We start from the raw sequence: 57,671 nt of genomic DNA, 5'->3' as shown, positions 1-57,671 counted from the left end.
TTAGCTGACGAACGGCGTTGCCGCGGATGCACTAAGGAAATCAGAATTGCGGGGCTTCCACTTCCATGAAAGATGGCGTGTGTTTTTCCGCCTTGCAGACACGCGTTCTCTTCGCAAGCGCCACTTCCGTGTTCTGACCATCCTCCGCACAGGTCAGCACAGTCCGGGTTCTCAGAGCCAGCGCCTGCGCCTTTCCGCCGCATCGTCAGCGACCTTAGTTCGGGATGCTCATCATCGCTCAATATCAGGGGAGCAAGTTGCTGGACCGCTATCGGAGACTCCGTCGCTGTTTGCCCCATCCTTGGCACAGCGACGCGAATCTACTGCGAATCTATGATTGCGAACTTGCCTAGCTGAAAAGCGCTGCAACGGCAGCAACGTTTGCGCAACGGTTGCCCAGTCACCTGCTCGCCTCTATGGTGTCCAGCATCTCTTGATGGCTGTCGAGAAACCCTGCGAACACATCGATGAAGAATTGGATGTCGGAGCGGGTCATTGGTGTCGAGATCGAAGCGGCAGCGCTATGCGGCAGGATGATCGCGTTTTCCGCAAAGAAACGCGAGAGCTGCTTCTTTAAAGCTGCTGCGCTCAGTCCAGGATAGGCCTCACGATAGTCGCTGGGGATGAGTTCCATCGGATGAATACGAAAGAGCCAGGCCGCTCCAGTCACGCACAGCGGCACGCGCCGGGTTGAGATGTCGGCTTCTTTGCTGCAAGAGTCCGTGTAATCGAGACATACTCATGTAAATTGAATCCCATCGAAAGCTGGATGCCTTTCTGGACAGCGACATCATCAACGCTCGAAGGAAGCGCGAAATGTGCAAAGGGTCAATGACGCTTGTCATTACCGTACCTTGGTCCTCTGGTGACGATTCGCATCCAAGCTTACGGAGTGAACTGCTAACTAATGGTACAGCATTGGCGACCGATCGAAACACTGCCTGCTCTGGTGAGCACGCTGGATTCGCCGTTTCAGAAGCGGTGTCACGGTGTGCTGGCGTCCAACCACACCACAGCATTATTGAACGCTGGGGGCGGTGATGGGTAGGCTCAGCCGCCGGGCCAGTCCGACGGCTGCCATTGAAAGAATCCAGCGCCCGCGATGTCATCGAGCTAATGAAGACTGGCGCCATTCCTCGGACGCCGAAATCGCGCTTTTTGATTTGTATCTGTGGTATCAAACGTGAGCGGAGTGTCATAGGGTCACAGAACGAAGTGCGGCTCGCCGCAATCGCCGAAGGTGCGGGCGAGCAGTCTGCCTCGACCGGCTCCGACGGTCGAGCGACGTGAGAAACACCCTCTGCCGCAATGTCTGGGCTTGTTTCCTTTACCAAGGTGTCCACGCTCTCATCGATAAAGCTCCTGAGAAAGCGGCGTCCTTTCGTTGGCTGGATCAGGCTGTGCCGGTCTCGTTTGATCCTGTCAGTGTTCTGTGGGAGAGGTGCGGTCTCGCATTTGCCTCAGCCACAATGCCGCCGTTTCCCGCATCCTCTTTCTTTCTCTACCTCGAAACCGGCCTGCTTCTTGTGTTGCGAAGCCGCCTCTGCCAGGTCTTTTTCCGCTTAAGTCTGTGTTCAGCGCTCGGACGCACCTTTGCCTCGTTGGCTTGATCTGGCCGAAGACCGGCTGCGCCTCGATCGTCTGAGCCGCAACGCCGCCGGTTGAGACTTTCTTCCCCTGGGCTACGCCCATTCCTCGCGAGGCAAGAAAGTCTCCCCGCCGGCGTCCTCCGCTCCGCTCCGGCCCGCGAAAGAGTGGGTGCGTCGCCGATCGTCTTCGGCCGTCAGATCGCCATCGAGGCCGCGGTGGTCGCGGAGCTCGAAACAACTCAAGGAGAAGTAACATGGCTAGCATCGGAACTTTCAAAAAGGTCGGCAACGACTTCCAGGGCGAGATCGTCACGCTGAGTCTGCAGGCCAGGGGCGTCCGCATCGTCGCCGAGGCCAACCGCTCAAACGAGAACGCTCCCAGCCACCGCGTCTATGTGGGCCGGGCGGAAATCGGGGCAGCCTGGTCGAAGCGCTCCGAGGAAGGCCGCGACTACCTCTCGCTCAAGCTCGATGACCCCTCGTTCAACGCGCCGATTTACGCGAACCTGTTCGACGACGAAGCCGGCGACGGCTACACGCTCCTCTGGTCCCGCCCCCGCAAGACCGGCGAGTAAGCGCTCGCGACGCCAACGCCCCGCCCGATCTCATCGGGCGGGGCTTTATCTAGCGAGCCCAATCCGAGCAGCGCGTCATTTCCTGTAACGTGAGCGCGCCGGCTTACGACCTTTGCGCAACGTCTTAGGTGGGCTCGCTCCTTTGGGCGGTTGGACGAAGAACTCGGATAGATGAACACCGAGTCTTTTAGCGAGCCTGTCGAGAAGATCGATGGTTGGGTTCTCTGCTTGTCGCTCAAGGCCGCCCATATATGAGCGGTCAATGCCCGCATCGTAAGCCAATTGCTCCTGCGGAATGCCGAGATCCACGCGAATCCGGCGCACATTCCAGGCCACAAGCGCACGAGCTTTCATGCGCGAAAGCAGCCATTTGGTGGGTCATCAAACCACTGGCTATAGCCGTCCTATTGCACTAAGTTCACCGAATGCAGGTAGCGAACCCGGCGCGTGGGCTTACATGAAAAAGCTGGAGCTGGATCCAGAAATCGCGGATGTCGTGCCGAATGCATCGGTGTTGACGAGCTATGACGAGCAGCATCTGGTGACGTATTGGCGTCTCCTCGATGCTGAGGCCGCCGGCGCCGACTGGAAAGAAGTTGCGCGGATCGTGTTGCATCTTGATCCTGATTGCGATCAGGCCCGCGCTCGCAGTGCATACGACGGGCATTTGGCTCGCGCAAAATGGATGGCTAAGCAGGGCTACAGCCACTTGCTCCGCATTGGCGCCCGCAAATAGCAAAAATCTATCCTATGGATCGCGCCTCGGAAAAAAATTCCCTCGTTGCCGTGATCGCCTAAGTGTATCACGTGATGCTCAATTCGTGGGTCCGGCGCGCATTGACCGGTCGCGACCAAGAATCGGGAACTGGCGCATCGAAGTCGCACTCACTCCACCGCGCGAGCGGCCAAGCGCCTGATCTTCAGACCCCCTCCTTTTGTGCCCCCTGGGGGCATACTGATGCATTCGGACGAGGGTAGTATCGACGATCAAATATTTTGGGTCTGGATCATCGGACATCGAAGATCCACCTCCAAACAGCCTTGATGCTCCGCCCGCTGAAGCGCGGGAATACGCTGCCCCCTTCCCCGAATGCCTCCGGAAGATCACGCGCTAGGGAGAGCCCGCACATTCCAAGCACACCTTTCACAAACATCCGCACTGCCGAGCCCTTCTGGTTCGACCGGACTATGATCAGCGGCGCCTTCGCTCCCGGGCCGCGTCGCTCAGCACCAAAAGATCCATCACACACAACGCCGCTTCCAAAAAGAAAACTTGAATCTGACGTGCTCTCAAATGGGAGTCCCTAGAGTCCGGGCCGCCTAGAGCTTGCATATCACAGCCTGCATCATAGGCCGCACGAACTCGGTGCGAGCTAACGCCATGCACCAGTTCACTCCCTTCACGTTGAACGAGAGCACGGAGAAAGGGAGAACTGGATGAACGAGATCCTGCTGCTCGTCTCCGGTTGCCTGCGCATCGCTAGCGACCCTCCAAAGCTCTTTCTCGGAGTTCGGCAACACGGGTGAGACAGCTTGCCGTCAGCTTGACCAAGTACGCTCGCAGCGAGGGAGCGACAACCTTAGCAAAGGTAAATCGATATGCTCAATCGAATCAGCCACTCATCAACACTCGCTGGCCAATCTGAAGAGCTAAGTAAGTCGGCAAACAGTGACAGGTTTGATCAAGCTCTTGCGGGTCTGCCCGAAAGAATGGGGTGCTGCACCAGTAAGGCAGATGCCGCGGATCCAGCCAGCCCCGGCGCATCCTCTCCACCTAGGATGAGCATCTCCCTGTCCCAACACATGACGGCCGAATTGCAGGACGCGAACAGGGTTAACATCTGCGTTGGACTCACTGCAGGATGGCTCAGCAATCTTCCGAACAGCCCGAGATCCCGAATGGCTGCGCTGCTACCCGGCTCGGACGGGCACCGTTCAGCGGCTGTGTGCCAGCGGAACTATGAGGGGCTTGTGCGATCTTTGCGGGGCGAGGACATAGAAAGGTCTGAGGCGGGTTTTCGTGCAAGGGCTACCGTGTTGAGGGACGCTGGCCTAAATCCGTCTGAAGCAGGGAACACATACACATTTGGCAATGCGACGAGCTTCTCGGAATTGGCGGGCAAAATCACCGCCGATGGGAGAGCGTATTCGCTCAGCCTATGTTTCGAGCGGGGCGGACGACGCGAAAGGCACCTGGTTGCGACATCAGCGTCGGGCGGAATGGTCACGCTGTTCGATCCTAACTATGGAGAATTTGCTGTTCCACCACAGCAGATCGGTGAGTTGTTCGAAAACCTCGCCAATCGTTACAGAAATCCCAATGGATTGGAATTGTTGAGCATCACTACCCAAAGGGTACGGACTGAGTAAGACGTTGCAGTAGCCCTCGACCGGATGTTTAGCGCCGGTGATAACCGAGCCGTCATCACTCTCGCTGCCGTCGCCTTATGGATGCGATAGATGTCCACACTGCCTAAGCCTGGCTCCGCCAATGCCCCGTCCGATCCAATCGGGCGCGGCACTCTTCAAGGCCGGCAGTAAGCGTCACTGAGGTGCGATCCCTCCGGACCGGCCTCATTCTTATCAGTTTCGCCTCCCGGAGGTGGGACGCGGTCTGCAAAATTCTTCATCAGGCAAGACAAGATCCACGTGGCTGACGCCGAGGACCTCTGCGAGCTCGAACAGCGTCACCACAGTCGGATTGCGCCGACCAGTCTCCAACCCGCTGATGTATTGTTGAGTAAAGCCGGAAGCCTCGGCGAATTTCTCCTGCGTGAAGCCTTTCCGCTTCCGCAGCTTTAGGAAATTCCGGCCCACCAACTTGCGCATGTCCATCGGCGCAAGTTGCGTCTTTACATACTATGAGGTTTATCTCCTATAATGTGTATTCCCAAGTAGGGATTTTTGCGGAATTCTCATGCAAACACCGCTTGCCCCCGATCTCGCAGACTTGGCCCCCACAGATGCGGCGTTGACCTCCTATGACGAGCAGCATCTGGTGACGTATTGGCGACTCCTCGATGCCGAGGCCGATGGCGCCGATTGGAAAGAGGTTTCCCGGATCGTGTTGCACCTTGACCCCGAGCGCGAACCCGAGCGCGCTCGCAATGCATTCGACAGCCATCTGGCGCGCGCAAAATGGATGGCTGAGCGCGGTTACCGCCACTTGCTCCGCTCTGATGGACCCAAATAGCAAAATATGTCGTCTGAGCTGCCCCCTTGGAAAAGATCTCTCCCAGTGATGGGGTGATCGCCTGCGCGCATCACCGGTGATGCACAATAAGGGACTTCCCCAACAACCCAGCGCTTTATAGACACTGCGCCGCAATTTTTCTTTGGGGGAGATCAAGCAGTGTCGAAATTCGACTGGCGCTCACCGGAGTCCTATCAGAGCGTTACAGCAGGCGAGTCGTCCGATTTCGCTTGGGAAAGCCTCCGTCGCAATCCCGAATATCAAGCTGATTACCGCGACACGCTCTCAAAACACGGGCAAGTGACCACTGAGTTTCGGAGGAAATGGGGGCTCTGCTTTCGCTCATGACCCGCAGAGGTGTTTTCACGAGCAGGCCATCTTCTGGGCGCCGGAGGCTCTGCCAGCCGTGGTATCGCTCGTTGAAAGCGCTTGCGATCCACATGGCGTTGCCGCGACGGTCAAGCTTGCCGAGCTTCCATCGGACAGCGTCCGAGAGGCAGCTGATGGTTGGCATGCTGTATTGCATATTCACGGAAGCCGACATCACCTGCGTCTGAAGCAGGCGCCACGTTTTGGTGTCGCTTATTCAATCGAGCTACTGATACACGACGCGGACTTCGAGATCCGCGCGCACGCCTCACTTCGATTGTGGCGTGCGATCAATGGCCGTCCGCCAGGACCTCCTATCGCTCTACTTTCGGCACAACGGCGTAAACGATTGGCTCTGAGCCTCCGTGCCCTGGACGGCCACATGGACGGCGCCTCCTATCGTGTCATCGCCGAGGTCCTGTTTGGTCCAAGGCGCATCTCTGAGCAGGCCTGGAAAACCCATGCGCTGCGTAGCCGAATTATCCGCCTGCTTAAGGTCGGTTTAGCACTCATGCGCGGTGGCTATCGTGCATTGCTGCGTCCTTCATCTGCTAAGAAAAAGGGGCGTCGATGATCGTTCGTCGGCCCCGGAAGCACTCCATCGCGCCATCGTGGGCGTACGCCACAAGTCTTGGGAACGCTGCAGAGACGTTGTCGGCCTGCAGCCACGCCGGCGGGTTTGTTTGGCACGGAGATCAAAACGTCACCTCTGACGCCAGACCACGATTGGGCTGCTGAACGCAGACCGAGTCGTCCGTTCGGATCCTCGATGGCGTCGCGGCGGCTGTTCCCCGAATTGGCGGAATCAAGTGTGCTAGGGCGGGCTACGGGCGGCGGCTTGGGACGGCCGAGACCGTCAGATCTTCGCCGAGAGCAACTTGGCAATTGTTCTGATCTGTGCCGGATACCTTGGCCAACCATGCCTCAAATGCCGCAACCGGTGTTTTTCAACTCTCACGTTGGTCTGCGGATGACATCGGAAGCTGCGGCTCGAGCAGCCCCTGAAATAAAGAGGGTGTGCCGAGCGACACGATGTTGCCTTCACGGTACGCACGCATACCATTACGACGGGCCTTGGCCCAGCGCATCTTGAGCGGCCTTCGCTGCCATGAGCGCCTCAGTCAGCTCCGCTGCGATTGAATTTCCGATCCGCAAATTCTCCTCGCTCTTGGATGCGGCTAAACGTTGTGCTTGCAGGAGTATCGAGGGGCCGAAAGCCAACAAGGAGTTCTCTTGAGCTTGCTGGCCAATACTGTTCAGCTCGGCTTCGCTAGCTGCGATGTCAAATGATCCTCCTGTCTTACCTTCCAGGAAGTTCCAGCAGCTTCGAAATAGCTGACGGTAGCCTTCGGTGACTTCCGGGCCCTTATCCACTACGCCAGCTTGTTCTGCAAACCGAAGATCCTGCTCATAACCGAGCTCTATCAAAAGCTGCGCGCCAACAAGATCTGTCACGACCTGCATCTCTTCGATGCACAATTCGGTTTGCCAGGCCTGGACTGAGCGATCGTCAACGGTCTTTTTCTCGAGGATCTTTCGATCGCCGAACGTGCTAGACCGGAGATATTCCGTTTGCGCCAATGGCGCCGATGACATGTCCATCGGGGCGTGTCCAAGGCCAGCAATCACGCGCCGGATTTCCTCGTCGGGACGCGTCACAAGTACTTCATACTGCACCACTTGTGTGTGGAGTTCACTACGGTACGCCGCAAGCGCGGGCAGACCCAGAACAAGGTCGGCGAGCGAAGATGCAATCGCGGGCGTAGGCCGACCCAGCACGATATCGGCTACGCACGATGCGATCGCCGGCGGGGAACTGGCCGCCAGAAGCGGAACGGCCCACGTCGATTTCAGTGATGCGGCAATGGCGTAAGGATTGCGCATCAGAACGATCCGCGGCGCCTCCGGATAGAGCAAATCCAAAAAGTCGAGCACGGTCCAATACCGCGGGGTCTTGTCTATCAGGGTGCGCTTGCCGGCAGCTGCCAAATACTGCCCGTAGGCTGCATCAGCAAAAGCGCGCGTGACGCCCGTTCGATCTATTCGGCCCAAGAATTCGGAGGTTGCGGCCTGAACCATTGAGGTCCCGGCGGGGTGACGGTGGTCGACCCGACCAAAAGCCTCAAGTGCCAACATCAGCCAGGGCTCAGGCGGAGCCAAAATATCCGGGTGCGACTGAAGCAAATGGGCCAGCAACGTTGTCCCCGAGCGGGGAAGCCCCAGAAGAAAACATACCGCAGGCAAATGGTTTGCATCCTGATTCATCATTCAACGTATCTCCTTGGATGGACCGAGCGGCCGTCCTGGCTCCTTCATATGGTAGAAAGAAACAGCACGAGCGACGCGCTTCAGTTGGTTTCAGCGCTTCGCATCAACAGATGTCTCTCATCCGGAACGATGACGTCATCCAGCGATAAAATCCGACGACATGTCCTCGCGCTTTGGCCTCTGCACTCCGTGACTGCCGAAGGCATATTTCCGATGGACTCAGACGCGGGCGCACCAAACCCAATACGCGTACAAAATGCGGTTGTTCAGTGTCGTTGCGGGGCAGATTTGCTTCGGCGTTTGTCGCCCATTCGGGCCCGATCGTTAGAATGAGCGCATGCATGCTTCGCACCATTTAGCTGACATGAATTCGATCCTGTTAGAGCGCAGCAATTGGGCCGCGACCATTTTCTTGTGGGGCCAGAGCTGCTTAATGCTCGCTCACTCGCAAGCAGCTGAGCGATATCGACATGGAGAGCCGTAGCAAAGCTATACAATAGTTTATCGGAAATAGTTGCTGACGCTACCCAGAGGAGCTGTCGAATGGATCTTGCACGATCAAGCTCACGCGTCCTTCCCAGGTAAGACGACTGCAATGAGTCTGCGTCTCGGCTGATGCTCGCTGCAAACTCTAGAGTTCTTCTCAGGGCCTGGGCGAAGATGCCAGCTCATCTGAACGCCTGGATTCTACGAAGCGTGCTTAATATCTGCCATTCCTAAGATTGGGAAAAATCGATAGTTTGGATCATTGCATTCACAGACCGGATAGATGTCACCTAGAACGGCAATTCCGTGCCATTTATTTAGTCAAACCGCCGCTCGTTGCGCACTTCGATGCGCGCAGGCGATCTCGGCCCGTCTCTGGCACTCAGTAACGGCCATCAACCAAAACCTATGTCCCCAGTTTCGTGCGTCGCGAATGATTGGTGTTGGTGATGCGTGCCTTCGATGGAAAGATCGACGGGCACCACGTCGTCCGCAAGTGTCATTCGGTCTCGAACGATCCTAGCGCGCGGCTCTAAAACAAACAGATTTTGCAGGGCATGCGCGCTTCGCGCAATCTATTCCGCGCCGATGGGCGACGGCCAACCAACGGCGCTCTGCCTGTCATCTGGCACCGAACGAAGCAGGGGTGCCGAAAATCATCTCTGCATCTTCGGCATCCCCCTATGAGCGTTTACTCCTCCATGATGCTCGTGGGCGCGCGACCAACCCCGCTCGCTCTCCAGACGAGCACGGAGCTTTCCAAATGCCCGATCCGACCGCCGGCCTGCCGCCGCGATTATTGCGTACCCCTGAAGCGGCGCGATTTCTCGGACTGTCCGGCCGAACTCTGGAAAAGCATCGTACCTATGGCACGGGCCCGATCTATCGCAAGCTTGGCGGTCGCGTTGTTTATGCGCTCGAAGACCTGAAAGCCTGGGCTGATCGCGGTGCTAAGAAATCAACCAGCGATCCAGGCATAGGTACGGTCTTGCCCGCCAAGCGCCACACACCCATTCCTTATGCGGGCAAGGAGAGGCGCTGACCCATGTCGCACGGCAAATCCTCCGCTCATGAACGGCGTCATTCGGAGCGCGGTCAACTCGATTTGTTTCGCTCGTTGCGCGGCGATTTAACACCGCGCGATGCGCAAGATGTGGTCGCAGATGCGTTGTTCTCGCTGGCAAAGTCGAAACAGGTTGTCCCGTTCGACTTTCGCGCCGGGACAATCACGATTCGTGTGGAGGCTGTGCCGGAACATGGCATGGCGACGGCCTGGAATGCGGACGTTTTGATTTGGTCCGCTTCGCAGATTGTTGTGGCTCGCGATGGCGTCTCGAAAACGTCCATGTTGATGGCGGCTACTGCTTACGCAATCCTAACCTTTGGGGGCTGTGGCACCAACGTGCGAAACTGCGAGCGCCTCGACGCCGCAGTCGACCCTCTGCACTCGACAACGGTCTTGACCTCGAGTCGCCCGCCGACTGAGCTCCGACGGCATCGTTTCTCCTGGATGGACCAATGGCCCGAGACGGTCGATTTGCACGGCTGTGCCTACGGAATCGAGCTGATCTTGCCGGACCCGTACTACACGGGTGTTCTGGATGAAGGGCTCGTGTTGACGATCGACTGCACCCATTTCGATCTGACGGGTGGAATTGAGCGCCGGCTTTACCGTCTGGTGCGCAAACATGGCCGCCGTCAAGCAGGTGGCTCGGGCTGTGATTTCGTCCACCTTCAGGACATGTCGGGCAGTCTATCCCAGCTCAAGCACTTTGCTTATGACCGGCGGCGCCAGATCGTTCATCGTCAGACTCTGCCGCGATATGAGCTTGTCATCATCCGTGATAATCACGGTGTGGAACGATTGGGTTTCGCGCCAATTCAGGTCCGGCCCAATGCAGAACGGCCGCGAAGGCGCGGTCGCATCTCTCAGTTAGGGCAAAGCGGCTTGAATCGCATCGCGCTATCAGGCCCGAGAGCTCTCGTGCGGTCGGTCACCGGAGCCTCGTGCCATCGCGGACAAAATTCACCATTGACGTTCTATCGTGCAATCGCTTTTCGCGCCCGTAAATCTGCCAAATTTGAATTCTTCGGATTCCTGCTAACGGATCAGGGCTTTTCGTCTCCGATCGGCAACGCGACCGTCGCAACGCCTGCTCAACGGCCCCTTTCGACCTTTCATCAAAACCGTTTCGCCGCTGCCAATCTCGTTGCTACCGTTTTGCGAAGGCTAAGCGGCGTTTGGGGCGGTCAAGAGACGTCTCTGAACAGAGGAGCCGTCATATGAGCGAGCTCACAACCGTTGAACTCTTGTGGGTGAAGGGACGGATCGAGAATCGCATTCGCTTCGGCCGGCCGGTATCTGAAAAGATCATTGACCGTCACCGCCGCGTTCTTTCGTTCGAGAGCGGTAGCATTTTCGCTTTCGTGCGTTGGACATCTAATGAGTTTGGAACAGTTCTGTCCCGCATCGACATTTTACGCGCCGCGTCATCACGGCAGCGATATTCAACTATCCCCTGGGTCATGCCCGGCGGAGAGAGCCTGCTGCGATTGTCCGGATGGACGAAAGTCGAGCGCGCGCTGCAATTGGTCGACGCGGTGGAGGCACTTGGCATCAATCCTGCAGATGCTGCGCCGGATTACTGGCATCATGTTCACAACCGTCTCTCTGTCAGCGAAAACCCGCGGGCCTACACTCAGGCGCGCCATCAGGCGTGGCTCCGCCGTCGAAAGCGAGGGCTCTGATGGGCCGGCTGACGATTATTCTGGCGATCTGCGGATCGGTAGCTCTCGCATCAAGGTCCGGCACAGAAGCCGTGCCATGCTACATCTGGAACGCTTCTGAGAGCGTCCCGATTGGCCTCTATCGTCTACAGCCAACGCAAGGATTGACTGTCGCTGAGCTTGTGGCCGTTCGGCCGCCCGAACCACTTTCGAGCTTCCTGGACTTGAACGGCTATCTGCCGACCGGTGTTCCCATGCTCAAGCGCGTCCTGGCGTTGCCCGGACAAACCGTTTGCAGAAATGGCTTCGCCCTTTCCGTCGATAACATTGAGATGGGGCTGGCGCGGGAACGCGACACACGTGGCCGGCCGCTGCCGGTCTGGCGCGGATGCCGCCTCATAGCGCCGGATGAAGTCTTTCTCATGAACCGGCAGTCGGCCGGTTCGCTCGATGGGCGGTACTTCGGGCCACTTCCGGCATCCGCCGTCATCGGAGAAGCCCTGCCCGTGTGGACAGAGAGGGACTGATCTTGCTCGGCCGGGTTCGTCGATACGCAGTTTCGCAGGTCGATAGATCGCAGTCCTCCTGCTTCATCACGGCGAGATTTCTAAAGACAATCATGCCCAGCGCGTGTCGGCGATCGCCTCACATTCAGCGGCGGAACCAGCTACCCACAGTGAGCTCGAGCGCAAGCACCTGCGCTATAATGTATGCAATGGCGGCCCGCCTGATTGGAGCTGTGCTGGTTCTCCAATTGCCGTCGTACACTTCGGCTGAGACGGTAATACCGGCTGTCAGCCTGCACTCGCCGAGCTCTCCACATGCGGACTTATACACTGCATCCTTGACTGAAGCCTCTCGCCGATTTGCGGTCCCAGAACACTGGATTCGGGCTGTGTTGCAAGTCGAGAGCGGCGGCAATGTGGGCGCCATTTCCTCCCGGGGCGCCTTGGGCCTGATGCAAATCATGCCCCAGACTTGGGTCGAGCTAAGTACTCGCTACAATCTCGGTGTCGACCCCTTTGACCCCCACGACAACATTCTCGCAGGCACGGCCTACCTTCGCGAGATGCTCGACCGGTTTGGATCGCAGGGTTTTCTCGCAGCTTACAACGCGGGTCCAAAGCGCTACGAGGCCTATCTGGCAACGGGGCGGCCACTGCCTGACGAGACAAAAATCTACGTTGCCAGGCTCGTAGAGTTGATCGGCATCAAACAGCCCGAGCCCACGACTTTGGCGATCCCAAGTGCCGTTCCGTGGCGGCAGGCAGCATTATTCTTTGACCGCTCTGGCTCGTCGGCTCATGCCAGATCGACACCCGCTCGGCGTCCAATGAACAGTCCGAAAGAATTCCCGAACAGTGGCGGGCTCGCGCTCGTACCAGGCGCGGCCCAGCTTTTTGTGGAGCGATCGGCGCAAACGGAGTCCCGATGATCGCAATCGCATTTCGTCGCGCGTTGTCGAAGTTTGTCGTGAGTTGGAGGGCGCTAGGGAACTTGCAGGGACTAGCCGACCGCGGATGGCAAGGGAAAAGGCCGGCCGTCGGTCCGACCGTTGGTGGTTGGATGGATTGGGCAATTTGCTGTCAGCGCAACTGCTCCTGCCATCGCTTCTGCAAATTACCCGAACGAAATCAACCTCGACTGCGCCATCTCTCAGCCGCACGAGGCTCTTTTGCGCCATGACAATGCGGGACGATGACATACGCGTCAGGCCCGGGCGCATTGACCACGGTAACCGTGTTGCAAGGCGGCCACAGACATTCGTCGGGCAGGTCATGCGTGCCGCTAAGAGAGCGGGGCACGTTGGCAACAGCTTCCGCTCAGGCCCGGACCGCAGCCGCTCCCGCTTCGGCCGGGGCCGGCGTGCGGCAATCGCGATCCGCTTGCGCTCGAATGCCCGGCGCGTGGTCACAAAGGCGCGTGTGGTGCGCCATCGGGGAGCGCGATTCCGCTCTGCGCCGCTATCTAAGCATGTCGCTTATCTTAAGCGTGAGGGCGTTACGCGGGATGGCCGGAACGCCTTGATGTTTGACGCCACCTCTGACGCAGCCGACGAGCGGGGTTTTGCCGAGCGCTGCGAGAGTGACCGTCACCATTTCCGGTTCATTATCTCGCCTGAGGACGGCGCGGCGCTTGGTGACCTGAAGGCATTTACGCGCGAGCTTCTGCGCGATGTCGAAAAAGATCTCGCGACCAAGCTCGACTGGATTGCAGTCGATCACTGGAATACGGACAACCCGCATGTCCATCTGTTAATTCGCGGCCGTGCCGATGACGGACAGGATCTTGTGATCAGCCGCGAGTACATCAGCCGCGGTTTGCGCGATCGTGCCGCCCACCGCATCACCCTTGAGCTTGGACCCCGGAGCGAACAGGAGGTTCGCACCGGCCTCGAACGGGAGGTCGAGGCTGAGCGCTGGACCAGCCTTGACCGAGCGCTGCGTGAGATCTGTGATGACTGCGCCGGTGTGGCGGACCTCAGGCCGGAAGGGAAGGGTGAGGATCCTGAACTGCGCCCCCTGCTGCTCGGCAGGGCGGCCAAGCTTGAACGCCTCGGCCTTGCCGAATCCACAGGTCCCGCCTGCTGGACCTTAAAACCAGGGCTGGAGCAGACCCTTCGTCAGCTCGGCATGCGCGGCGACATCATCAAGACCATGCATCGGGCGATGAGTGCTGGGGGGCGGGAGCCGGACATCGCCACCTTTGCCCTGCACGGAGAAGAACCCACCGATCCGGTCCTTGGCCGCCTGGTTCAACGTGGTCTGGATGATGAGCTGAAGGGGACCGCTTATGCGATCGTCGCGGGCCTCGATGGTCGAACCCATCATCTGCGGTTCGGCGACCTCGAATTTACTGGCGATGCGCCGGCCGGCGCTATCGTCGAGTTGCGCACCTATACTGATGCGAGTGGAAAGCCGCGAATGTCGCTCGCGGTTCGCTCAGACCTCTCGATCGAGGAGCAGGTGAGCGCGAACGGTGCGACCTGGCTCGACCGCCAGCTTCTCGCCAAAAATCCGTCGCTCAGCGGGGGCGGCTTCGGGGCCGAGGTCCGGTCCGCAATGGATGCGCGCCTCGATCACCTCGCTGGCCAAGGCCTTGTGCAGCGGTCCGGACGGCGCATTGTGTTTGCGCGCGACTTGCTCGCTGCCTTGCAGCAGCGCGAGCTGCAAGCCGCTACTGCAAAGCTTTCTACCGACTCAGGACTTATCTATCAGCCCGTAACTGAGGGCGATCAAGTGACCGGCATCTACCGTCAGCGCGTAACGCTTGCCTCCGGGCGTTTCGCTATGATCGACGATGGGCTCGGTTTTGAGCTGGTGCCTTGGCGGCCGGCTTTGGAACAGCATCTCGGAAAGCAGGTATCTGGCATTGTGATGCCTGGCGGCAGAGTCGATTGGAATGTCGGCCGTAAGCGAGGATTGGGAATATAGCCTGAAGAGGCGGGCTTGGTCTAAGGAAAGAGCAATGCCCGATAGACAGATCATAGTCCCGTCTGCTCCTTTGCTGGTATGCCTTTCAGCCAAAGTCGTGGCTCCGGAAGAGATCGATGGTACAAGCGCTGTGACGGCTGACGCCGAAAACCGGACGACAGAAACTTCGGCAGAAGTCACTTTCCGGGACCGTACTTTAACCAATCCCCGAACTGTCGGTGGTGCCGCTCTGAGATTACCCAATGCGTTCACAGCTCGTTCGTGAGAGCGGGGAAGGACGACGCAGCCCCAAACGAGCGTCACTTATCCATCCGCTGTATGTCAAGCGTGAAGCGTGGACGTCATGACCGACATCAGACACGGGCGTCTTTCAAAGATCATCGGTCTTGTTGCGAATGCGACATCACTAACGAGCAACTGCAGGGAATGCGCGCCACGTCCGATGGCCTAGATCCTGCACAAATACACGCCGCGTGGAAGCAGCGCGACAACGTCGGTCATTCGGCCTTCGTTGCAAGATGGCGCATGCTCGTGTGTTCGAGAGGTGATATGAGATCTGAGTTTTTGTTTTGGGGGATCGCAACAGCTGCGCTCGTTGCAAACGGGGTCGTCAATTCGGCAGATTTTAAGCCGGCAGTAAAGGTCCCGCCTGCAGTATGGAGCTGGACCGGAGGCTATTTTGGTGGGCACGTCGGCGGGGGGTACGGCCGGACATCATTTAGTAATCCCTACGGTCCCTCGATCTATGGCGACGTGGTCGATACTCCGTTATTCCTCGCAGGAGGGCAGATCGGCTACAATTGGCAGAGGGATCGCTGGGTTTTTGGCCTTGAACTGAATGCCAGCGGCGTCATCTCGGACGGCGCAAACACCTGTCTTGCCGCCTCCGGTATTGTTGTGAGTGCAAACTGCAACGCAGGTCCGGACGTCTTCGTCACCGGGACCGGCCGGCTGGGTTATACGTTTGGCCCGCAGGGTCACACGCTTGCCTATCTCAGAGCAGGTGTGGCCTGGCAACACAATCGCGGCGATATAGCCAACGGTAACGAATTTTATAGCGAGACTTACCCGTCTGGATGGGCGCCACAGAATGCAACCCATTTCGACTATAATCGTATCGGGGGTCTCATCGGCGCAGGTGTCGAGCACGCGCTCACGCCCGCATGGTCGGTCAATATCGGATATGATTATCTGAGGTTCGGCGGACCAAGCGTGGCAACCCCTCCGACGCTACAATATCCGCCCTTTGCAACGGTCCCAGCTAGCGTCACTAACCTGTCCAGTGGCTATCACATCGGCAAGGTCGCTCTGAACTACCATTTTGATGCCGCCCCAGGGGCGGCGCGATGGTCCGATACGCCGCTTTACCCGATAGAGCCGACCTTTGGCGCGCCGGAAATTCCCTTCACGACCGGCTGGTCGCTAGAAAGCGGCACACGGCTCTGGCTGAGTCGGGGAAAATTTCAATGGGAAAATGGTCCGCCCGATCGTCTAGTGTCGAGGCTGACCTATCACAAGCTGGATGGGATTTCCGGTGAGTTGTTCGAACGACTTGACAGCCCCTGGGGAATCTTCCTGAAGGGCAATATCGGTTTGGGGCGCTTTAGTAGCGGGATTATGAATGATGAGGATTGGGGCTTGGCCGGCTTTGGCCATTCCATGGCCTATACCAACACGAGATCGGGTCAGGCGAACGGAAGGTTCATGTACTACACGGTCGATGCCGGTCATGATTTCCTGCGGGGCAGCACATACAAGATCGGTGGATTCGCCGGCTGGACCTATTACGGCCAAAAGTCTGACTCGATAGGATGCGTTACGATCGCTTCGCTTCCATGTCTCGCGCCGGACGATAAAAGGACGATGGGCAGCCAAGACACCAACTGGAATGCAGTGCGTATCGGCCTTAACGCTGAGACCATGTTGCTCGATCGCTGGCGCTTGAGCGCCGATGTCGCATACCTGCCCTGGACGGATTTCCAAGGGCGCGATAACCATCTCCTGCGAGACTTCACGACCTTCATCGATCATCGCGGGAGCGGCGGCCATGGGGTACAAATAGAAGGCATCTTATCGTACTTCATAACGAGCAATTTCAGCGTCGGCGTCGGCGGCCGTTACTGGGCGATGTGGAGTCCGAGAGATAGTGAGCAATTCGCCACCCAAGCCGAGCAGGCGCGCAGCCGTCCTGTGACCTCTGGGCCCTTTCCTGCAAGCTTTCACATGGAACGATGGGGCACGTTCTTGCAGGCTTCCTATAAGTTTCACTGAAACTATTCGCTCTTCCCTGGGCATTGAGCCGACTGTAGGGCGACCATGAACGGCGAAAGCGCATGTTCCGTGGTTCGGGTCATTGGGAGGTCGCAAGCTGCAAGCTTTTGGGTCAGTCAAACTCGAAAGCTTGCCTCGGCCTTCGACGGAAGACGGGACGCTGCGGGCGGCCTGAATGATGTGCTTTGGCCATCCTGCATTGCGCTCCGCTGCATCCTCAATGCATGTCGGCCTCATAAGCCGGTCTTATAAGATGCCGCTCGACTATATATTAGCGGTAGCAACCGCGGTGTCGCGCGTCGCTTGCTCCGTTACGTCTCTCCAGGTAGTCAAGATCGTACTGCACTTACGCTAGATCCGCCATTTCTACGCTTGTGCAACTTTAACGTTGTGGGTCAGGCCTGGCAGGGCTTGATCGACGCTTATCATGTCTTCGACGAAGGTCCTTTGGGGCCAAATCACGCTTGTCCTTGCCATCGTGCTCATGACCACCTGGGCGGCGACGGAGTGGGTTGCTTGGAAACTCGGATTCCAGGCCCAGCTCGGGCACCCCTGGTTTGAGCTCGGGCGTGGGAAGCCCGTCTACCTGCCGCCGGCGTTTTTCTGGTGGTGGTACGCCTACGATGCCTATGCGCCCACAATATTTATTGAGGGAGCCTGCATCGCGGCATCGGGCGGCTTCATTTCGATCATAGTTGCATTTGGCATGTCGGTCTGGCGAGCCCAAGAGGCGAAGACCGCCGCAACCTACGGCTCTGCGCGCTGGGCGCTTGCTACCGAACTTCGATCAGCGCAGCTTACTGGGCCGGATGGCGTCATACTCGGGCGGTCTGATCACAAGTATCTCAGGCACAATGGGCCCGAGCACGTACTCTGCTTTGCGCCGACGCGGTCGGGTAAGGGCGTTGGCCTGGTCGTTCCCACCCTCCTGACTTGGCCGGGTAGTTGCGTTGTCCACGACATCAAGGGCGAGAACTGGACCCTGACGTCCGGTTTTCGCTCTGCGCATGGACGCGTGCTGCTATTCGACCCGACGAACCGAAACTCTGCGGCTTACAACCCACTGCTTGAGGTCCGTCGGGGAGAATGGGAGGTTCGAGATGTCCAGAACATCGCGGACGTCCTGGTGGACCCGGAAGGAGCACTCGAACGACGCAGTCACTGGGAAAAGACAAGCCACTCGCTGCTGGTCGGCGGCATCCTGCACGTGCTTTACGCCGAGCCGGACAAGACCTTGGCGGGCGTCGCCAACTTCCTTTCGGACCCCAAGCGTCCCATCGAGGCGACGCTGCGCGCGATGATGACAACGCCGCACCTCGGCGATGCCGGTCCGCATCCCGTTATTGCGTCCGCAGCGCGCGAGCTCCTGAACAAGAGCGAAAATGAGCGCTCCGGAGTGCTTTCGACGGCCATGTCTTTCCTCGGGCTGTACCGCGATCCCGTGGTGGCGCGGGTCACGCGCTGCAGTGATTGGCGTATTCGCGATCTCGTGGAGGCGAAGCGACCGACAACGCTCTATCTCGTCGTGCCGCCCTCGGATATCAGCCGAACCAAGCCGCTTGTGCGGTTGATTCTCAACCAGATCGGACGGCGGCTCACGGAAGATCTCCACGCGGAGGCGCGCCGGCATCGCGTGCTGCTGATGCTTGACGAGTTCCCTGCTTTGGGCCGGCTCGACTTCTTCGAATCGGCGCTAGCGTTCATGGCGGGGTATGGCCTGAAGAGCTTCTTAATCGCCCAATCCCTAAATCAGGTCGAAAAGGCGTACGGCCCAAATAATTCCATTCTCGATAACTGCCATGTCCGCGTCGCATTCGCAACGAACGACGAGCGAACCGCAAGACGGGTCTCAGAGGCCCTCGGAATGGCAACCGAACTGCGCGCCATGAAAAATTATGCTGGTCACAGGTTAAGCCCCTGGCTGGGGCACCTGATGGTGTCCAGGCAAGAAACGGCGCGACCCCTTCTAACACCCGGTGAGGTCATGCAGTTGCCGTCGGACGATGAACTCGTATTGGTCTCGGGCTGTCCGCCGATCCGAGCCAAGAAGGCGCGCTATTACGAAGATCCCCGACTGCGTGAACGGGTACTCCCTCCAGCTCGGCCCGGTAACAGTGAAGATGGCATGAAATCTCCTCACGACGATTGGAGCAAGCTGCCTTTGCCTGTCGCCCCGCCGGCCAAACAGGAGCGGTCCGCTGACAACCAGCCCACGACGTCCAGCAGTGATCCTGCTAATGGCGGCATTAGGCGCGAACCGGAGCTCGGCCAGCACGAAGAGGTGGAGGTGGACCGCAGCACGGAAAGGGCAGAGTTCGATTTTGCCGATGAGGAAGGTGACGATGAGGTCCAGCGCGCCGGCATTCTTCGCAAACATGCTTCTAGTCTTGCGCGTCAAGCCGCAATGGATCCCGGTGACGGTCTCGATCTCTGAGCTGAGGGCATGCGCACCAAACATACGTTTCGTCTGCCGCCGGACCTCGCTGTTCAGCTTGCTGACTATGCCAACCGCAAGCGGGTGGCTCAGGCGCTCGTTGTGGAGACGGCGCTATCTACGTTCCTATCGCCAGACAATTCGGAGCGAATGGAGGCAGCGCTCAGCCGGCGTTTGGACCGCCTGACCCGCCAGCTCGAGCGGCTCGAGCGCCACGCTACGATTTCGAACGAAGCGCTCGCCCTGTTTGTCCGGTTTTGGCTCACCGCGACCCCGCCTTTGCCTGACACGGCGCAACCAGCAGCCCAGGCGAAAGGACGCGAGCGCTATGATTCGTTTGTTGAAGCATTGGGCCGTCGCCTGGCGAAGGGACACAGCCTGGCAAAGGAGGTTAGCTCGGACGTAGAGCCGCGCGAAGAGGGGCTGGAGAAGTCCGATCCCGCCTAAGTTCGGGCTCCTTTCTTTCCTTTCTAGAGCGTGATCCTGAAAAGCAGAGCGTTTCCCTCGCGACAAACGGGGACGGCGTTTGAGCGGAGATTATGCTCAAACAACAAGCCAAAGCGCGATGACGATTCCTACCAATCTCATCGCGCTCTAGTCTGCGCAAATCCTTTGATCGAGGTTCTCCTGCTGGTTGCAGCATCAAACTTTCGCTGCAGCTAGCAATCTCCGTGCGTCTCGGCCGCCCTATCGCCAAAAATGACCGAGGCCGGCGTGGGTAGCACCCACGCGGCGAGACATCGAAGAAGCTTGAATCGGTCGTTGCGTCAAGTTGTACAGGTCTGCGAAGGCATGTCCGCGAGAGCACGGCAAATGAAGCCACCGTTTCGCATTATTGTACTATGTTCTACTTTCGGTTTGCTCGGGCTGACCGAAGTTACGCCCACAGACCCAGTCCGGCGCTACGACTGCACCATAGACGGAACCGATCGAGAGCCGGTAGGTGATCGGAATGGGCACGTCATTGTCAGCCTTCAATACACCTGCCGCGTCGCAGATGGGCTGTTGAGGGACGCTGGCATCACGGCGATATCGGTCAGCGAGTGGGACAGTGAGAAGGGCACGTACTTGGCCTCTCTCGACGTTCACCGCGCGCTCGGAGGATATGCGGTTGGTCAGCTCTTGGAGGGGGACGGCTCCTCGGTCATGGAAGACAACAGGGCCGTCGGCATCGCCGCTTCCGGTAAGACCGTGTTTAAGTTCGCATCCGGCTCTTTGGCGGCTCTGTCGGGAAAGACAGTGAAATTCACGACCAAGCCCGTCGGTTCTCGCCGATTTGAGATGGAGTTCACAGGTTGGCCGGAAGCTGCTCAGCGGAAGTGACTCGCCTTTATTGGCCAACTCCTATGGTGGATTGGGACCAGGTCAGTTCCGCCGACAATCCAACATTCTCGGGAGTATGCCCGTAGCTCGAGGCCCCGAGCGCGTTGACTTCACACGCAGTCGCCGCTCAATCCCTGGCATCACAGATGCAAGCTGTGAGTGCGGCGCAGGGGCGATAGCCAGAGCCACAGCACGGAGGCGACGCCGAGCAAGCTGCTGGCCAATAGCGCAGTGCGCAGTCCAGGTCCGGCGCCGACCGCACCGCCAAGTAGCGCGCCCATCGGCGCAAGTCCCCACACCAAGCTCCGAATGCTCGCGTTGACGCGGCCCAGCACCCGAGGCGGAGCTAGCGCGTATCGAACGGAGACTTGATGCACGTTGTAGATCTCTTGACCAAACGACAGCACGAACTGGGACAGGGCCACGCAAACGAGTGCCACCGATCGCGGCTCTGTGAACAGCGCAGATAGGGTCATGCCTGCGGCGCTAAGCGCCAAGGTGGCCATCAAGACCGGCCCAAGGCCAATGGCACGGCCGGCCCAGGCTGCGGTGACTGCGCCCAGGATGCCACCCATCGCGCCGATGCTGAGAACCAAGCCCGTCGTCCAGCCGTCCAAACCAATATGTTGGGTTAGGTAAAGCAGAAAAACCGCAGAGTAGGCGTTGTAGCAGAAGATGAAGCTGCCAGTCGCCAACGTAACCGCCCGAAGGATCGGGTTGCCAAATACAGCCGTCAGTCCTTCCGCGATCTGGCCGACGACCGAGCTCGATCCAGTTGCGGACCGTTCGGCCGCGCGTGCCGGCAGCAGCGGCAGCAAGACGGCGGCCACTACGAAGGAGGCCGAGTCGACTAGAATTGCGGTCGGCGCAGAGAACGCGCTGACCAGCCAGCCTGCCAGGAAAGGACCGACGGTCACCACGCAAGATCTGCTGAGTTGCCAAGAACTCTGCGCTCTGACGAGTCGAGCACGATCCACGACCGTTGGCACGCACGCCAGATAGGCGACCTCGCCGATCACCGCAGCCGTTCCGACAAGCGTGGTTGCCATATACAGTTGGACCATTCCAAGCTGGCCAAGGCTGGCGAGCAGCGGTATCATTGCGAGCGTTACTGCCATCACTAAATTGGCGGTCAAAAGAATGCATCGGTGTGGGAGGCGATCCACGATCACCCCGGCAAGCAGGCCAATGATGAGGTAAGGCGCCCGACCGCAGGCGAGCAGCAACCCCGTCTGCGCAGGACCCGCTCCCAGTAGGGTGATCGCCGTCAGCGGCAGCGCCATAACGGTCACTTCGGATCCTAATTCCGACACCGTACGTCCAACGAGCAGCGCTAAGTATCCGCGCGGCAATCCGCGAGGCGGGGTAGAGATATCGGTGGGATTCATGCCTCGATCGCCGGGGTCGAGGCCGATAGATAGCCCAACCGCGCCAATTCGCCGCCGGCGATCCGCTCGAATTCCGCGACTTCCGTGAGCGTCAGATCCTGCCTGAAGCGACCAAGGCGGCCCCCGTGCAGCGGTTTGCTCGCGGACTCCGCTGCCGGGTGGCCGTTCGGACGCTCGAACAGTGCGTGCTCGTGTTCGGCGTGCCGTAGAACGGCTTCATCCCAGGGGAGCTGCAGGTGATCCAAAATCTGCTTAAGGCTGGGGCGGGGGTGAGTGACCAGATCCTCATAGCGCACCTCAAGATAACGCTCCGGTGGCGCGAGGAGATGAGGCCGCGATACGACTTCAAGCCATCCTTGCGCAGCGTCTGCCACGGTCTGGTAACCCCAGTCCGGTACCGTTTTCAAATGCGAGGCGGCAAGGTCGCGCCCGTCCCGTACAATGTGGACGAAATGCGCATGCGGCCACAACTGCGCGAAGACGTCGATTTGGGTGATCTTGCGTTGCAGCTTCAGTCCCCAGCGCCTTGCCGCTGCTTGTCCCCTTCGGAACTCACCGATCTCATTAATCAGCCTGCATCTGTCGGCGAATGAAACGATGTCCCCGGCTGTCTCATCCATCACCTTGGTGACGAGCTTGCGCACGTCCTCGAAGGACAGGCCGAACCGCTGGCATTGCACGACGAAGTGCGCGCCATCATACCAGAACGGATCGATCAAGCTTTTGGTCTCGCCCGTGACTCGGGGATCATTAGCGTGGAGAAGATCGGTCGCTTCCAGAATGTGCGAGCCGAGGTTCAACGGTTCCAGGAAGTCGATCTCCGGTCCCACCACCAGATCGGCATGAGAATCCAAAACGACGCTCAGCAATGTGGTACCGGATCGGTTTTCGCCGCCGAGCAGAACTGGCGAGGTAGAGAACCCGTCGGCCGCGGCCATAGGAGTGTCCCCCGTTCGACTGCTGGCGTTCATGGGCGGCTCGACGCGTTGAACCAACGCCGGACGGTATCCGGCGTAGCAACGAAGTGATCACCCGCAAACCGCACCGCGGCGGCGATCGGATCCGGATCGCCGCCTGTGCTCTCCGTGCGCCCTTTGGCGGCCAGCAGGGCGTGACCGACGGCTTCGATCGCGGCCCGCACGTCGGCATCGGATAACGCCGCGGACGGCATGAACCGGCCCCCGTACTGCATGAGGAAGCCGCGCGACCACATCTCCTGAAAGAAGGCGTGACCAAGGTCAGGGTTGGCAAACACGACATCGAACATGGTTGGCCATGCGAACGCGCGCGCTTGAACCTCTTGGCTCGCGAACACTTCATTAAGGCCGCTGATGAGTTGCTCGCCAACACGGCGCATCCGGGCGAGCGCGGTGCCATCGCGCAGCGCGTCCATAGTGCTCAGCGCGGCCGCGAATGGCGTGATCTCGCGCTGATAGGTGTTGCCGAGGTACGTCTTTTCGGCTGCGTTGAGCACGTCGGCGCGGCCAGCCACTGCCGATAGTGCCATGCCATTGGCAAGCCCCTTGCTGAATGTGATCAGGTCGGGCGCAAGCCCGATCGCGGTATGATAGCCGCCGGGGCCGTAGCGGAACCCCGTCATCACTTCGTCGAGGATGAGCAGGGCACCGTAGCGGTGCACCATATTCTGCAATTCCCGGTGATATTCGGGTGGGAAGAAGTTGACTTCGGGTGTGACGATCACCGCGGCGAGACGCCGCGCGCGGGCAAACCTCTCAAGCAGCTCCAGGTCATATTGGAAATCGACACTGTCGCGGTCCCGATCAGGTAGGCCCATCGTGGGACGGTCCTGCAAGTGCCAGTCGTGCCAGCCGTGGTATCCGCTGGTCAGCACCAGGTTCACATCGGTGTATGCGCGAGCCAAGCGGACCGCGGCGGTCGTGGCGCAGGAGCCGGTGCGGAAAAATATCGAGCGTTGCGCAAGCGGAAATACCTTGGCGAGCCGTTCGGCCAGCTCGACCCGGTGCTCCGACAATGGCCCGGGCACGATGCCGCCGGTCCGGCGCATTTCTAAGGCCACGTGATCGAGGACCGGTTCATATCCGGCTCCGAGCGGCGCAGCCCCGCTACAGGAGGTGAGATCGACGTATTGTCTTCCCTCAACATCCCAGACATACGCACCACAGGCACGGCTCATCACGATGGGAAAACGCCGATTGAGGTCCCATTTTTCCGATGCAGTGACCCGCAACGCCCGGCATAGTGCGGATTTGTGGGTCTCCGTCGCGGGCAATGTGGCATTGAGGGTGCTATTGAACATCAACAATCCTCCGGTCACGGCCTGTCAGGCAAGCTGCGTGACGATTCTGCGAGCGATCCGCAGCGCGTTTGCCTGAATGGTGAAGGTGGGGTTGACGCCGCCGGGGTACGGGAAGAATCCACCGTCCGCGACATAAAGATTGTCGATATCGTGCACGCGACCCCACCGGTCGACCACGGATTCCTTTGGATCAGTCCCTGCTCGACAGCCGCCATGCAGATGACCACTACCGAATTGATAGTTGGAAGCCGTGTAACTAATCTTTTTCGCGCCCGCCTCAGTCAGCAAGTCCGAGGCGCGACGCGACAAATAGTCCAATCGGCTCTTATCCAGTGGATGAGTCCTGTATTCGAGAACGATCTTCTGCAGACCCAATCGATCGCGCCTGTTCGACAATCGAACGGCGTTGCTGCGCATGGGCTGATCGGCCGCAAGGAAATGCACCCTTAACTTAAGTTTCCGGCCGCTGACCGCGCGCTCCGCCGGACTGGCTTCATATAGAAGTCCGCCTAAGCCGGATGGTGCGTCCGCGTCGAGGTAGTGATCGGTCATCGCAACGGTCGAGAACGGACCACCGGGCGGATGCGACGGCAAGCGATCCGCCATGATGGTGCCAGACACGTAGCCGCTGATTTTGAAGCAGATGCCGCGGCCGACCATGCCCGTGGAGTTGCCGATACCGCGGGGTGCTGTGGGCTGCGCAGATCTTAGCAGCAAGGCGGCAGATTGAATCGCGTTGCCAGCGAGCACTACGCATCGGGCGCGGACCCGAGCGCGTTGTTGGATGACAGTGTCAAGCCACTCCACTGAGGAGACATGGCTGACGCTGCCAAGCTCGATATGCACAGCCTTGCTACCTGAGGCAACCGTCAGGGCGCCGCGCGGCAGCGACTGATCCGTGAATGGCGAGCGCGCATCGGCGCGCGCGCCGCTCGGACAGAGGTGTTCGTTGCACGGGCCACACCGGTCACAGGCCGCCTGACCGCGGTAGGGGACCGAGTTGATCGCGAGCGGTGTCGGGAACGGCAACCAGCCTAGGCGTCCTCCCGCATTGGCCATCAGAGTGCCCTGCAGGCTATATTCGTGCGGCGGCAGCAGGCCGGGATCGCTGGGCGGCTCGAGTGGATCAGCGCCCGCCAATCGGGCAATCCCTATCCGCCGCTCAAGCTCCTCGTAATAGGGGCGCAGTTCCCCGTAATCGAAAGGCCAGACGGGATCGAGTGCGTCCGCGGCAACATGGGCTCGTGCATCGAAGTCGACGGTGCGACACCGGAACGCGATGCCAGCGTACAGCGTCATGCCGCCGCCCAGTGCCGATACCGTCCAGGGACGGCCTCGCGGGGTCAATGTCCCGGACGGAGAGCGCACCAGGGCGTTACCAAAACCACGTTGGACACTCTTCAATGAAGCGCCCGCAGGAAGCTCCTGGCCTGCTTCAAGGACGAGCACCTGGAATCCATTTCGGGCCAACTCGTGGGCAACTATCGAGCCACTGGCACCACTGCCGACTACGCACACATCAACGGCGTTGGACGTCATTGTCCCACCTACGACAAAGCACATCAGCCATTCATCACGACGATGTCCATCATTTGGATAGGTCGAGACGGCTTTGAAAACTGCCACCCACCATGACTCAGACGTCGCGACCTACCTTGCGACTCGTACAATATGACGTTCCGTACGATTCAAGCCCTTTGCGCGCGATCGCATGAATATGTTCAAGATCCTCTGAAGCGGGCGACCGGATGAACGTTGAGAGACCAGTATCTCGGAAGCACTTGGCGCGTGGTGTGCTGATGAGCGCCGTCTGTTCCAGCGACGTTTCGACCCCTCATCTCATTCTCATCGAATGGAAGCTCAAAACAGTGGTGCAGGGCAACACCTCGCAAGCGCGGATGACTGCGACGCGCTTACCACGAGGCTAGGATGCCGGGTGATTTCGGATCGGCCCCGATTCCAGCTCATGCAAAAAAGTGAGCTGTGCCCCGGTGCGAAGCGTCTGCTCGCAATGGGAATGGCCGTTGGCGCTGCATTGCGACGCCGTCCCGGCACTGCAGTGGCCCTTTTCTGGCCTTGTTTGGCTTTGGCGAGCCGACTTCAGGTCTATTGCCCGAAGATCGGGAAGCGGCGATGGGTCGTCTTCTCCTGCGGTGCCGTTGGAGCAAAGCACGCAGGCTCTGCTGTGGCCTTGGCAATTGGGTGAGAGCAGGGTCAGGTCGATAACTTGCGACTCCCGGGCTCCGATTAGGGCCGATCTAACTCCGCGTGAGGATCGTGCCGCATACTGCCCCTTCAAATAGGGGGAGGACGTCCAAGAGACTGAAAGCTTCAATGTAAATCGCTCGCATAGAATGTCTGCTCTGCGTGGTGGAAGTCCCTGAGCATCCCAAAGCGATGCGTCTTCCGTTACTCTGCAAAATGACGTGAAGTCTTACGGACAATGATGTTTCGCAATCACCGATTCAATAGTCGATTGCCTGATGAATCTGCGACATAGTGATTGGTATGCGCCGAGCCGGGCAAGGAATTGCGGGCCAGCTCAGCACGATACAGCCAATGATCCGCGCCTAGCTTCGCGCAGGTTCGCCCAAATGCCTCCATATCAGCACTTAACTGCTTTCGATCCGGCAGATTCACACATCCGGCAAAGCAGAAAACCTTCTTTTTTTCCGGCCATGCGCTCGGCAATTTCGCAAAAAGTTGGACCTTCGAAGAGATCTTGATATTCGTCGCGGAGAAGATTTCCTAAAACGTGGCGTCGCTCAAAATCCATGCAGCACAGAGTAACGTCGCCGTTAGGGAGAAGAAGATTGCGATGGTATCGTTCGTCAGCACATGTCACTGCGCCTGCGATTGGCTGCCCTGCTTCAACGATGTCAGGATGAACTTCTGCAGCCCTGACGCTCCGGGGGCGGGAGCGAACGAGCGCTTTCTCGGGGATTATCTCGACGAGATCAGGATGGACGTCGCCCACGACCATGAACAGCATCGAGGAAATGTCTGCGTCGACAAGTTGACGCACCAAATCGACATACTCGCTTCTGACGAGACGGCTGTTCATGTAAGTGCCGTCATCGACGACATGGACTAAGAAAGCCTGGAAATGTAGGGCTTGCAGCCGTTTTAGATCCCGCCGGTTCATGCCTACAAGCGTCGTCGAGATCCTGATGCCGTGGCCTGATGCGGAGGCATGCTCAACCATATCGGTGCAAGCTGGATTGAGCCAGGGTTCCGAGTAGCCGGCGAAGCTGATGTCGACAGTTGGTGGTACGCGCGCCAAACATTTCTTGAAATCTTCAAGACGAAGATGCTTTGCATGCGACACGGCACGTTGCCGAACGGCAAACCGGTCCTGCGGACAATAAGAACATCCGATGACGCAGCCCGTGGTCGTCGTTACTTCCAGGACCCTGCCGTTGGGCATCGCCGAATCGGGATCTTCTATGTTCGTCGAATCGTTCACTTTCACGGCCCTCGGTGTCCAAAACACGAGATCTCGATGGAGGCCGCGCGATTTGCGTCCCTCATGCGGGTCACTCACCATCATCACAAACTAATGGGGCATAAGCGCGACGCTCTGAGCGGAATCGCAACCGCGAAAGACATTCACTTGCTTTCCTTCGCCGCCCTGATTGAAGTCAAAGCAGAGCTAGGCGGGTGCCGAAGAATTGATCTAGGTTGCCTCGGTTTGATAACGCGAGGTTCTTTTGCCGACGACCCGTCAATGGATGATATTGGCCGTTAATGTCTAATCCACCGCAACAAGCGTTGATCCTGCGTAACGGCGACTGTCGATCAATCGACGGGACCAAAAGGATGTTTGGCCCTTGCGCAATGTAGGGCCGAGCTACGCGACCAAAATCTTGCAATCTGACCCTAGGTGCGATTCGAGCATCCTCGAACGATCAGAATGCAATCGCGTTCCGAAAGAGCGACTTTAGCCGCCGAAGCTTTACTGGTGGGCGAGGCGATCGGCATTGGTCGCGCGCAATTCCGGCGAGAACCCCGGATTCCGGAATAAAAATTCGTCAACTGAGAAATTCACACGAGCACGCCGGCAGCTCATACTCGTGCTGGCAAGCGGGCTTATTCGGGATCAAGCGGCTTATCCTAGCGGTGGCAAGCGTCAGCCCAGCTTATCTCGACCGTTGCTCAACAATCGTAACGTCATCGCACTGTGGGCGGGTGAAGGGGACTACTCACACTTCATTTTGAGCCGCACTGCTGGTTGCTGGGAGTGTCGAGAGACGCGCGGCGAGCGCCCCACATTGGATACCAATGTCGGGTATCATTCTGATTTCCCAGACGACCGCACGCGAGTGGGCCCGCGGCGGGTAGACGGCGCTAAGTAGTCCTCGACTACAAACCGGTAAGCGCTTCATGCGGGTTGGAGACCCGACCCGGGGTCAAAGAGTATCTGGTAGAGTCAACAGACCTTGTGAGTTCTCCCTCCGATCACCTCAGGATGATGAATCCTCGTGCGGCGAGGCAATTTAGCACCTTGTCAGCCAAGTGTTCTGGCCGCTCGCCTGATGCCTTCAAATGGAGTTCCGGCGTGCTTGGCGCTTCGTACGGCGCATCGATGCCGGTGAAGTTCTTGATCTGGCCTTTTGCCTTGGAATAAAGACCCTTTGGGTCGCGTCGGATGCATTCTTCTATCGGTGTGTCCACAAAGACCTCGACGAATTCGCGGTTCCCGACCAGATTGCGCACCATGTTCCGGTCAGCCTTGTAGGGAGAAATGAACGAGCAGATGACGATCAGTCCGGCTTCGAGCATCAATCGTGCCGCCTCGCCAGCACGGCGAATATTCTCAAAACGATCTTCCTCGGTGAACTCGAGATCACGGTTGAGCCCCTGACGCAGGTTGTCGCCATCCAGCAGCATCGAGTGATGCGACATTGCGAACAGCTTCTGGTCGACGATATTGGCAATCGTCGACTTGCCAGAGCCGGAAAGGCCGGTGAACCAGATGACGCACGGCTTCTGATGCATGAGCGCGGAACGCTCCTGCTTCCCAATCGACAGCGGTTGCTGGACGATGTTGGTCGTGCGCCGGCGCGAGAATTCGATCATCCCCGCGCCAACAGTGCGGTTGGTAGAGACGTCGATTACGATGAGCGATCCCGTCCGCCGGTTGATACGGTAGGGATCGAACGTTGCAGGCAGGACAGTGGCCAGATTGCAGAAGCCGATCTCATTAAGACCCAACGTGGTCGCCGCGACCTGCTTGCGTGTGTTGACGTCGACCTTGTATTTGATGCAGCTGATGCTGCCGGAAGTGATCGATTGCGTGCCAATCCGGAATGCATAGGAACGACCCGGCACCATTGGCTCCTGGTCCATCCAGATCAGATGAGCGGCAAACTGATGGGCGATTTCAGGCCGGTGCGTCGGGCTCGCCAGGACATCGCCGCGGCTGACGTCGATCTCATCCTCGAGCGTGATCGTCACGGCTTCGCCCGCTCCGGCGACCGCAAGATCACCATCGTAGGTCACAATCCGCTTGACGCGCGAGCTCAGCCCCGAGACTGCGACGATTATTTCATCACCAACCGAGATGCTTCCGGAGGCGATCGTGCCCGCATACCCTCGGAAATCCAGATTTGGCCGGTTCACCCACTGTACCGGAAAACGGAAAGGTAGATCGGTCGTCTCGGATTCTATGTCGACAGTCTCGAGGTGATCAAGCAGGGACTGGCCCTGATACCAATCGGTGTTGCGGGATCGCTTGGTGATGTTGTCGCCGTACCTGGCGGAGATCGGAAGTGGAGTGATCGACGTAAAGCCGAGCTCCGAAGCAAAGGCAACATAGTCGTTCACGATGCCGTCGAAGATGTCCTTTCGGTAGTCAACGAGATCTATCTTGTTCACGGCGAGCACGACGTGCCGGATACCCAACAGCGAGCAGATGAAGGAGTGGCGCTTGGTTTGCGCAAGGACCCCTTTGCGCGCATCGATCAAGATGATGGCGAGCTGCGCGTTGGAGGCGCCGGTCGCCATATTGCGTGTATATTGTTCGTGGCCTGGTGTATCGGCGACTACGAATGATCGATGCGACGTGGTGAAAAACCGATGGGCGACGTCGATGGTAATACCTTGTTGGCGCTCAGCCTCGAGACCGTCGACCAGCAGGGCAAAGTCGATGTCGCCGCCCGTTGTACCGTGCTTGGCGCTGTCCCGGGCAAGCGCATGCAGCTGGTCCTCATAGATCATCTTGCTGTCGTGCAAGAGTCGGCCAATCAACGTTGATTTTCCGTCATCGACCGAGCCACAGGTGATGAAGCGCAATTGATCCTTGCTGTCAGCCTCGCCGACGCAAGGGCTGGCTTCCATATCCATCAAAAGTATCCTTCTCGCTTCTTCTTCTCCATTGAAGCTGTCTCATCCATGTCGATGAGGCGCCCCTGGCGCTCCGAAACTGTCGCAACCTGCATTTCGGCGACAATGTCCTCGATCGTGGTCGCCTCCGATTCGATGGCGCCGCTCAGGGGGTAGCACCCAAGTGTACGAAAGCGGATTCTCCGCATCTGCGGGGTCTCGCTCTGCAAGAGCGGGAGCCGCTCGTCGTCCACCATGATCAAGGTACCGTTCCGATGCACTACCGGTCGCCATCTCGCGAAGTAGAGAGGCACGACGGGAATCTTCTCGAACATGATGTATTCCCAGACGTCGAGCTCCGTCCAATTCGACATCGCGAACACTCTCATGGTTTCGCCTTGACGAATGCGGGTGTTGAACAGGTTCCAAAGTTCGGGCCGTTGGTTACGCGGATCCCAGACGTGTCCTGCCGAGCGGAACGAAAATATGCGCTCCTTGGCGCGGCTTTTCTCCTCGTCCCGCCGCGCGCCGGCGAATGCCGCATCGAATCCGTACAGGTCAAGGGCCTGCTTGAGCGCGTCGGTCTTCATAACCTGCGTATGCAGCGCGGAGCCGGAATCGATGGGATTGATGCCGCGCGCGATGCCGTCCTTGTTCACGTGGACGATCAGATCGATCCCGATGCGTTTTGCCGTCTCGTCGCGAAAGGCGATCATTTCGCGGAATTTCCACGTCGTATCAATATGCATCAACGGGAAAGGCAGCTTCGCCGGATAGAACGCCTTCATCGCCAGGTGGAGCATGACGCTCGAATCTTTACCAATTGAATAGAGCATCACCGGGTTTTTGAACTCGGCGACAACTTCCCGCATGATTTCAATCGTCTCGGCCTCGAGCCGACGCAAATGGCGGGGCAGCGTATGCGTTTCCAATCTGATCATAACCTTCGCGTTCATATTGAACATGTTCGAGATATACCCAGCAACGAAGTTGCCCTGCCGGTGTTCACGCTATATTTCAGAGCTTTTGTACGAGGTCAGTGATCGCTTAGCCTCGATGAAGCAGGATTGTGTGCTCCGCCGCGGGATGTGATCGATGGTCGATCCAAAGCGGACAGAGGTCGGCGGCGCCATCCCCAAATGGCACAAAATTGTGGGAACGAGCCGTGAACTGGAGATCGCCGACTGACTGACGATCGTTCGATTTCTTGTTGATGCCTCAACATCAAACGAGCTAACCGTGGCGCAAAGCCGTTGCGCCCGGGCGGGGCAGTGCGATCGGTCCATCTTGCTGGAGGGGAAGGCATGATCATCTACATGCCTTTCGCGCTTGCAGGCGTCCTTGCCGCCAATCAAGAGCAAGTGAGCCGGGAAAAAACCGCCTATGACCGGACTGACGCGACCACAATGATGTGTTCCTCGTAGCTTTCCCGACAGAAAACCTACCGTGTTGCTCAATTGCTGACGGTTTTCCTACCTGGCAGCAAGGGAATTGGTGAAATCGATTTTTTGGATGGAATGCATTCACATTGCGGATCGCGACGGCATCTCCTGAGGTCTGGGTCTCAATCTCCTGCTCGCACTCGTTGCTCTAATCACCATCGCGCCGCCTTTTTACGGGCCTCATGGGCGGCGGACGTTTTTTGCCGGAACAGCTAACCCATCTCGACCCGGTTACCAGGCTTTTGGAGGTTCAAAGTCTAGATTGGCGTGTGAGCGATCTGCTTCTCAGGTCTGTAGGCCACGAAATTTGTCGATCTCTATCGCCTCGCACGCAAAATCTCTAGCCGCGAAACAATGGCTGTCGCGAGGCCAAGTTTTTGTCACCCACTCAGCCTTTGCGCAACTGTCTATCCATGGGTCCGGTCTGGTTACGCGTGGGCCCCAAGTCAACTACTAGCCGTGGCAATTGATTGAGGCGGGGGACACTGGCACTTCATGAGCGCCCCGCGTCTCGTCGGGGTGCAACATCGATCTTGCCACGTCGGACCTGATGGGTGTGCGGTCTTTTCGCCCGCAGTCATGAAATGCGATCTTTCCTGAAACACCATGATGGACTCTGTTTGGGCTCGCAGACGCTCACATGCGCCGAAGATGTGAATGAGGGAGATCGTTGCCCGTTGCAAGCGACTGCAAGGATTCGGCAGAAAGCCATGGAGGCAGTCCGGAGCGGCTTAGACTGTTGGCGCCGAGCGCTTCCCTTGAAGAAGAGTGCCGACCGAATGCCCGTGTCAGATCGCGCCTTTGCGACGGGGAGCTCAGTTCAGATGAAGCCGGTCTGCGCGATAAGGATGACCGGATTACTGCATGACCGCTCAAGCTGACAAGCGTCCCATCGCCATCCGCGCGGTGGTTCCGTTCGTTTTCCGCCAATGGCTGCTCCAGCCCTACCGCGCTGCCTTTGTGCTGGTTGGCTTCCTCGGTGCGACAGCAGCCGACCTGTTCATGCCGATATACTCGGGCCATCTCGTCGACGCGTTGACCTCAGGTCCTTACCACAACGCGGCGCGACATGCGGCGCTGGCCGCCTTCGGCGGTATCGTCGCACTAGGCCTGGTTTCGATGATCCTACGCCTCATAGGTCTGCACGCAATCGTTCCGTTCACGCTCAAGACAATGTCGGATGTGGCCCGCGAGGCCTTCATGCGAGTCCAGCGGTTCTCAACCGATTGGCACACCAATTCTTTCGCCGGTTCGAGCGTTCGGAAGATCACGCGCGGCATGTGGGCCCTGGATCTGCTCAATACTACCATCCTGATGTCCCTGTTGCCGTCCCTGACGGTGCTGGTCGGTTCGATGATCTTGCTCGGGCTGCACTGGTCTGCACTGGGTGGCGTGGTCGCGATTGGTGCGGCAATCTATGTCGTTGTGACAATGATGTTCGCGGTCCGCTATATCGCGCCTTCCGCACGAGTCTCCAATGCTTGGGACACCAAGATCGGCGGCACGCTGGCCGATGCGCTGACTTGCAATGCGGTGGTGAAATCTTTCGGCGCGGAAGAGCGCGAGGATGAGCGGCTCGCCCGCACCATCAACCGCTGGCGCGTGCGGTGTCTGCGAACCTGGCTGCGCTACAACTCCGCCGCCATGGCTCAGCTCTCCATCCTGTTGTGCCTGCGGATGTCGGTGATCGGCGGCTCGGTGCTGCTGTGGATGGAGGGGCTCGCCTCGCCTGGCGACGTCACGTATGTGCTGACCAGCTACTACGTTATCCACGCGTATCTGCGCGAGGTCGGCATGTACATTAACAACCTACAGCGCTCGGTCAACGATATGGAGGAGCTCGTCGCGATCCATGACGAGCCGATCGAGATCGCCGACGTATCGGATGCAAAGCCGATCGCCATTGAAGGTGGCGAGATTGTATTCGAAGACGTTACCTTCCGGTATGGCCGTGATTGCGTCCAGCTCTATGACAGACTATCGGTTGATATAAGCGCCGGTGAGCGGGTTGGTCTGGTTGGTCGCTCCGGCTCCGGCAAAACTACCTTCGTCAAGCTGGTGCAGCGGCTCTATGATGTTTCGGGCGGCCGTATTCTGATCGACGGTCAGGACATCGCTCTAGCCACACAGCGATCACTCCGTAGCCAGATCGCCGTCGTGCAGCAGGAGCCGATCTTGTTCCACCGCTCCCTCGCTGAGAACATCGCCTATGGTCGGCCCGGAGCTGATATGGGGGCAATCGAGCGGGCGGCGCGGCTCGCCAATGCGCACGAGTTCATCCTGCGCCTGCGCAAGGGCTACGGCACATTGGTGGGTGAGCGCGGTGTCAAGCTCTCGGGCGGTGAGCGGCAGCGCGTCGCGCTGGCGCGCGCCTTTCTAGCTGACGCGCCGGTGCTGATCCTGGACGAGGCAACCTCAAGCCTCGACTCCGAATCGGAAGTCCTCATCCAAGAAGCGATGGAGCGGCTGATGAGGGGCCGCACCTCGATTGTGATCGCACATCGACTCTCGACGGTGCGCGGCCTCGACCGCATCCTGGTGTTTGATGGCGGCGTCATCGCCGAGCAGGGCACGCATGCTGCCCTGACTAGGCGGGCCGGCGGAATCTACCGGCGGCTGTTGGAGAGCCAAGCCACCGAGGTTGGCCGGATCTCTGCGGCAGTCTAATAGACAGGAATGGTACTGACAGTTGGATCGTTGAGCTGGGGGCAAATTGAAGGTTCACCCGATCGAAGAGACACAGCCAGGAGAGGCTGATTCCGCTGAAGCTCAAACAGAGTGGATCGGCAAGCAAGACGAGGGTCTAGGAACGATAAGGGACCCGCGAGATAGCTACTAATTTGATGGGCTTCAGGTGTTTCGGGAATGAGAGCGCGAAGACAAAGCGCGGCGCTTTAATCATCGCGCAACACAGGATGGAACATCAGAGGCATTGTTTGGTATCCGAGCGCAGTTCTCTCCTCATTACTTTTGCAATGGCGCATTTGGGCGCGGACGCTCGCGCCGTTATGAAGCGACCGAACATATGTTTTCGCGAAAGAAGGGACTTCTAAACTCATCAGCCCAAGCGCTGAGAAATGGGACGGGTTGGAGGGTAGCGGCTAGCTTGGCTGGAAAATCTCTCAAAAGAGGAATTCTGCGCTAGAATTCAGCGCCGATATCCCATCCATTGCATTAATCAATACTAACAAGTGGCTACTGTGCAGCAGCAAACGGACCCGCGTTGATTTCGCGGCGGGTATTTTTTGGCCTAGAGACGATGTGTCGCTGTGGCGATAAGAAAGCCGCGCCTGCGATCGGCCTGGTCGCTTGGGTAGGAGGCTGACGCGATAGGTTCTGAATTCGTTCGTCGTATTCTTCCTCCCGCGACGAACATTCACTGGCCGCCCCACATCTGGGGCGGCCTTTTTTTCAAACCGCGACTGAGTCTCGCCGGCCCACCTCAACCACGTGCGCGTCGGCCCTAGTCGAGCGAACTCCGAGAACGGCACTAGTTGATCGGCGAATCCGGCCGCAGCCTGAGATGCCGGCTTTGCCGACCAGTGGGAGCAAGCATACTCGGCCGGCGGATGGACTGGGTGACCCAGTCGCTTAAATCTCGAACGGCATATCTAACCTCCGATCGCGTGGTGTTTTTTCCTGACCGGTTCTGGCTCATGGCGAAGGGCTATGGCGGACACGGTGCAATGGGCGAGGGAGCGAAACCACGCGCGAGTGGCGGCGCATTGGTATCGAAGTTTTGGTCGGCGTCACGCGCACGGCAGTCTTTGGTGAAGGACGTCAGCCTGAAGAGGTCGGGGCAACTCCTACCCGACGAAGCCGCCGTTCCTTTCTTTGGCTACCCCAGGCTACGCTTTCGAGGCTCCGGCGATTGAACGAGCAGCCGTCCTGCCCTTTGTGTCGTCCATCATCGGTGGAGCAATCACTGCCATTTCGAACCGATTTCGCCGCGCTCAGCCATGGGCGCTGGACATTTCCTGTATCCGGGAGGAGCCGGTATGAGCTTCGAAACAGCGCTCGACGAACCGAACGAGCCAAATTTACAGCAAGTCGATACAACCGAGGGGACGGCGCAGCAAAGCCTTGCCGTAACGAGAAAAATTAACGTCGAGCTTTCCGAACGGATTCTTCGCCGTCTCGAAGTTACAACGGGCCGGCCCGGAGTCGGCAACGGCATTGTCGTGGAGGCTGCTCTTGAGGGGTTCCTTGATCGAGCGCCGCCAATCGAAGGTCTCATTCATGAGGCGCTCGATCGGATGAGCAGGCAACTTGAACGTCTGGACACCGACTTCCGCATAGTGGCTGAGATGGTTGCGCTGCACGCCCGTTATCACCTCACCGTCACACCTCCAATGCCGCAATCGCTGCAGCCTGAAGCCTGTAAACGCGGCCAGGAGCGATTCAAGGCGCTGGCCGAACAGGTCGACCGGCGCGTCCGTTCTAACCGATCCTTACTGAGTGAGGCGATCGACCAAATCGATGCCCCGAATTCTTACAGTTATGCGGCCGACGATGTTTCGCTAAGTTCTACAGATTTTGCACATGAAATCCCTTCCGCCACTATTCTGGACGCAACTGCCGACGTGAGCGCTGCCGCCGAGGAGGGCGGCAGCAACCGCAACTTTCAAAATCTGCCAAACGCGTTCTGCTAAACGAGCGGGTGACCTTGCGATCCGCACGCAAGACGCCGCGAACGGTCTATCCAATCCTTCGCAATCCGACGCTAAGCGCCAACTTTCGACTTGGCGATTGATCGGCTGTGTTTTTCTTCCTTTCGTCGCCGGCTATTACCTTTCCTATCTGTTCCGTACTATCAATACGCTGATTTCGGGTCAGCTCTCTGCTGATCTGGGCCTCGATGCTGGCAACCTTGGCCTGCTGACGTCCGTCTATTTCCTGGTCTTCGCAGGCGTCCAGATTCCAATCGGAACACTGCTGGATCGTTTTGGTCCACGTCGGGTCCAGAGCGCGCTCCTGCTGGTTGCCGGCGGTGGAGCGGCTCTGTTTGGCGCGGCCAACGACTTCGGGGAACTTCTGGTTGCACGTGCGATGATCGGCATCGGTGTCTCGGCTGCAGCCATGTCTGGGTTGAAGGCCATTGTCACTTGGTTTCCGAGGGAACGGGTCGCCCTAGCCAATGGCTACATGATCATGCTCGGTGCACTAGGTGCGGTGACCGCAACAACGCCAACCGAGTGGCTGTTGGAATGTACGGGGTGGCGTGGGCTTTTTGGACTCTTAGCCCTTGCAACCTTTGCTTCGGCCCTCCTGATTTTTTGGGCGGTTCCTGAGGCGGCGCGGCCACAGGTAACTCAGTCGACGGCCGTAAAACTGCGTACGATCTACACAGATCGGCGCTTTTGGCGGATAGCACCGCTGTCGGCAAGCTGTATCGGCTCAGCCTGGTCATTACAGGCCTTGTGGGCAGCATCTTGGCTGACGAACGTCGAAGGGCTCAATCGCGAATCCTCGATTAGGCAGCTCTTTATCATGGCACTCGGAATCAGCGCGGGGGCGATGTTACTTGGGACGTTGGCTGATCGACTACGCCGACATGGGATAAGGTCGGAAGTTCTGTTCGCAGCAGTGACAGTGTTGTTTGTAGGGGGTGAGCTTGCATTGATTCTGCGTCTGCCATTGCCATCACTGCTGCCATGGCTGATCATCTCGATTGTCGGCTCGGCCACTGTTGTCAGTTATGCGCTCTTAGCTGAATACTTTCCAAGGGAGCTCACCGGCAGAGCAAATGCAGGCTTAAACGTTCTTCACTTCGGCTGGTGTTTCATCGTCCAATACGGGACAGGACTCATCCTTGACCAATGGGCCGTTCAGGATGGCCGCTACCCGACCATTGCCTATCAGGTTGCGTTCGCATGCGCCGTTGGGGTGCAGGTTCTAGCATTAGGTTGGTTTATGATCCCATGGATTTGTCTTTTGGGCAGACGGATTGCCAAGTTCTTCCTCGGCGATCCCGAAGCAAAGACATGCCCGGTCGAGGGATCCGCGACGTCAGCAGAAGATGGCGTACTCGAGCCGGACGATGAGGAATGGTGATGCGAGCCGTGTGGCTAGCTCCGCTCGCTCGCCTGGTCCTGAGAGCAACAACACCGCGCGCCGCCTTCTGGTTCGATCTTTCTTTTCCTACGCCAGCCTGCGATCGCTCCGCTCCGCTCGTTGAGCTGGTGAAGGATCTGCTTTTCTAATCATACCCATCTGAGGCCGCTTGGGGTGCCTCAGTTTTTTGGGATATAAATGACAATCCAATTGTTTCAGCCGGAGGTGATCTCGCGCGGAGCACGCATGCTGCGCACTGCGCTTGGCCCCGCGATTACGTGCTTTCTGGAAGATCCCACGGTTGTCGAGGTGATGCTCAACCCAGACGGTCGGTTGTGGATCGATCGGCTGTCCAGTGGCCTGACTGAGACCGGCAAAAGCCTGTCCGCTCCAGATGGAGAACGGATCATACGGCTGGTCGCTCACCACGTCGGCGCCGAGGTTCATGCGGGTGCGCCACGTGTCTCGGCCGAGCTACCGGAGACCGGGGAGCGATTTGAAGGTCTGCTGCCGCCCGTCGTTGCCGCCCCCGCATTCGCGATCCGCAAGCCGGCCGTGGCTGTATTCTCTCTCGAGGACTATGTCGTCGCCGGGACCATGACCATGGAGCAGGCCGGCGCTCTTCGAACTGCCGTCGCCTCTCGCCATAACATCCTGGTCGCGGGCGGGACCTCCACCGGGAAAACCACCCTGATAAACGCGCTTCTTGCGGAGGTCGCCAAGACGGCAGACCGCGTGGTTCTCATTGAAGATACCAGAGAGCTTCAATGTAAAGCGCCGAACCTCGTTGCGCTGCGCACCCGGGACGGCGTGGTCTCTCTATCAGATCTTGTCCGCGCCTCGCTGCGACTACGGCCTGATCGTATTCCGATCGGGGAGGTACGCGGAGCCGAAGCTCTCGACCTCCTGAAGGCCTGGGGGACAGGCCATCCTGGCGGGATCGGAACCATACATGCCGGGACTGCGCTCGGGGCACTGCGCCGGCTTGAGCAGCTCATCCAGGAAGCAGTGGTCACTGTCCCGCGGGCGCTTATTGCCGAAACGATCAACGTGATTGCCGTTCTTGTTGGCCGCGGAGCCGATCGCCGCCTCGCCGAGCTTGCTCGCGTTTCAGGGCTCGGACCGTCCGGCGACTACAGCTTTTTACCATTAGGAGATCAACCATGAGCCTGAGATCGCCTCGCAACAAGCCTCTCATCGCCATCGCGGCATTAACCCTCGCGTTGTCGAGCGCGCTTCCCGCCTGGGCCGCTGGCTCGAACATGCCCTGGGAGCAGCCGCTCAACCAAATCCTGCAATCGGTCGAGGGGCCCGTCGCCAAGATCCTTGCGGTCATCATCATCATCGTGACCGGGCTGTCGCTGGCATTTGGTGATACCTCGGGCGGATTTCGGCGGCTCGTGCAGATCGTGTTCGGCCTGTCGATTGCCTTTGCCGCATCGAGCTTCTTTCTCTCGTTCTTCTCCTTTGGCGGCGGAGTGCTGATCTGATGGATGAGGTCCCAGGTTTTGTTGCACCAGTCCATCGCGCCTTGACGGAACCGATCCTGATGGGCGGGGCGCCGCGTTCGGTTGCAATCCTCAACGGCACCTTGGCGGCAGCACTTGGATTGGGCTTGCGGTTGTGGATCGCAGGTCTCCTCGTCTGGTTCATCGGCCATATTGCGGCCGTCTGGGCCGCTAAGCGCGATCCAGATTTCGTCGAAGTCGTGCGCCGACACGTCCGCATTCCCGGTCACCTCAACACGTGAAATGTCCCATGATGAATCTCGCTGAATACCAGCGCTCAAACACTCGTCTTGCCGACTTTCTGCCCTGGGCGGCGCTCGTCGATGAGGGGGTCGTCCTCAACAAGGATGGCTCGTTTCAACGTACGGCGAGATTCCGGGGACCAGATCTCGAAAGTGCAGTGCCGGCCGAACTTGTCGCGGTTGTCGGCAGGTTGAACAATGCTCTGCGCCGTCTCGGATCCGGCTGGGCGGTGTTTGTGGAGGCGCAGCGCCATGCAGCGGGCGCGTACCCCCCGAACAATTTTCCCGATGTAGCATCCGCTCTGGTCGACGCCGAGCGAAAGGCACAATTTGAAGAGGAGGGCGCTCACTACGAGTCGAGCTACTATCTGACTTTCCTCTATCTGCCGCCAGCTGAGAGCACCGCGGCCACAGAACGCCTGCTCTATGAGGGCGGCCAGCGGACGGTTGGCGAAGATTCGCGGGAGACGCTGAGCGGATTTCTCGATCGCACCGATCGCGTTCTCAAGCTTGTGGAAGGGTTCATGCCGGAATGCGGCTGGCTCGATGACGAGGCCACCCTAACCTACCTGCATTCCACCATCTCGACTAAACGGCACCGGGTCCGAGTGCCCGAGATTCCCATGTATCTCGATGCCTTGCTCGCCGATCAGCCGCTAACCGGCGGGCTCGGGCCGATGCTGGGCGAAGCCCACATCCGCGTTCTGACCGTGGTCGGATTTCCAAGCGCTACGACGCCTGGAATTCTTGACGATCTGAACCGCTTGACGTTCCCATATCGCTGGTCGACCCGGGCCATCATGCTCGATAAGGCCGACGCGACAAGGCTCCTCACAAAAATCCGGCGTCAGTGGTTTGCCAAGCGCAAGTCGATCGCGGCGATCCTGAAAGAGGTGATGACCAACGAGGCGTCGGCTCTTCTTGATACCGATGCGAACAATAAGGCGATCGATGCTGATGCGGCCCTTCAGGAATTGGGCTCGGATCAGATCGGAGAAGCCTTTGTCACCGCTACCGTTACCGTCTGGGATATCAATCCGCGCGCCGCCGACGAAAAGCTGCGTCTGGTCGAAAAGGTGATCCAGGGCCGCGATTTCACCTGCATGACGGAAACCGTCAATGCCGTCGAGGCCTGGCTCGGCAGCCTGCCCGGACACGTCTACGCCAATGTCCGCCAGCCGCCGATTTCGACGCTTAATCTGGCTCATATGGTCCCGCTATCGGCCGTATGGGCTGGGGAGGTGAGGGACCATCACTTCAAGGCGCCGCCGCTGTTCTTTGGGAAGGCTGAGGGATCAACCCCGTTTCGGTTTTCGCTGCATGTCGGGGACGTCGGGCACACTCTTATTATAGGGCCGACCGGCGCCGGTAAGTCCGTTCTCCTGGCGATGATGGCCTTGCAGTTCCGCCGCTATCCTGGGGCACAGATCTTCGCCTTCGACTTTGGCGCCTCGATCAGGGCGGCAGCCGTCGCAATGGGCGGCGACTGGCATGATCTTGGCGGTGCGGTCGCCGGAGAATCGTCCGAATCTGTTGCGCTGCAACCGCTCGCCAAAATCCATGAGGTCTCCGAACGCGGTTGGGCGGCCGACTGGATTGCCTCGATTCTGTCCCGCGAGCGGGTCGAGGTCACGCCCGAGGTCAGAGAGCACATTTGGTCCGCGCTCACGTCCCTCGCTTCGGCGCCCGCTCCTGAGCGCACTCTCACGGGACTATCGGTGCTCGTTCAGTCCAATATGGTGAAGCGGGCGCTACAGCCCTATTGCCTTGGCGGTCCATATGATCGCTTGCTCGATGCTGAAAGCGAACACCTCGGTGGCTCCTCCGTCCAGGTATTTGAGACCGATGGGCTGATCGGGACCGCTGCTGCCCCTGCCGTCCTTTCCTATCTGTTTCATCGCATTGAGGACCGCTTTGACGGCCGACCGACCCTGCTCATCATTGATGAGGGTTGGCTCGCCCTCGATGACGCCCATTTTGCCGGGCAACTCCGCGAATGGCTGAAGACACTTCGCAAGAAGAACGCCTCCGTTGTCTTTGCGACCCAGTCGCTTGCGGACATTGACGGCTCACCCATTGCGCCCGCGATCATCGAAAGCTGTCCGACCCGAATCCTGCTGCCAAACGACCGCGCCATCGAGCCGCAGATAACGGCAATTTATCGTCGCTTTGGGCTCAATGACCGGCAGATCGAGATTCTTGCTCGCGCAACACCGAAGCGCGACTACTACTGCCAGTCCCGGCGGGGCAATCGCCTGTTCGAACTGGGCCTCGGCGAGGTTGCGCTCGCTTTCACAGCCAGCTCCTCGAAGGCCGATCAAGCCATGATTGACCAAGTCCTAGCCGAGCACGGCCGGGAGAATTTCGTGACGGGTTGGCTCAAGGCGCGCGAGCTCGCCTGGGTCTGCGACCTTGTTCCGCAACTTGCAACGGCAGGGAGCCTCTGATGCGACGTCTAACTCAGCTCTTAACGGCGGGCTTGTTTGCTGCTGCCATTCTCCAAGTGTCAGGAGAGGCCAGGGCACAGTGGATCGTATTCGATCCGAACAACTACGCGCAAAATGTGCTGACGGCAGCCCGCGAATTGCAACAGATCAACAACCAGATCACATCGCTGCAAAACCAGGCGCTGATGTTGATCAACCAGGCCAAAAATCTGGCAAGTCTGCCATATTCTTCGTTGCAACAGCTAGAGCAGTCGATCCAGCGTACCCAGCAGTTGCTCGGCCAAGCGCAACGCATCGCCTATGATGTGCAGCAGATTGACCACGCGTTCTCATCCACCTACGCACCGGCTTCTTCGAGCCAGCCGGCCCAGGCGCTGATCGCAAATGCGCAAACACGCTGGCAGAACGCTGTGGCCGGCTTTCAGGACGCCATGCGCGTGCAGGCGACCGTGGTCGGCAATCTCGACGCCAACCGTGCCCAGATGTCGGCGCTCGTAAGTGCGAGCCAGGGCGCCAGCGGTGCGCTGCAGGCAAGCCAAGCCGGCAATCAGTTGCTTGCGCTTCAAAACCAGCAGCTCGCGGATCTCACCGCGGCAATCGCCGCGCAAGGGCGTGCTCAGACTTTGGAGCAGGCACAACGAGCGGCCGCCCAGGATCAGGGCAGAGAGCAGCTCAGGCGGTTCCTGACGCAGGGACAAGGCTACCAGTCCACAACTGTGCAGATGTTTCACTGATGTCGAAGAACACACTCGAACGAATTCCGATGATATTGGCGGTGACGCTTGCTGTCCTGGTTGTTGTGGCTTGCACGATCAGGCTGCGCGGCGACCAAGATGATGCTTTGTCCGAAGCGTCTATCGCGCAAGGGTCGGCTGACCCGACTGCCGCAAAGCTTGAGCAATGTCGGTCCGTCCAATACGAGCAGAAAGATGCTCTGGTCGCGTGCCGGAAGCTCTGGGACGAGAACCGCCGCGACTTCTTCGGCTCTCGCCGCGGATCCCCAGGGGCTGGTATTAGCGAAACTAATCCCGACGCATCTTCGCCTGTGCGCGGCAAGGATGAGAGCCGTCTGCCGTCCCCCTATCCTTCCATTCCCGACAATGACGAGTGAACGATGAGCGGTACTGGCGTCATCGACCAATTCCTGGAGACCTTTACCCGATATATCGACTCCGGCTTCGGGCTGATCGGAGGCGAAGTCGGATACCTCGCGACCACGTTAGCTGCGATCGACATCGCGCTCGCCGGCCTATTCTGGTCCTGGGGCGCGGATGAAGAGATCATCGCCCGACTTGTCAAAAAAACCATGTTCGTCGGTGTGTTCGCATACCTCATCGGCAACTGGAATAGCCTGGCACGGATCGTATTCGAGAGCTTCGCCGGACTTGGATTGAAAGCGTCCGGAACCGGCCTTTCCTCAGTGGACTTTTTCAGGCCAGGAAAGATCGCTCAGGTCGGTCTGGATGCCGGTCGACCGATCCTTGAATCGATCTCGGGCCTCATGGGCTATGTCAGCTTCTTCGAAAACTTCGTTCAGATCACGGTCCTGCTGTTCGCCTGGATCGTGGTGCTGCTCGCCTTCTTCATCCTGGCAATCCAGCTGTTCGTCACCCTGATCGAGTTCAAGCTGACAACGCTCGCTGGCTTTGTGCTGATCCCATTTGGGTTGTTTGGAAAAACCGCGTTTGCCGCTGAGCGGGTGCTCGGCAATGTCATCTCCTCCGGGGTCAAAGTCCTGGTGCTCGCGGTCATCGTCGGCATCGGATCGACCCTATTTGCTCAGTTCACGGCCGGCTTCGGGGGCAACCAGCCAACGGTGGAGGACGCGATGGCTCTGGTCCTTGCCGCATTGTCGCTGCTGGGGCTCGGAATCTTCGGACCCGGTATCGCCAACGGCATCGTTTCCGGCGGACCGCAGCTTGGTGCTGGAGCAGCAGTGGGCACGGGTCTTGCGGCGGGAGGATTGCTTGCAGCTGGAGCAGGTCTCGCTGCAGGTGGAATTGGACTGGCCAGCGGCGCAATCGGCACTGGCGCAAGGGCCACCTCGGCGATCGCGAGCGGAACCTCTAGCGCTTTCCGGGCGGGTGGCCTCTCCGGTGTCACTGATGCGGGCGCCTCTGCCGCGGCAAGTCCTTTGCGGATCCTTGCGGCTCGTCTTGGCGGGGGCGCAGCGGCTCGTGATGTGAGTACGTCAGATGCATCAGGTGCGGCATCTCAGGAGGTGCCTGCCTGGGCGCGCCGCGCAAAGCGCGCACAAGCGATCCACCAGGGCGCGACAGCCGCAACAAATGCCGTTCGTACCGGCGATCACGCAAGTGGTGGCGCATCGGTCGATCTCAAGGAGCAAGAATAACGATGCCACTGGAGGCGTCTTTCATTCCCTCCGGGCCGGCGGCGCTCAAGGCGGCAGGTTAGTTTTTAGGAGATTACCCGCATGTTCAAACGATCGTCTGTCCACTATGGCCGCACGCCCGAGCCGATCACCCCCTATCAGAGGGCAGCCCAGGTCTGGGACAATCGTATTGGCTCGGCACGCCTGCAGGCCAAGAATTGGCGCTTAATGGCGTTTGGCTGTCTGTTCTTGAGCGCGGGATTTGCGAGTGCCCTCATCTGGCAGTCGGCGCAGGGAACGGTTACGCCCTGGATTGTCGAAGTTGATCATCTGGGCGAGGCAAGAACCATAGCTCCCGCAAATGCCGCCTACGAGGCGAGCGATCCGCAGATTGCCTTCCATCTTGCGCGTTTTGTCGAGCATGTGCGCGGGCTTCCGTTGGACGCCATCGTGCTGCGCCAGGATTGGCTGCGTGCATACGACTTCACGACCGACCGTGGCGCCGGCGCGCTGAATGACTACGCCCGCAACAACGATCCCTTCGCCAAGGTCGGGAAAACGCAAGTTGCCGTCGAGGTCTCGAGCGTTATACGAGCCTCGATGGACAGCTTCCGCTTAACCTGGATCGAGCGGCATTACGAGAACGGACAGTTAGCGGCGACCGAGCGGTGGAGTGCGATCCTCTCGATCGTCGTTGAACCGCCCCGCGATATCGAGCGGCTGCGCAAGAACCCGCTCGGCATTTATGTCAACGCGATCAACTGGTCGAAGGAGTTCGGATCGTGATGCCTCAGATACTCGCGCCGAGCTCCCGGAAACTCCGACAAAGCGCCGTGTCCGCACTCCTGATGAGCCTATGTATGCTCGGTGGCTGCACCACCTTAAAGCCGCCTAAGATCAGCTATGATGACGACATCGCGCCCCCTCCCGATCTGCCGGCATTGGCCGATGACCGTCCAAAACCGCTCCACGTTCCACCCGTGTGGACGCCGGGACGCGGCGGCAAGAAGCTTGAGGCAAAGGAGCCGATCGAGCGGATTGAGAGCGCAAATGACGCTGCGCGCGTCGAACCTCGTAAGGACGGGTATTTCAACGCGGTGCAGGTGTTTCCCTATAGCCCCGGGGCGCTTTACCAGATCTACGCAGCGCCGGGACAGATCACCGATATCGCGCTTGAGCCGGGGGAGCAGCTGATCGGCTCAGGTCCGGTCGCTGCCGGCGACACCGTGCGCTGGGTGGTGGGCGATACCGAGAGCGGCAGCAGTGATGAGCGTCGCGTTCACATCATGGTCAAGCCAACGCGTCCTGCGATTACGACCAATCTCGTCGTCAACACCGACCGCAGGACCTATCTGATTGAGCTTCGCTCCCGAGAAAAGCCCTACATGCCCTCGGTTGCCTGGTTCTATCCGAAAGCCCGTACCGCTCCTGGTCAAGCGGTGGCTGCGACGCCGTACATTCCGGATCCGGCCGAGCGGCGCCATCGTTATACGATTTCAGGAGACAGCCCGCCGTGGCGGCCGGTCAACGTGTATGACGACGGACGCAAGGTCTACGTCGAATTCTCGGCAGGCATTACTCAGGGCGAGATGCCGCCGTTGTTTGTCATTGGACCGGACGGCAAGACCGAGATCGTCAACTACCGCGTCTACGGCAATATCCTCATCGTCGATCGGCTGTTTGCGGCCGCCGAATTGCGGCTCGGCGGTGATGGCCAGCAGAAAGTGCGTATCGCAAGAAGCGATGGGAGGTCGATGTGAGCAACACAAGCGGAGATGCCGGGGGGCATGAGGCGGCACGCGCAGATGCACCTGCGGACATTGCCGGGTCCCTGCGGCTGCGACCCGAACCGCCGCGCGTATTGCGCCTCTCCCGAAAGGCACTATTTGCTGGCACTGGTCTAGCTTTGGCCGTGGTCTCCGTTGCGACCCTATGGGCGCTGCAGAGACCTGAAAAGCTTAAGCCCACGCCTGAGGAGCTCTATTCGACGGACCACCACACGACTGCGGATCAACTTTCGACCTTGCCCAAGGACTATGCCGGAATACCTCACGGTGTGCCAAAGCTCGGACCGCCCTTGCCCGGCGATTTGGGGCGACCGATCCTCGCAGCCCAAGCCCAAACGCAATCCGGCTCGCTCGCAGTCGACGCTGAACAGCAGCGCGTCAATCAGGAAACGGAGGCGGCGCGCACCAGCAAGGTGTTTGCCACGACTAACGTGCGCGCATTGGCGGCTACAACACCATTTAGCGAGACGCCTGCGAGCCCGACGGCGTCTTCCGATGAACCATTTGCGCAGAATGGGCAGGATCGCAAGCTTGCCTTCGTCAATGCGGCCATAGATCGGCGTACCACAAGCCCCGATCGACTGGTCAAGCCAGCATCGCCCTTCGTGGTCCAAGCAGGAACGGTCATTCCGGCTGCTCTCATCACCGGTATCCGGTCTGATCTACCCGGCCAGATCACAGCGCAAGTGACCGAAAGCGTCTTCGATACTCCGACCGGCAGGGCTCGGCTGATCCCCCAAGGCGCGCGACTGATCGGGATCTACGATAGCCAGGTCGCGTTCGGGCAGTCGCGCGTGCTGCTCGTCTGGACGCGTCTGATCATGCCCAATGGACGTTCCATCGTGCTCGAACGCCAGCCAGGCGCGGATGCAGCTGGCTACGCCGGCCTCGAGGACGAGGTGGACAATCATTGGAAGGAACTCTTGGGGGCCGCGGCATTATCGACGTTGCTCGCGGTCGGGACCGAGGTCAACTCCGGGGCAGACGCCAATAGCTCCAACAGTGACATCATTGCGGCGCTGCGCCGTGGAGCAGGGGACTCCGTCAATCAGGCCGGACAACAGATTGTTCGGCGCAACCTCAACATTCAGCCAACCTTGACCATTCGGCCGGGATTCCCGGTGAGGGTCATTGTCAACCGCGATCTCGTGCTCGAGCCATACAGAGGATGAAATGACCAAACTGAAGATTGGAGCGATTGCAGATGACAAGCCCGTCCGCATCGCCATCGACTTGCCCGCCGCCGTGCATCGCGATCTGATGTCCTACGCGGAAATTCTCTCCCGTGAAACCGGCCAGAAGATCAGCGATCCGAACAAACTGATCGCGTCGATGGTGGCACGCTTTATGGCAACGGACCGGGCGTTTGCGAAGGCTCGAAAGCGGCTTCACGCCAGAGATGACGAAGGGTAGCGTTCTGTCAGCAAGTTGAGGAAATTGGCCAGAGCTGGACTTTCGTTGTCATGGCGCCAGACCGCGAAAAAGCCGACGCGGCTTGGTCCCATGCTGTCGCGTAATTCCCGGTAGACCAAGCCAGAAGAATTGGAGCCCACGTCGGATTCCAGCACGAGGGTGATGCCGAGCCCCATGCTAACGAGATTCTGCATTTCTGCGCGACTGACATCGCGATGCTCGATCCGCGGGCCCGCCGTCGAGGCGATGAGACCTGCATTCAGGAACGCTTGGAGCTCGCGCCTCGAATCATATTGGCTAATCAAAACGACTTGGTTGCTCAGATCGGTCCATAAGACGCCATCCTGCAGAGCCAGGGGATGATCGTGAGGAAGAGCAACAAAGACCCGCTCGCTCCAGAGACGACTGATTGCGCTGTTGATATGGAATGAGTCTCCTGCTGCAACATAGAGGTCAACCATGCCGTTGCGGAGCGCGGTTGCTAATTGGCTTCTCGATCGTTCGACGATTCCAAGCTTCACCAGCGGAAATCGCGCACTGTATTCGAGCAGTGTCGCACGTAGATGACCGGCGGTAAGTGAGGTGGAGAATCCGATAACCAAGCGCCCGCATTCGTCTCTGTCGGCAAGCTTCACCCTCGCGACGAGCCTGTCCATCTGTTCAAGAATTGAGCGCGCCGTTCGAAGGAAATCAAGTCCAGCTGGCGTGGCTGTGACGCCGGCACGCGATCGCTCGAAGATGATTATTCCGATTGAATGTTCCAGTAGCTGAATAGAGCGACTGAGCGTCGATTGTGTGATGGTAAGAGCATCGGCAGCTCGGCGAAAGCTTCCAAATTCCGCCGCAGCAATTGCTAGCTGAAGTTGACCGAGGTCTAACTTAAGCCGCCGAATTCCGGCTCTCAGATCGACGAAGCTCTTGTGTCGCACCATTGCAGCCTCAGAAATCAGAAATCGAACAAATAAGTTGCTCAGGAATAAAGCCGTCACCGGCCGGTTAGCCGTGGCGAGGACGAATGGCTTTCCGTTCTTTCTTTGTTTGGGGAAGCGGGTGGGCGGGAGGCTGGATGAAGATCATCGTGTCTCTGCTTGGCTGGCTACCGATCATGTGGACTTGTACTTCTCCCCCATCCCGGCATGCCCATGCGTGGTCACGATGTCTGGGAACGCACATCTGACGCGCGCGGGAGCGATGGATCCGCTCTCGATAAAGCCGGGAAGTGGGAGATGCGCTGGCTCGGCGCGTTCAACCGCGCCGGGAGGTGGGGTAATTAGGCTGCGTCCAGCAAGACTGGCGTCCAGAGAACCAGCCCATCCAGACCGCCCGCAGCACGTACCCTCTGAAGAGCTCCCGCCGAGATTTCCAGATGTCCTGCCACCGCGAGAGTGTTTCCGATGTTGCAGGGTGCGGCGATACGGCAGAGCGGCCAGCCTGCGCGTTTCAGGATTCTCTCCATCCGGACGTCGGTAACCGTGATGATGTTGTTAAGTCGTCTCGACAGCCCGAATTCGATCATCCCTGCGAAAAGCTCGTAGGTCGACTTGGCGAGCCCATGTTCGCCCTTCGGAGCATGGGAAGAGGCATCCACTGCGAACCGACTGCTCTCCCACACCAACGGGTCTGCTGGAGCAGGAAGCCCCCCAAGTACCATCGGAAACGTATCGCGCACCATCGTCGGCCCCATGGTCGGCAAAAGGCGAACCGAACCTTCCACATGGCCCTCAAGCGACGTATGGACCAAGTAGGCCGGATGCAGCGCATCGAAATCATCCATTTCCATGTCGCCGCTGGTCTGAACGCTCCATTCCAACCGTTGCTTAAAAACGCGATAGCGCAACTTATACATGGATGCTAAGGTGCAGGAAAACGCGCTGTAAGATGACTCCGTAATAAGCTGAATCATGGTCCCCTCCCAAGGAGACGAGATTCTGGAAGAGCTGCGCGTCAACATCATCCCCCATAACTATGCGGGATCGGCGTCTTAATCTTGCCCCTCTCGTTTGGCAGCGGCCACTCGCATGACGGCCTGAACGACTTTAGGAACTCCGAGCTTGTCTCTTGCGCTCCTTAAGTAGTAGGCCACGGTATTGTGGGATATGCCGAGGATCCGCCCAGTTTCCCAAACGCTTTTACCCTTTGCCGCCCAATCCAGACATTCGACTTCTCGGGGAGATAGCCGGATTCCGTCGATCGTCAGTTCATGCAAGAGCTTGCGGCGCACATGCCAATGGAAGCATCTCGCCATCAGTTGAAGGACATGGGCATTCTGATCGATGCACTTTTCGAATTGTGGACGACGTTGGTCGGCGGCAAAGGTCAGGGCAGCAACCGCCCCGTCTTCATCGTGAATTGGGACTGTGAAACCTAGCCGAATTCCGAATTCGCTGGCTTCGTCGAAAAATTTTCTTTGCGCCGGGGAGATTGGTCTCGAAGGTACGTCTAAACCCCATTGAAATGGGTCAGTGCTCTCTAACGAACGGTTAATAATCGGATCCAGGCGTTCGTAGTGACTGCGCACATAATGTGCGACCCAGTTGTTCGGATACGTCGATATGACCAAGGCCTTTTTGCTGGCCCGTCGCGGTACTGCAAGATATGCAAAACAAGACAGGTCAAGCTCGCTCGCGGTGACCGCCATCGCCTCTGCGAAGGCATCCGCGTGTTCGGCGCTGAAAAGAAGATCAATGTATCTTTGATTTATGCGATGCATGGTGATGGGCGACAAGGGCTTTGCGGGACCAAAAGGGGGATCGGAACGTTCCTAACCAGATGGGTGTTTGAGCGGTTTCACCCGCCGAGCGAGAGCTCGTTCGTGCGAAGGTCGATAGGCTAGGGCAACTATCAAAATTGAGGCGTCGGGCTCCTGCCGTCAAATGCGTAGAGCTCGTGTATTGCACCATAGCTGCCCCGTCGAAATCAGAAAAGGTCATACCGATCGGTTGGGGAAACAATGTCGTCCGTTTTTGGTTGTGCGATACTCCGCGACGGCCTGGGCTCATTCTTTCGGAGGCTTCGCTGGTCACCTCACCACGATCACATCGTCCTCCGCCTCAAGCCGGAGATCCTACAGCGCGAGCAACACCCTTCTCGCAGAGGTCGTCAAGACCGCCGATGGCGCCGCCTCATCGAAGGTGCGCGCGAGCTTCAGGGCATGGCGCATAACATCGTCGCGCTGCGGACGAAAAATCGTGTGGTCTCGCTCTCCGATTTAGTCCGCTCGTTGCTTCGTCCACGCCCGGATCGAATTCCAACTCGCGAGGTTCGCGGAGCCGAGGCACCGATGTGATCAACGCGTGTGGCCCAGGACATCCCGGTGGTATCGGCACGATACATGCCGGTACGATGCATGGCCTCGTGCGCCGGCTCGATCAGCTCGCTAGGAGGCTGTCATCACTGTCTCCCGCACACTGATCGCCGAAACCAGCGACATGATTGCGGTGCTTAGCGGCGCGGCCCCGAAGCGGCTTAGCTGGCATAGCTGCGTCACCGGATCAGGGACATAAGGCGTACGGCGTATCTGAAATTGGAGATCAGTCGTGAGCACGCGCATTCATCTTTCGGCCGCCGTTATCATTTCTACCACGGCAATTGCGATCTTGGCAGCAGTGTCGCGGCCTTTGCCGCGGGCACGAACACGCCATGGGAGCAGCCGCTCAACCGGCTTCTGCAATTCGTCGAAAGCGCCTCGCCAAGATGATCGCGGTCAACATAATCGTGGTGACCGGGCTCTCGCTCGCGCTCGGCGACACCTCGGTTGGCGTTCGCCCGACTCGTTCAGTTCGTGTTTGGTCTGTCCATCCCGTTGCCGCATTGAGTTTTCTGTCGCTATCTTTTCTTCGGCGGCAGCGTGGTGATCTGATGGAAGAGCTGTCCGAGAGTCTATCTCCTCCATGAATGGGAGCGCGACGCGACGAGTGGGCTGGCAAGAATGGCCGCCCTGACGAGCCGGGTTGAGCGCGATAGCATCTCCGCGACCCCTGCAGTTTCGTTGAAGCGCTTGAACGGCTGGTCAGTCTCGCCGTGCGGATATTGCAAGCGATAGGGGCCATTGCCGGCTGGCCGAGAGCTCCGGCCAGGCCCAATTCCTTCACAGAGGCTTATTACCCAACATTACCCAGAAGGCCCTACGTGCCTCCTAGGCCAACTAGCGCTGCGTATCGTGAATAAAGCGTCGATAGGCGGGCCATCCAAGAAGCGCACCATCGGCCGCAACTCCAAGTGCCGGGATGAAAACTTCAGGAGCGCCCTTCGCATGCCCATCACAGCTCACGCCCTCGAGCAGTTCGGCGACCCGGACCAAGCGCTCGCACGTCCGCGGGATGTGACGTAGCGACATGGACACGCTGCTTATCGCCGTATTCGAGATTTTGAGCTTCGGCGCGATCGTGGTGCTGGTCGTGCTCGGTCTCGGCATCATAGCCAGCATGATGGGCATCTTCAACTTCGCGCAAGGCGAGTTCGTCTTGCTCGGCGCCTACATCACGTACCTCGTACACAGCATCGGTCTGCCGGTCGCGCTCGGCATGCTGGCCGCGCCCATTGCGGTCGGCGCGCTCGGGTTCGTGCTGGAAAAGCTCGTCGTGCGACGGTTCTACACCGCGCCGATCGTCGCCATGCTCGGCACCTACGCGCTCGGGCTGATCATTCGCGAGGTCGTGCGCGGCCTCACGGGCGGCCTCTATCTCTCGGTGCCGGAACCGATCGGAGGCTCTATCACAATCGGCACCCTGCATTTCGCCACGTGGCGCTGCGTCATCGTCGTCATCACCATGTTGGTGATGGCTGCGAGCCATGCGCTGCTCGCCTACACGTCCTTCGGCCTGCAGATCCGCGCCTCGCTGGAGAACCCGTCGCTGGCGCGCGCCTCTGGCATTTCCACCGGCGCGATCTACAGCGTCACCTTTGCGTTTGGTGCCGCGCTCGCGGGTCTCGCCGGCGCAATGATCGTGCCGGTCTTTTCGCTGTTCGCAGATCTCGGCATCCGCTTCCTCATCCAGGGCTTCGTCGCCGTGATGGTGGGCGGTGTCGGATCCTTCGCCGGCCCTGTCGCTGGCGCCAGCGTCATTGGCACTCTCAGTGCCGCGCTGCCCTGGCTGATGTCGCCCGTGGTCGCCGACGTTCTGATTTTCGTGCTCGCCATCATTTTCATCAAGTTCCGGCCTCAGGGCCTCGTTTCCGGAAGAGGGGTTTAACCGATGACCATGACTAGCCGGCAGCTCACCCGCCGCCGTTTCCTTGGTAATGTCGCCTTCGCCTCCGCTGCCACTGCGATCGGACCGGGCAGCTGGGTGATCCGTCCGGATTGGGCCAACGCCGCGGAAGGCCCGATCAGGGTTGGTGTCGCCACAGATCTTACGGGGTCACTCGGGTTTGCCGGCAACACCGACGCCAATGTCGCTCGCATGATTGTCAAGGACATCAATGATACGGGCGGTCTGCTGGGGCGTCCGATCGAACTCTTGATCGAGGATACTGCCTCCGACGAGGCCGTTGCCGTCGGGAACGTCCGCAAGCTGATCCAGCGCGACAAGGTCAACCTAGTGCTCGGAGGCATTTCAAGCTCGATGCGTAATGCCATCAAGGACGTCATCATTACTCGTGGCAAGACCCTCTATATCTATCCGGAAGGCTACGAGGGCAAAGAGTGCACACCTTATCTGTTCTGCACCGGCCCTGTGCCCGCGCAGAACTGCGACCAATTCATTCCCTGGTTGATCACAAATGGCGGCAAGCGGTTCGCGCTGCCAGGCTCCAACTATGTCTGGCCGCAAACGATCAATGCCTATGCCCGCAAGGTGATCGAGAGCAGCGGCGGTGAAGTCGTCTTCGAGGAATACTATCCGCTCGACCAGATCGACTTTTCCTCCACCGTGAGCCGCGTCATTTCCAATAAGATCGACGTGGTATTTAACACCATTGTCCCGCCGGGCGTCAGCCCGTTCTTCAAGCAGCTCTATCAAGCTGGATTCTCCAAAAATGGCGGACGGCTGGGCTGCGTCTACTATGACGAGAACACGCTCGAAATGAACGAGGCCCACGAGATCGAAGGACTTGCGAGCAGCCTTGACTACTACAAGGTCCTCACAGCGGAAGATCCTGTCAGCGCCAAGATCCAGTCCGCTTACGACTTGCAGTTTCCCGCCAAGTTCCGCTTCTCAGCAGGAAGCGCAGCCACCGGTACTTATCGAGGACTGAAGCTGTGGGAAGCTGCAGTAAAGGAAGCCGGCACGATTGACCGCGATGCGGTGGTTGCTGCCCTTGATCACGCCAAGATCGCGGAAGGACCGGGTGGGCCGGCAGAGATGGTGCCGCGTAAGCGCCACTGTAGGATGAACATGTACATTGGTGTGGCGAAGGGCGGCCAATACGAGATCGTGGCCCGTAGCGCAGGTCTCGTCGACCCGAAGGAGTGCTGATGTCGAACGTATCGTCGGCCGGCACCGGAGCACGTGAAACGCCCCTCATCGTCGAAGGTTCGCAAGTTCTGCCTGTTGAGGCATCTGCCTCCGCCGGTCGCCAGAGAGTGCTTCCGCTTCTGGAGATGGTGCTGCTGAGCGTTGCTTCAGTCGCGCCGCTGTTTCTGCAGGACTACATCACAGTCTATGCGACACGAGTGCTTATTATGTGCCTCTTCGCGTTGTCGTTCGACATGGTGTGGGGCTATGCCGGGATCTTGAGCTTAGGTCAGTCCTTGTTCTTCGGCATGGCCGGGTATGGCGTGGCCCTGCTTTCTCGGGATCTTGGCATAGGATCGATTTTCGTCGTCGTTCCGGCCGGGGCCCTGATAGGTTTGGTGGCTGCATTGTTGCTGGCAGGTTTCCTGCTGCTTGGTCGTCACCCATCCAGCATTGTTTTCGTCTCGCTTGGCACCATGACCGGGGCTTACGCGGCCGACCGACTGGCGCGAGGTTCTCATTACCTTGGTGGTCAGAATGGAATCCCTTCGATCCAATCGATGACCATTGGACAGTACGAATTGAACGAGGGGCCCGCTTTTTACTACTTGGCACTGGCTTTTCTAACTCTGATTTACCTCGTGTCTCGCTTTCTATTGCGCTCGCAATTCGGCCTCGCGCTGGCGGGACTACGGGAGAACGAACAGCGCATCGCATTTTTAGGGTACAAGGTGCAACACCTGAAGGCGATCATATTCGCAATCAGCGGCGCAATCGCCGGCGTTGCCGGCAGCCTTTATGCATTCCATGAGGGGTTCGTCTGGACCAACATGCTGGGCGTGGTCATGTCGACCCAAGCCGTGCTCTACGTGTTGTTCGGCGGCTCCGGGACGTTGATTGGCGCGGTCATTGGCACAGCGATCGTCGAAGGCCTCAGCTTTTGGCTCTCCGACAATTATCGCGATATCTGGCCGATCGTCCTCGGGGGCCTGTTGCTACTCGTCATTCTGTTTCGACCGCTCGGCCTGATCAGCCTCGTGCTTGGCGAGCGGGAGCGTGTCGGCAGCTTCGGCCCGAGCTCCAGGGAGAAACGCAATGCCGCTCCTTGAGGCCGCCGGGATCTCCAAGGTCTTCGGCAAGCTCACGGCGTTAGACAGTGCCGCGCTCACGGTGGGCGAAAACGAGTTTCATGGCCTGATCGGACCGAACGGTTCGGGCAAGAGCACGTTGATGAAATGTTTGGCTGGTGCGGAAGTGCCGACGCACGGCAAGGTGACTTTCATCAACACTGACGTCACCGCGTTCACGCCGACCGAGCGTGCGCGGGCGGGCATGAGCCTGAAGTTCCAGATCACCTCGGTGTTACCGACGCTCACCCTGTATGACAATATCCTGCTGGCCATGCAGGCTCAGTCATCGGTGCTTGATCTGGTGTTCTCGCGCAGTCGCGGGCGGTTGCACGACCACGTCATGACGATGCTGGCCCAATTCCGTCTCGCCCATCGCGCCTTTGACGCAGCCGCAGCGCTATCGCACGGCCAGCAGCAATGGCTGGAGATCGCGATGGCACTCGCAGGTCGTCCGCGCCTCCTGCTCTTGGACGAGCCGACCGGTGGCATGAGCCTCGAGGAGCGGCGCGCCACGGGTGAACTGCTGCAACCAATTAAACAGCATTGCTCGCTCGTGATCGTCGAGCACGACCTGGATTTCATTCGCGACATCTGCGACCGCCTCACGGTCCTTGATCAGGGTAAGGTCCTGGCGTCAGGGACGGTAGCGCAAATCCAAGCGAACAGAAGCGTTCAGGAGATTTATCTGCACCGTGCCTGAATTCCTCGATATCAAGAATCTCGATGCGGGCTATGGACGCTGCCAGGTCCTGTTTGGCGTCAACATAGCCATTCCCGCGCGCGGAGGTGTGGCCGTCCTCGGCCGAAACGGCGCCGGAAAAAGCACGCTCATGAAGGCCATCGTCGGCGAACTGCCGACCTGGAGCGGCAAGGTACATTTCGACGGCCGCGACATCGATCGCCGCCGGACAGAAGAGCGGGTACGTGCCGGCATCGGCTACGTGCCGCAAGAACATGCGGTATTCGCGCGCCTCTCAGTGCGCGAGAATCTCGCGGTCGGGTCGATTTTCCGGGCAGATGCTTCGGCCGTTGAGCGCGTCATGGCGATGTTTCCGAAACTCGGGCAGCGGCTGCATCAGCCGGCCGGAACGCTCTCTGGCGGCGAGCGCAAGATGCTGGCGATCGGCCGCGCGATGCTGGGAAACCCAAAGCTGCTGCTGTTGGATGAGCCGACCGAGGGGGTCTGGATCGGCGTTATCGAGGAACTCACAGAGCGCTTGAGCGAGCTTGCGAGAGAGATCGCGGTCATCATCGTCGAGCAACACCTCGACCTCGCAATACGTGTAGCTGGCCAGGCTTATGTGCTCGATCGCGGTCGTGTCGCGCTGTCGGGTCCGTCACAGCAGTTGCGCGAGGACCCGCGACTTTTGACGTATCTGGCGCCTTAGAAGGGGGGACTTCTATCTCGTTGATTGAAAAGCGGTTTCTTAGATTTCATTGCAATGACGGAGCATAGAGGGGGCAATGTCTGAAGCGATTAGCCATTTTGTCAATGCGTGCGAAGTGATCGATGTCCATGAACATCACATGGCCGAAGTCGCACTCAGCCGCGACGTAAATCTGCTGAAGCTGTTCCAACAGAGCTATGCGGCTTGGACAGGCGATGTCCTGCCGTCCGAACCCAAGGCGACCAGCAGTATCATATCTGCCGCAACTGAGCCGACCACCTGGGAGAGGCTTGCGCCATTCTTGGAGAAGAGTGGCTCAAACGCATTCGTTCGCAACCTCGTTCGTGGAGTTTCGAACCTTTACGGCGTCGCTGAGACCGGCATTACGCGCGAAAACTGGGAGGCGGTAGACACTTTGGTCCGCCTACACCACAAGGATGCGAAATGGCCAGGCGAAGTAATTGGACGCGCCGGCATCAAAAGGATCGTGACAGACCCATTTCTTGACCCCTTGCTCGATCCCCGCCCTGTCCTTGGCGAGAGCTACGATGCGGTCCTGCGCATTAACGCATTCACCCTCGGTTGGCACCCTAATTCCCGAGATCACAACGGAAATTCCGGTCATGCGTTGCTTGGTCGGCTCGGCATGGAGGTGACGACTTTCGACGATTATTGCGCCGCGATTCGCGAGCTCGTCGCAGGATGTGCCGGGCGCAATCAAATTGCGCTCAAGAACGCGCTCGCCTATGACCGTGACTTAAGCTTTGACGAGCCGAACGTGGAAATGGCTCGGAAGGCGTGGGGGAAAAGCTCGCCGTCCACCGCGGAACGCAAAGCCTTCAGCGACTTCGTTGTGGACTTGTTTTGCCAACTC

The 57,671-nt window shown here is 58.9% G+C and carries 49 protein-coding genes and 4 pseudogenes (1 of these 53 cut by a window edge); 38 read left to right on the top strand and 15 right to left on the bottom strand.

The window, feature by feature from the left end:
* Positions 1-400: 400 nt before the first annotated feature.
* A complete protein-coding gene (locus QA645_RS40365) occupies positions 401-634 on the bottom strand; it encodes a hypothetical protein (RefSeq protein ID WP_283046542.1) in 234 nt (77 codons plus the stop codon).
* A gap of 1,209 nt (positions 635-1,843) precedes the next feature.
* On the opposite strand from QA645_RS40365, the gene QA645_RS40360 reads away from it, so the two are divergent.
* Positions 1,844-2,164, top strand: coding sequence for a DUF736 domain-containing protein (locus QA645_RS40360; RefSeq protein ID WP_283046540.1), 321 nt, complete (start codon positions 1,844-1,846; stop codon positions 2,162-2,164).
* Between the two features lie 75 nt (positions 2,165-2,239).
* Here the strand turns inward: QA645_RS40360 and QA645_RS40355 are convergent, their stop codons facing one another.
* Positions 2,240-2,518, bottom strand: coding sequence for a helix-turn-helix transcriptional regulator (locus QA645_RS40355; RefSeq protein WP_061849729.1), 279 nt, complete (start codon positions 2,516-2,518; stop codon positions 2,240-2,242).
* Between the two features lie 103 nt (positions 2,519-2,621).
* On the opposite strand from QA645_RS40355, the gene QA645_RS40350 reads away from it, so the two are divergent.
* Complete coding sequence (locus QA645_RS40350; RefSeq protein ID WP_063690605.1) at positions 2,622-2,900, top strand: DUF2285 domain-containing protein; 279 nt, start codon at positions 2,622-2,624, stop codon at positions 2,898-2,900.
* A gap of 147 nt (positions 2,901-3,047) precedes the next feature.
* Here the strand turns inward: QA645_RS40350 and QA645_RS40345 are convergent.
* Positions 3,048-3,407 (bottom strand): annotated as a pseudogene (locus QA645_RS40345) (IS5/IS1182 family transposase); the annotation flags it as partial.
* Between the two features lie 356 nt (positions 3,408-3,763).
* Here QA645_RS40345 and QA645_RS40340 point away from each other — a divergent pair.
* Positions 3,764-4,534 (top strand): YopT-type cysteine protease domain-containing protein, encoded by a 771-nt coding sequence (locus QA645_RS40340; protein WP_349253160.1) that lies wholly within the window; start codon positions 3,764-3,766, stop codon positions 4,532-4,534.
* 213 nt (positions 4,535-4,747) lie between these two features.
* Here QA645_RS40340 and QA645_RS40335 read toward each other — a convergent pair whose 3' ends face one another.
* Positions 4,748-4,999, bottom strand: a complete 252-nt coding sequence (locus QA645_RS40335) for a helix-turn-helix transcriptional regulator (protein ID WP_061849726.1) — start codon at positions 4,997-4,999, stop codon at positions 4,748-4,750.
* An 82-nt stretch (positions 5,000-5,081) separates the two neighbouring features.
* On the opposite strand from QA645_RS40335, the gene QA645_RS40330 reads away from it, so the two are divergent.
* The 3 genes from QA645_RS40330 to QA645_RS40320 all read left to right on the top strand — a co-directional run bounded on the left by QA645_RS40330 (position 5,082) and on the right by QA645_RS40320 (position 6,300).
* Positions 5,082-5,357, top strand: a complete 276-nt coding sequence (locus QA645_RS40330) for a DUF2285 domain-containing protein (protein WP_283046536.1) — start codon at positions 5,082-5,084, stop codon at positions 5,355-5,357.
* A 159-nt stretch (positions 5,358-5,516) separates the two neighbouring features.
* Positions 5,517-5,705: a DUF6499 domain-containing protein gene (locus tag QA645_RS40325; protein ID WP_082885067.1), complete on the top strand. Its 189-nt coding sequence runs from the start codon at positions 5,517-5,519 to the stop codon at positions 5,703-5,705.
* Positions 5,706-5,763: 58 nt separating this feature from the next.
* On the top strand, positions 5,764-6,300 hold the full coding sequence (locus tag QA645_RS40320; RefSeq protein ID WP_349253159.1) for a DUF2285 domain-containing protein: 537 nt from the start codon (positions 5,764-5,766) through the stop codon (positions 6,298-6,300).
* Between the two features lie 488 nt (positions 6,301-6,788).
* On the opposite strand, the gene QA645_RS40315 is transcribed toward QA645_RS40320, so the two are convergent.
* Positions 6,789-7,994, bottom strand: a complete 1,206-nt coding sequence (locus tag QA645_RS40315; RefSeq protein ID WP_283046534.1) for a sulfotransferase — start codon at positions 7,992-7,994, stop codon at positions 6,789-6,791.
* Between the two features lie 1,249 nt (positions 7,995-9,243).
* On the opposite strand from QA645_RS40315, the gene QA645_RS40310 reads away from it, so the two are divergent.
* The 10 genes and pseudogenes from QA645_RS40310 (at position 9,244) to QA645_RS40265 (ending at position 20,669) form a co-directional block, all read left to right on the top strand.
* A complete protein-coding gene (locus QA645_RS40310) occupies positions 9,244-9,522 on the top strand; it encodes a helix-turn-helix domain-containing protein (protein WP_283046532.1) in 279 nt (92 codons plus the stop codon).
* A 3-nt stretch (positions 9,523-9,525) separates the two neighbouring features.
* A pseudogene (locus tag QA645_RS40305) lies at positions 9,526-10,407 on the top strand (replication initiator protein A); the annotation flags it as partial.
* A 356-nt stretch (positions 10,408-10,763) separates the two neighbouring features.
* On the top strand, positions 10,764-11,228 hold the full coding sequence (locus QA645_RS40300) for a DUF2840 domain-containing protein (RefSeq protein WP_283046529.1): 465 nt from the start codon (positions 10,764-10,766) through the stop codon (positions 11,226-11,228).
* Positions 11,228-11,734, top strand: coding sequence for a S26 family signal peptidase (locus QA645_RS40295; RefSeq protein WP_061849723.1), 507 nt, complete (start codon positions 11,228-11,230; stop codon positions 11,732-11,734). Before QA645_RS40300 ends, QA645_RS40295 begins: the two co-directional genes overlap by 1 nt.
* 368 nt (positions 11,735-12,102) lie before the next feature.
* Positions 12,103-12,642 carry a lytic transglycosylase domain-containing protein gene (locus QA645_RS40290; protein WP_283046526.1) on the top strand — a complete coding sequence of 180 codons (540 nt, stop codon included), beginning with the start codon at positions 12,103-12,105 and terminating at the stop codon, positions 12,640-12,642.
* 247 nt (positions 12,643-12,889) lie between these two features.
* Positions 12,890-14,641 carry a DUF3363 domain-containing protein gene (locus tag QA645_RS40285; RefSeq protein WP_283046524.1) on the top strand — a complete coding sequence of 584 codons (1,752 nt, stop codon included), beginning with the start codon at positions 12,890-12,892 and terminating at the stop codon, positions 14,639-14,641.
* Positions 14,642-15,190: 549 nt separating this feature from the next.
* Positions 15,191-16,912: an outer membrane beta-barrel protein gene (locus QA645_RS40280; RefSeq protein ID WP_283046522.1), complete on the top strand. Its 1,722-nt coding sequence runs from the start codon at positions 15,191-15,193 to the stop codon at positions 16,910-16,912.
* A gap of 427 nt (positions 16,913-17,339) precedes the next feature.
* Positions 17,340-19,346, top strand: coding sequence for a conjugal transfer protein TraG (locus QA645_RS40275; protein WP_283046520.1), 2,007 nt, complete (start codon positions 17,340-17,342; stop codon positions 19,344-19,346).
* 9 nt (positions 19,347-19,355) lie between these two features.
* Entirely contained in the window at positions 19,356-19,793 is a 438-nt protein-coding gene (locus QA645_RS40270) for a CopG family transcriptional regulator (RefSeq protein WP_283046519.1), read from the top strand.
* Positions 19,794-20,159: 366 nt separating this feature from the next.
* On the top strand, positions 20,160-20,669 hold the full coding sequence (locus QA645_RS40265; RefSeq protein ID WP_063690586.1) for a hypothetical protein: 510 nt from the start codon (positions 20,160-20,162) through the stop codon (positions 20,667-20,669).
* 140 nt (positions 20,670-20,809) lie between these two features.
* On the opposite strand, the gene QA645_RS40260 is transcribed toward QA645_RS40265, so the two are convergent.
* The 7 genes from QA645_RS40260 to cysD all read right to left on the bottom strand — a co-directional run bounded on the left by QA645_RS40260 (position 20,810) and on the right by cysD (position 31,615).
* Positions 20,810-21,952 carry an MFS transporter gene (locus QA645_RS40260; RefSeq protein WP_283046517.1) on the bottom strand — a complete coding sequence of 381 codons (1,143 nt, stop codon included), beginning with the start codon at positions 21,950-21,952 and terminating at the stop codon, positions 20,810-20,812.
* A 101-nt stretch (positions 21,953-22,053) separates the two neighbouring features.
* Positions 22,054-22,995 (bottom strand): sulfotransferase, encoded by a 942-nt coding sequence (locus QA645_RS40255; RefSeq protein ID WP_283046516.1) that lies wholly within the window; start codon positions 22,993-22,995, stop codon positions 22,054-22,056.
* 29 nt (positions 22,996-23,024) lie between these two features.
* Positions 23,025-24,335, bottom strand: coding sequence for an aminotransferase class III-fold pyridoxal phosphate-dependent enzyme (locus QA645_RS40250; protein ID WP_082813822.1), 1,311 nt, complete (start codon positions 24,333-24,335; stop codon positions 23,025-23,027).
* 24 nt (positions 24,336-24,359) lie between these two features.
* A complete protein-coding gene (locus QA645_RS40245) occupies positions 24,360-25,874 on the bottom strand; it encodes a GMC family oxidoreductase (protein ID WP_283046515.1) in 1,515 nt (504 codons plus the stop codon).
* Positions 25,875-26,940: 1,066 nt separating this feature from the next.
* The gene (locus QA645_RS40240; RefSeq protein ID WP_283046514.1) at positions 26,941-27,807 is read right to left on the bottom strand and encodes a radical SAM/SPASM domain-containing protein; all 867 of its coding nucleotides are present in this window, start codon (positions 27,805-27,807) and stop codon (positions 26,941-26,943) included.
* Positions 27,808-28,793: 986 nt separating this feature from the next.
* Entirely contained in the window at positions 28,794-30,680 is a 1,887-nt protein-coding gene (gene cysN / locus QA645_RS40235; RefSeq protein ID WP_283046513.1) for a sulfate adenylyltransferase subunit CysN, read from the bottom strand.
* Positions 30,680-31,615 carry a sulfate adenylyltransferase subunit CysD gene (gene cysD / locus QA645_RS40230; RefSeq protein WP_283053567.1) on the bottom strand — a complete coding sequence of 312 codons (936 nt, stop codon included), beginning with the start codon at positions 31,613-31,615 and terminating at the stop codon, positions 30,680-30,682. The genes cysN and cysD overlap by 1 nt, the downstream gene beginning before the upstream one ends.
* A gap of 1,350 nt (positions 31,616-32,965) precedes the next feature.
* Here cysD and QA645_RS40225 point away from each other — a divergent pair.
* From QA645_RS40225 to QA645_RS40160, 14 genes are all read left to right on the top strand, one after another.
* A complete protein-coding gene (locus QA645_RS40225) occupies positions 32,966-34,768 on the top strand; it encodes an ABC transporter ATP-binding protein (protein ID WP_283046512.1) in 1,803 nt (600 codons plus the stop codon).
* Positions 34,769-36,099: 1,331 nt separating this feature from the next.
* Positions 36,100-36,753 (top strand): hypothetical protein, encoded by a 654-nt coding sequence (locus QA645_RS40220; RefSeq protein WP_283046511.1) that lies wholly within the window; start codon positions 36,100-36,102, stop codon positions 36,751-36,753.
* A 97-nt stretch (positions 36,754-36,850) separates the two neighbouring features.
* Complete coding sequence (locus QA645_RS40215) at positions 36,851-38,155, top strand: MFS transporter (RefSeq protein ID WP_349253158.1); 1,305 nt, start codon at positions 36,851-36,853, stop codon at positions 38,153-38,155.
* Between the two features lie 198 nt (positions 38,156-38,353).
* Positions 38,354-39,322, top strand: a complete 969-nt coding sequence (gene trbB, locus QA645_RS40210; protein WP_061849709.1) for a P-type conjugative transfer ATPase TrbB — start codon at positions 38,354-38,356, stop codon at positions 39,320-39,322.
* Positions 39,319-39,645, top strand: coding sequence for a TrbC/VirB2 family protein (locus tag QA645_RS40205; protein ID WP_283046510.1), 327 nt, complete (start codon positions 39,319-39,321; stop codon positions 39,643-39,645). Before trbB ends, QA645_RS40205 begins: the two co-directional genes overlap by 4 nt.
* Positions 39,645-39,905, top strand: a complete 261-nt coding sequence (locus tag QA645_RS40200; protein WP_283046509.1) for a VirB3 family type IV secretion system protein — start codon at positions 39,645-39,647, stop codon at positions 39,903-39,905. Before QA645_RS40205 ends, QA645_RS40200 begins: the two co-directional genes overlap by 1 nt.
* 8 nt (positions 39,906-39,913) lie before the next feature.
* Positions 39,914-42,352 (top strand): conjugal transfer protein TrbE, encoded by a 2,439-nt coding sequence (trbE, locus tag QA645_RS40195; protein ID WP_283046508.1) that lies wholly within the window; start codon positions 39,914-39,916, stop codon positions 42,350-42,352.
* On the top strand, positions 42,352-43,086 hold the full coding sequence (trbJ, locus tag QA645_RS40190; protein WP_283046507.1) for a P-type conjugative transfer protein TrbJ: 735 nt from the start codon (positions 42,352-42,354) through the stop codon (positions 43,084-43,086). Before trbE ends, trbJ begins: the two co-directional genes overlap by 1 nt.
* Positions 43,086-43,463, top strand: coding sequence for a putative entry exclusion protein TrbK-alt (trbK-alt, locus tag QA645_RS40185; protein ID WP_283046506.1), 378 nt, complete (start codon positions 43,086-43,088; stop codon positions 43,461-43,463). Before trbJ ends, trbK-alt begins: the two co-directional genes overlap by 1 nt.
* 3 nt (positions 43,464-43,466) lie before the next feature.
* Complete coding sequence (gene trbL / locus QA645_RS40180; RefSeq protein ID WP_283046505.1) at positions 43,467-44,705, top strand: P-type conjugative transfer protein TrbL; 1,239 nt, start codon at positions 43,467-43,469, stop codon at positions 44,703-44,705.
* 81 nt (positions 44,706-44,786) lie between these two features.
* Entirely contained in the window at positions 44,787-45,470 is a 684-nt protein-coding gene (gene trbF, locus QA645_RS40175) for a conjugal transfer protein TrbF (protein ID WP_283046504.1), read from the top strand.
* On the top strand, positions 45,470-46,444 hold the full coding sequence (gene trbG / locus QA645_RS40170) for a P-type conjugative transfer protein TrbG (protein ID WP_283046503.1): 975 nt from the start codon (positions 45,470-45,472) through the stop codon (positions 46,442-46,444). The genes trbF and trbG overlap by 1 nt, the downstream gene beginning before the upstream one ends.
* Positions 46,441-47,643, top strand: a complete 1,203-nt coding sequence (locus QA645_RS40165) for a TrbI/VirB10 family protein (protein ID WP_283046502.1) — start codon at positions 46,441-46,443, stop codon at positions 47,641-47,643. Before trbG ends, QA645_RS40165 begins: the two co-directional genes overlap by 4 nt.
* Before the next feature lies 1 nt (position 47,644).
* On the top strand, positions 47,645-47,884 hold the full coding sequence (locus tag QA645_RS40160) for a DUF2274 domain-containing protein (protein WP_061849700.1): 240 nt from the start codon (positions 47,645-47,647) through the stop codon (positions 47,882-47,884).
* Here the strand turns inward: QA645_RS40160 and QA645_RS40155 are convergent.
* From QA645_RS40155 to QA645_RS40145, 3 genes are all read right to left on the bottom strand, one after another.
* Positions 47,860-48,873, bottom strand: a complete 1,014-nt coding sequence (locus tag QA645_RS40155; RefSeq protein WP_283046501.1) for a LysR family transcriptional regulator — start codon at positions 48,871-48,873, stop codon at positions 47,860-47,862. The genes QA645_RS40160 and QA645_RS40155 overlap by 25 nt on opposite strands.
* Positions 48,874-49,154: 281 nt before the next feature.
* Positions 49,155-49,787 carry an acyl-homoserine-lactone synthase gene (locus tag QA645_RS40150; RefSeq protein ID WP_061851333.1) on the bottom strand — a complete coding sequence of 211 codons (633 nt, stop codon included), beginning with the start codon at positions 49,785-49,787 and terminating at the stop codon, positions 49,155-49,157.
* A 78-nt stretch (positions 49,788-49,865) separates the two neighbouring features.
* The gene (locus tag QA645_RS40145) at positions 49,866-50,609 is read right to left on the bottom strand and encodes a LuxR family transcriptional regulator (protein WP_283046500.1); all 744 of its coding nucleotides are present in this window, start codon (positions 50,607-50,609) and stop codon (positions 49,866-49,868) included.
* Positions 50,610-50,952: 343 nt separating this feature from the next.
* On the opposite strand from QA645_RS40145, the pseudogene QA645_RS40140 reads away from it, so the two are divergent.
* The 8 genes and pseudogenes from QA645_RS40140 to QA645_RS40105 form a co-directional block, all read left to right on the top strand.
* A pseudogene (locus tag QA645_RS40140) lies at positions 50,953-51,387 on the top strand (ATPase, T2SS/T4P/T4SS family); the annotation flags it as partial.
* A 110-nt stretch (positions 51,388-51,497) separates the two neighbouring features.
* Positions 51,498-51,698, top strand: a pseudogene (locus tag QA645_RS40135) (TrbC/VirB2 family protein); the annotation flags it as partial.
* Positions 51,699-52,218: 520 nt separating this feature from the next.
* Entirely contained in the window at positions 52,219-53,076 is an 858-nt protein-coding gene (locus QA645_RS40130; RefSeq protein ID WP_283046499.1) for a branched-chain amino acid ABC transporter permease, read from the top strand.
* Positions 53,077-53,085: 9 nt separating this feature from the next.
* Complete coding sequence (locus QA645_RS40125; protein WP_283053561.1) at positions 53,086-54,300, top strand: substrate-binding protein; 1,215 nt, start codon at positions 53,086-53,088, stop codon at positions 54,298-54,300.
* 125 nt (positions 54,301-54,425) lie between these two features.
* Positions 54,426-55,388: a branched-chain amino acid ABC transporter permease gene (locus QA645_RS40120; RefSeq protein ID WP_283053558.1), complete on the top strand. Its 963-nt coding sequence runs from the start codon at positions 54,426-54,428 to the stop codon at positions 55,386-55,388.
* Positions 55,375-56,109, top strand: a complete 735-nt coding sequence (locus QA645_RS40115; RefSeq protein ID WP_283046498.1) for an ABC transporter ATP-binding protein — start codon at positions 55,375-55,377, stop codon at positions 56,107-56,109. The genes QA645_RS40120 and QA645_RS40115 overlap by 14 nt, the downstream gene beginning before the upstream one ends.
* On the top strand, positions 56,102-56,797 hold the full coding sequence (locus tag QA645_RS40110; RefSeq protein ID WP_283046497.1) for an ABC transporter ATP-binding protein: 696 nt from the start codon (positions 56,102-56,104) through the stop codon (positions 56,795-56,797). Before QA645_RS40115 ends, QA645_RS40110 begins: the two co-directional genes overlap by 8 nt.
* 76 nt (positions 56,798-56,873) lie before the next feature.
* On the top strand, positions 56,874-57,671 hold the 5' portion of the coding sequence (locus QA645_RS40105) for an amidohydrolase family protein (RefSeq protein ID WP_283046496.1). It continues 459 nt past the right edge of the window; only the first 798 of its 1,257 coding nucleotides appear in the window; its start codon is at positions 56,874-56,876; the stop codon falls past the right edge of the window.

Origin of the sequence: Bradyrhizobium sp. CIAT3101 (assembly GCF_029714945.1) — a bacterium.
Classification (GTDB): Bacteria; Pseudomonadota; Alphaproteobacteria; order Rhizobiales; family Xanthobacteraceae; genus Bradyrhizobium.
This window is presented reverse-complemented; position numbering and strand designations above follow the sequence as displayed.

Bases quoted from the DNA above. Each gene is read 5' to 3' on its own strand.
- QA645_RS40365 (WP_283046542.1), bottom strand. From the start codon at position 634: ATGGAACTCATCCCCAGCGACTATCGTGAGGCCTATCCTGGACTGAGC.
- QA645_RS40360 (WP_283046540.1), top strand. From the start codon at position 1,844: ATGGCTAGCATCGGAACTTTCAAAAAGGTCGGCAACGACTTCCAGGGC.
- QA645_RS40355 (WP_061849729.1), bottom strand. From the start codon at position 2,518: ATGAAAGCTCGTGCGCTTGTGGCCTGGAATGTGCGCCGGATTCGCGTG.
- QA645_RS40350 (WP_063690605.1), top strand. From the start codon at position 2,622: ATGAAAAAGCTGGAGCTGGATCCAGAAATCGCGGATGTCGTGCCGAAT.
- QA645_RS40340 (WP_349253160.1), top strand. From the start codon at position 3,764: ATGCTCAATCGAATCAGCCACTCATCAACACTCGCTGGCCAATCTGAA.
- QA645_RS40335 (WP_061849726.1), bottom strand. From the start codon at position 4,999: ATGGACATGCGCAAGTTGGTGGGCCGGAATTTCCTAAAGCTGCGGAAG.
- QA645_RS40330 (WP_283046536.1), top strand. From the start codon at position 5,082: ATGCAAACACCGCTTGCCCCCGATCTCGCAGACTTGGCCCCCACAGAT.
- QA645_RS40315 (WP_283046534.1), bottom strand. From the start codon at position 7,994: ATGATGAATCAGGATGCAAACCATTTGCCTGCGGTATGTTTTCTTCTG.
- QA645_RS40310 (WP_283046532.1), top strand. From the start codon at position 9,244: ATGCCCGATCCGACCGCCGGCCTGCCGCCGCGATTATTGCGTACCCCT.
- QA645_RS40300 (WP_283046529.1), top strand. From the start codon at position 10,764: ATGAGCGAGCTCACAACCGTTGAACTCTTGTGGGTGAAGGGACGGATC.
- QA645_RS40295 (WP_061849723.1), top strand. From the start codon at position 11,228: ATGGGCCGGCTGACGATTATTCTGGCGATCTGCGGATCGGTAGCTCTC.
- QA645_RS40285 (WP_283046524.1), top strand. From the start codon at position 12,890: ATGACAATGCGGGACGATGACATACGCGTCAGGCCCGGGCGCATTGAC.
- QA645_RS40280 (WP_283046522.1), top strand. From the start codon at position 15,191: ATGAGATCTGAGTTTTTGTTTTGGGGGATCGCAACAGCTGCGCTCGTT.
- QA645_RS40275 (WP_283046520.1), top strand. From the start codon at position 17,340: ATGTCTTCGACGAAGGTCCTTTGGGGCCAAATCACGCTTGTCCTTGCC.
- QA645_RS40270 (WP_283046519.1), top strand. From the start codon at position 19,356: ATGCGCACCAAACATACGTTTCGTCTGCCGCCGGACCTCGCTGTTCAG.
- QA645_RS40265 (WP_063690586.1), top strand. From the start codon at position 20,160: ATGAAGCCACCGTTTCGCATTATTGTACTATGTTCTACTTTCGGTTTG.
- QA645_RS40260 (WP_283046517.1), bottom strand. From the start codon at position 21,952: ATGGCGCTGCCGCTGACGGCGATCACCCTACTGGGAGCGGGTCCTGCG.
- QA645_RS40255 (WP_283046516.1), bottom strand. From the start codon at position 22,995: ATGGCCGCGGCCGACGGGTTCTCTACCTCGCCAGTTCTGCTCGGCGGC.
- QA645_RS40250 (WP_082813822.1), bottom strand. From the start codon at position 24,335: ATGTTCAATAGCACCCTCAATGCCACATTGCCCGCGACGGAGACCCAC.
- QA645_RS40245 (WP_283046515.1), bottom strand. From the start codon at position 25,874: ATGACGTCCAACGCCGTTGATGTGTGCGTAGTCGGCAGTGGTGCCAGT.
- cysN (WP_283046513.1), bottom strand. From the start codon at position 30,680: ATGGATATGGAAGCCAGCCCTTGCGTCGGCGAGGCTGACAGCAAGGAT.
- cysD (WP_283053567.1), bottom strand. From the start codon at position 31,615: ATGAACGCGAAGGTTATGATCAGATTGGAAACGCATACGCTGCCCCGC.
- QA645_RS40225 (WP_283046512.1), top strand. From the start codon at position 32,966: ATGACCGCTCAAGCTGACAAGCGTCCCATCGCCATCCGCGCGGTGGTT.
- QA645_RS40220 (WP_283046511.1), top strand. From the start codon at position 36,100: ATGAGCTTCGAAACAGCGCTCGACGAACCGAACGAGCCAAATTTACAG.
- trbB (WP_061849709.1), top strand. From the start codon at position 38,354: ATGACAATCCAATTGTTTCAGCCGGAGGTGATCTCGCGCGGAGCACGC.
- QA645_RS40205 (WP_283046510.1), top strand. From the start codon at position 39,319: ATGAGCCTGAGATCGCCTCGCAACAAGCCTCTCATCGCCATCGCGGCA.
- QA645_RS40200 (WP_283046509.1), top strand. From the start codon at position 39,645: ATGGATGAGGTCCCAGGTTTTGTTGCACCAGTCCATCGCGCCTTGACG.
- trbE (WP_283046508.1), top strand. From the start codon at position 39,914: ATGATGAATCTCGCTGAATACCAGCGCTCAAACACTCGTCTTGCCGAC.
- trbJ (WP_283046507.1), top strand. From the start codon at position 42,352: ATGCGACGTCTAACTCAGCTCTTAACGGCGGGCTTGTTTGCTGCTGCC.
- trbK-alt (WP_283046506.1), top strand. From the start codon at position 43,086: ATGTCGAAGAACACACTCGAACGAATTCCGATGATATTGGCGGTGACG.
- trbL (WP_283046505.1), top strand. From the start codon at position 43,467: ATGAGCGGTACTGGCGTCATCGACCAATTCCTGGAGACCTTTACCCGA.
- trbF (WP_283046504.1), top strand. From the start codon at position 44,787: ATGTTCAAACGATCGTCTGTCCACTATGGCCGCACGCCCGAGCCGATC.
- trbG (WP_283046503.1), top strand. From the start codon at position 45,470: ATGCCTCAGATACTCGCGCCGAGCTCCCGGAAACTCCGACAAAGCGCC.
- QA645_RS40160 (WP_061849700.1), top strand. From the start codon at position 47,645: ATGACCAAACTGAAGATTGGAGCGATTGCAGATGACAAGCCCGTCCGC.
- QA645_RS40150 (WP_061851333.1), bottom strand. From the start codon at position 49,787: ATGATTCAGCTTATTACGGAGTCATCTTACAGCGCGTTTTCCTGCACC.
- QA645_RS40130 (WP_283046499.1), top strand. From the start codon at position 52,219: ATGGACACGCTGCTTATCGCCGTATTCGAGATTTTGAGCTTCGGCGCG.
- QA645_RS40125 (WP_283053561.1), top strand. From the start codon at position 53,086: ATGACTAGCCGGCAGCTCACCCGCCGCCGTTTCCTTGGTAATGTCGCC.
- QA645_RS40120 (WP_283053558.1), top strand. From the start codon at position 54,426: ATGGTGCTGCTGAGCGTTGCTTCAGTCGCGCCGCTGTTTCTGCAGGAC.
- QA645_RS40115 (WP_283046498.1), top strand. From the start codon at position 55,375: ATGCCGCTCCTTGAGGCCGCCGGGATCTCCAAGGTCTTCGGCAAGCTC.